General features: G+C 64.7%; 41 protein-coding genes (1 of these 41 running past the window's edge). 26 read left to right on the plus strand and 15 right to left on the minus strand.

Annotated features, from left to right (window positions below; all coding sequences use genetic code 11):
* Positions 1–52: 52 nt before the first annotated feature.
* Entirely contained in the window at positions 53–1,888 is a 1,836-nt protein-coding gene (locus tag F3N42_RS13425; RefSeq protein WP_150865001.1) for a M2 family metallopeptidase, read from the minus strand.
* Positions 1,889–2,002: 114 nt separating this feature from the next.
* Positions 2,003–2,842 carry a rhamnogalacturonan acetylesterase gene (locus F3N42_RS13430; protein WP_191621428.1) on the minus strand — a complete coding sequence of 280 codons (840 nt, stop codon included), beginning with the start codon at positions 2,840–2,842 and terminating at the stop codon, positions 2,003–2,005.
* A 114-nt stretch (positions 2,843–2,956) separates the two neighbouring features.
* On the opposite strand from F3N42_RS13430, the gene F3N42_RS13435 reads away from it, so the two are divergent.
* The 3 genes from F3N42_RS13435 to F3N42_RS13445 all read left to right on the plus strand — a co-directional run bounded on the left by F3N42_RS13435 (position 2,957) and on the right by F3N42_RS13445 (position 6,007).
* A complete protein-coding gene (locus tag F3N42_RS13435) occupies positions 2,957–3,379 on the plus strand; it encodes a hypothetical protein (protein ID WP_150865003.1) in 423 nt (140 codons plus the stop codon).
* A 77-nt stretch (positions 3,380–3,456) separates the two neighbouring features.
* Positions 3,457–4,695 carry a DUF547 domain-containing protein gene (locus F3N42_RS13440; protein ID WP_150865004.1) on the plus strand — a complete coding sequence of 413 codons (1,239 nt, stop codon included), beginning with the start codon at positions 3,457–3,459 and terminating at the stop codon, positions 4,693–4,695.
* A 70-nt stretch (positions 4,696–4,765) separates the two neighbouring features.
* A complete protein-coding gene (locus F3N42_RS13445; RefSeq protein WP_150865005.1) occupies positions 4,766–6,007 on the plus strand; it encodes a DUF547 domain-containing protein in 1,242 nt (413 codons plus the stop codon).
* On the opposite strand, the gene F3N42_RS13450 is transcribed toward F3N42_RS13445, so the two are convergent.
* From F3N42_RS13450 to F3N42_RS13465, 4 genes are all read right to left on the minus strand, one after another.
* Entirely contained in the window at positions 6,004–6,465 is a 462-nt protein-coding gene (locus tag F3N42_RS13450) for a methylated-DNA--[protein]-cysteine S-methyltransferase (protein ID WP_318190956.1), read from the minus strand. The genes F3N42_RS13445 and F3N42_RS13450 overlap by 4 nt on opposite strands.
* Positions 6,462–7,892, minus strand: a complete 1,431-nt coding sequence (locus tag F3N42_RS13455; protein WP_150865006.1) for an AlkA N-terminal domain-containing protein — start codon at positions 7,890–7,892, stop codon at positions 6,462–6,464. The genes F3N42_RS13450 and F3N42_RS13455 overlap by 4 nt, the downstream gene beginning before the upstream one ends.
* 57 nt (positions 7,893–7,949) lie before the next feature.
* Entirely contained in the window at positions 7,950–8,369 is a 420-nt protein-coding gene (locus tag F3N42_RS13460) for an OsmC family protein (protein ID WP_150865007.1), read from the minus strand.
* A gap of 72 nt (positions 8,370–8,441) precedes the next feature.
* Positions 8,442–8,993 (minus strand): Hcp family type VI secretion system effector, encoded by a 552-nt coding sequence (locus F3N42_RS13465; RefSeq protein ID WP_150865008.1) that lies wholly within the window; start codon positions 8,991–8,993, stop codon positions 8,442–8,444.
* Positions 8,994–9,078: 85 nt separating this feature from the next.
* Here F3N42_RS13465 and F3N42_RS13470 point away from each other — a divergent pair, with 85 nt between their 5' ends.
* Entirely contained in the window at positions 9,079–12,324 is a 3,246-nt protein-coding gene (locus tag F3N42_RS13470; RefSeq protein WP_150865009.1) for an AsmA family protein, read from the plus strand.
* Here F3N42_RS13470 and F3N42_RS13475 read toward each other — a convergent pair.
* A complete protein-coding gene (locus F3N42_RS13475) occupies positions 12,321–13,484 on the minus strand; it encodes an aminotransferase class V-fold PLP-dependent enzyme (protein WP_224784938.1) in 1,164 nt (387 codons plus the stop codon). The genes F3N42_RS13470 and F3N42_RS13475 overlap by 4 nt on opposite strands.
* Before the next feature lie 110 nt (positions 13,485–13,594).
* Between F3N42_RS13475 and F3N42_RS13480 the strand changes: the two genes are divergently transcribed.
* The 7 genes from F3N42_RS13480 (at position 13,595) to F3N42_RS13510 (ending at position 24,619) form a co-directional block, all read left to right on the plus strand.
* Positions 13,595–14,956: a M24 family metallopeptidase gene (locus tag F3N42_RS13480; protein ID WP_150865010.1), complete on the plus strand. Its 1,362-nt coding sequence runs from the start codon at positions 13,595–13,597 to the stop codon at positions 14,954–14,956.
* Positions 14,957–14,960: 4 nt separating this feature from the next.
* Positions 14,961–15,545 carry an RNA polymerase sigma factor gene (locus F3N42_RS13485; protein ID WP_191621429.1) on the plus strand — a complete coding sequence of 195 codons (585 nt, stop codon included), beginning with the start codon at positions 14,961–14,963 and terminating at the stop codon, positions 15,543–15,545.
* On the plus strand, positions 15,542–16,336 hold the full coding sequence (locus tag F3N42_RS13490; RefSeq protein WP_150865012.1) for a FecR family protein: 795 nt from the start codon (positions 15,542–15,544) through the stop codon (positions 16,334–16,336). The genes F3N42_RS13485 and F3N42_RS13490 overlap by 4 nt, the downstream gene beginning before the upstream one ends.
* 92 nt (positions 16,337–16,428) lie before the next feature.
* Positions 16,429–19,467, plus strand: a complete 3,039-nt coding sequence (locus F3N42_RS13495; protein WP_150865013.1) for a TonB-dependent receptor domain-containing protein — start codon at positions 16,429–16,431, stop codon at positions 19,465–19,467.
* A 2-nt stretch (positions 19,468–19,469) separates the two neighbouring features.
* Complete coding sequence (locus tag F3N42_RS13500; RefSeq protein WP_150865014.1) at positions 19,470–20,972, plus strand: SLC13 family permease; 1,503 nt, start codon at positions 19,470–19,472, stop codon at positions 20,970–20,972.
* A gap of 9 nt (positions 20,973–20,981) precedes the next feature.
* Positions 20,982–23,324: an amidohydrolase family protein gene (locus F3N42_RS13505; RefSeq protein WP_191621430.1), complete on the plus strand. Its 2,343-nt coding sequence runs from the start codon at positions 20,982–20,984 to the stop codon at positions 23,322–23,324.
* Between the two features lie 2 nt (positions 23,325–23,326).
* Positions 23,327–24,619 (plus strand): M14 family metallopeptidase, encoded by a 1,293-nt coding sequence (locus tag F3N42_RS13510; protein ID WP_150865016.1) that lies wholly within the window; start codon positions 23,327–23,329, stop codon positions 24,617–24,619.
* A 47-nt stretch (positions 24,620–24,666) separates the two neighbouring features.
* Here F3N42_RS13510 and F3N42_RS13515 read toward each other — a convergent pair whose 3' ends face one another.
* From F3N42_RS13515 to F3N42_RS13525, 3 genes are all read right to left on the minus strand, one after another.
* On the minus strand, positions 24,667–27,537 hold the full coding sequence (locus F3N42_RS13515; protein ID WP_191621431.1) for a S8 family serine peptidase: 2,871 nt from the start codon (positions 27,535–27,537) through the stop codon (positions 24,667–24,669).
* A gap of 126 nt (positions 27,538–27,663) precedes the next feature.
* Complete coding sequence (locus F3N42_RS13520; protein ID WP_150865018.1) at positions 27,664–29,658, minus strand: metallophosphoesterase family protein; 1,995 nt, start codon at positions 29,656–29,658, stop codon at positions 27,664–27,666.
* Positions 29,659–29,822: 164 nt separating this feature from the next.
* Positions 29,823–30,434, minus strand: a complete 612-nt coding sequence (locus F3N42_RS13525) for a YceH family protein (protein ID WP_150865019.1) — start codon at positions 30,432–30,434, stop codon at positions 29,823–29,825.
* A gap of 109 nt (positions 30,435–30,543) precedes the next feature.
* On the opposite strand from F3N42_RS13525, the gene F3N42_RS13530 reads away from it, so the two are divergent.
* Positions 30,544–31,056, plus strand: a complete 513-nt coding sequence (locus F3N42_RS13530) for a DUF4124 domain-containing protein (RefSeq protein ID WP_191621432.1) — start codon at positions 30,544–30,546, stop codon at positions 31,054–31,056.
* Positions 31,057–31,071: 15 nt separating this feature from the next.
* Here F3N42_RS13530 and F3N42_RS13535 read toward each other — a convergent pair whose 3' ends face one another.
* The 3 genes from F3N42_RS13535 to F3N42_RS13545 form a co-directional block, all read right to left on the minus strand.
* Entirely contained in the window at positions 31,072–33,429 is a 2,358-nt protein-coding gene (locus F3N42_RS13535; protein ID WP_150865021.1) for a tetratricopeptide repeat protein, read from the minus strand.
* 66 nt (positions 33,430–33,495) lie between these two features.
* Entirely contained in the window at positions 33,496–35,073 is a 1,578-nt protein-coding gene (locus F3N42_RS13540) for a SulP family inorganic anion transporter (protein ID WP_150865022.1), read from the minus strand.
* A gap of 45 nt (positions 35,074–35,118) precedes the next feature.
* Positions 35,119–35,976, minus strand: coding sequence for a LysR family transcriptional regulator (locus tag F3N42_RS13545; protein ID WP_150865023.1), 858 nt, complete (start codon positions 35,974–35,976; stop codon positions 35,119–35,121).
* 114 nt (positions 35,977–36,090) lie between these two features.
* Between F3N42_RS13545 and F3N42_RS13550 the strand changes: the two genes are divergently transcribed.
* Positions 36,091–36,504 (plus strand): DoxX family protein, encoded by a 414-nt coding sequence (locus F3N42_RS13550; protein WP_150865024.1) that lies wholly within the window; start codon positions 36,091–36,093, stop codon positions 36,502–36,504.
* Positions 36,504–36,866 carry a DOPA 4,5-dioxygenase family protein gene (locus F3N42_RS13555; RefSeq protein WP_150865025.1) on the plus strand — a complete coding sequence of 121 codons (363 nt, stop codon included), beginning with the start codon at positions 36,504–36,506 and terminating at the stop codon, positions 36,864–36,866. Before F3N42_RS13550 ends, F3N42_RS13555 begins: the two co-directional genes overlap by 1 nt.
* A 10-nt stretch (positions 36,867–36,876) precedes the next feature.
* On the opposite strand, the gene F3N42_RS13560 is transcribed toward F3N42_RS13555, so the two are convergent.
* Positions 36,877–38,424, minus strand: coding sequence for an AbgT family transporter (locus tag F3N42_RS13560; RefSeq protein ID WP_150865026.1), 1,548 nt, complete (start codon positions 38,422–38,424; stop codon positions 36,877–36,879).
* Between the two features lie 116 nt (positions 38,425–38,540).
* Between F3N42_RS13560 and F3N42_RS13565 the strand changes: the two genes are divergently transcribed.
* Genes F3N42_RS13565 through F3N42_RS13580 form a run of 4 tightly spaced genes read left to right on the plus strand, consistent with a single transcriptional unit; the run spans position 38,541 to position 44,225 of the window.
* Positions 38,541–39,179 (plus strand): DsbA family oxidoreductase, encoded by a 639-nt coding sequence (locus tag F3N42_RS13565; RefSeq protein WP_150865027.1) that lies wholly within the window; start codon positions 38,541–38,543, stop codon positions 39,177–39,179.
* A gap of 2 nt (positions 39,180–39,181) precedes the next feature.
* Positions 39,182–40,918 carry a D-lactate dehydrogenase gene (gene dld, locus F3N42_RS13570; RefSeq protein ID WP_224784939.1) on the plus strand — a complete coding sequence of 579 codons (1,737 nt, stop codon included), beginning with the start codon at positions 39,182–39,184 and terminating at the stop codon, positions 40,916–40,918.
* A 41-nt stretch (positions 40,919–40,959) separates the two neighbouring features.
* A complete protein-coding gene (locus F3N42_RS13575; RefSeq protein ID WP_191621433.1) occupies positions 40,960–43,245 on the plus strand; it encodes a LamG-like jellyroll fold domain-containing protein in 2,286 nt (761 codons plus the stop codon).
* Positions 43,245–44,225: a YeiH family protein gene (locus F3N42_RS13580; protein ID WP_150865029.1), complete on the plus strand. Its 981-nt coding sequence runs from the start codon at positions 43,245–43,247 to the stop codon at positions 44,223–44,225. Before F3N42_RS13575 ends, F3N42_RS13580 begins: the two co-directional genes overlap by 1 nt.
* On the opposite strand, the gene F3N42_RS13585 is transcribed toward F3N42_RS13580, so the two are convergent.
* On the minus strand, positions 44,218–45,156 hold the full coding sequence (locus F3N42_RS13585; RefSeq protein ID WP_150865030.1) for a hydrogen peroxide-inducible genes activator: 939 nt from the start codon (positions 45,154–45,156) through the stop codon (positions 44,218–44,220). The genes F3N42_RS13580 and F3N42_RS13585 overlap by 8 nt on opposite strands.
* A 145-nt stretch (positions 45,157–45,301) precedes the next feature.
* Between F3N42_RS13585 and F3N42_RS13590 the strand changes: the two genes are divergently transcribed.
* From F3N42_RS13590 to F3N42_RS13625, 8 genes are all read left to right on the plus strand, one after another.
* Positions 45,302–45,937: a carbonic anhydrase gene (locus tag F3N42_RS13590; protein WP_150865031.1), complete on the plus strand. Its 636-nt coding sequence runs from the start codon at positions 45,302–45,304 to the stop codon at positions 45,935–45,937.
* A 28-nt stretch (positions 45,938–45,965) separates the two neighbouring features.
* Positions 45,966–47,618, plus strand: coding sequence for a SulP family inorganic anion transporter (locus F3N42_RS13595; RefSeq protein ID WP_150865032.1), 1,653 nt, complete (start codon positions 45,966–45,968; stop codon positions 47,616–47,618).
* Between the two features lie 101 nt (positions 47,619–47,719).
* Positions 47,720–48,103 (plus strand): GntR family transcriptional regulator, encoded by a 384-nt coding sequence (locus F3N42_RS13600; RefSeq protein WP_150865033.1) that lies wholly within the window; start codon positions 47,720–47,722, stop codon positions 48,101–48,103.
* A complete protein-coding gene (locus F3N42_RS13605) occupies positions 48,091–48,984 on the plus strand; it encodes a hypothetical protein (protein WP_150865034.1) in 894 nt (297 codons plus the stop codon). The genes F3N42_RS13600 and F3N42_RS13605 overlap by 13 nt, the downstream gene beginning before the upstream one ends.
* Positions 48,985–49,220: 236 nt before the next feature.
* Positions 49,221–51,437 carry an NADP-dependent isocitrate dehydrogenase gene (locus F3N42_RS13610; protein ID WP_150865035.1) on the plus strand — a complete coding sequence of 739 codons (2,217 nt, stop codon included), beginning with the start codon at positions 49,221–49,223 and terminating at the stop codon, positions 51,435–51,437.
* A 227-nt stretch (positions 51,438–51,664) separates the two neighbouring features.
* A complete protein-coding gene (locus F3N42_RS13615; protein ID WP_191621434.1) occupies positions 51,665–52,771 on the plus strand; it encodes a tetratricopeptide repeat protein in 1,107 nt (368 codons plus the stop codon).
* Positions 52,772–52,815: 44 nt separating this feature from the next.
* Entirely contained in the window at positions 52,816–53,526 is a 711-nt protein-coding gene (gene aqpZ / locus F3N42_RS13620) for an aquaporin Z (protein ID WP_263595900.1), read from the plus strand.
* A 531-nt stretch (positions 53,527–54,057) separates the two neighbouring features.
* Positions 54,058–57,671: the 5' portion of a beta strand repeat-containing protein gene (locus F3N42_RS13625; protein ID WP_191621435.1), read on the plus strand. The gene runs 499 nt beyond the window's last position; the window shows 3,614 of its 4,113 coding nt (coding positions 1–3,614); the start codon lies at positions 54,058–54,060; the stop codon falls past the right edge of the window.

The following is a 57,671-nucleotide window of genomic DNA, read 5'->3' on the forward strand; positions in this document are numbered from 1 at the left end:
TGGGGTCAGAGTCGACTCTGAGTCGACTCTGACCCCACTCTGACCCCCACTATTACCAGCCGCAGGCGCGGTCTTCGTTCTGCTCCTGCAGCCAGTCCATCAGCGGCGCGAAGTACTCGACCATGGCGGTGCCGTCCATCTGGCGGCTGCCGGTGAAGGCTTCCAGCGCTTCTGGCCAGGGCTTCGAGGCGCCCATTTCCAGCATGGCGTTGAAGCGCTCGCCGACTTCCTTCGAGCCGTAGACCGAGCACCGGTGCAGCGGGCCTTCCCAGCCTGCGGCCTCGCAGGCGGCCTGGTGGAACTGGAATTGCAGAACGTGAGCGATGAAGTAGCGCGTGTACGACACGTTGCCCGGGATGTGGTACTTCGAGCCCGGGTCAAAATCGCTGTCATTGCGCTCCACCGGCGGACGAATGCCCTGGTACTGGGTGCGCAGCGCCCACCAGCCGTCGTTGTACTCTTCCGGCGACAGTTCGCCGGAGAACACCTGCCAGCGCCACTTGTCCATCAGCAGGCCGAAGGGCTGGAACGCCACCTTGTCGAGCGCGCGGTCCATCAGCAGGCCCAGGTCGGAAGAGGCATCCGGCACCTCGTCCAGCAGGCCAATGGTCTGCAGGTACTCGGGGGTGATGGACAGTGCCACCATGTCGCCGATGGCCTCGTGGAAGCCGCCGTTGGCGCCGCCCTGGAAAATCGGCGACTGGTCCTGGTAGGCGCGCTGGTAGTAGTTGTGACCCAGCTCGTGGTGGACGGTGTTGAAGTCGTCCGCATTCACCTTGGTGCACATCTTGATGCGGATGTCGTCCTTGCCGTCCAGGTTCCAGGCCGAGGCATGACAGACCACTTCACGGTCGGCCGGCTTGGTGATCTGCGAACGCTCCCAGAAGGTCTGCGGCAGCGGCTCGAAGCCCAGCGAGCTGAAAAACGCCTCGCCGGTCTCGACGATCTGCAGCGGCGTGTAGTCGTTCTCAACCAGCAGTTCGGTCAGGTCGTAGCCGGGGTCGGCGGATTCAGGGCCCACCAGGTCGTAGATGTTGCCCCAGCTCTGGGCCCACATGTTGCCCAGAAGGTCGGCGCGGATCGGTTGGTCCAGTGGCACGACCTCGTCGCCGTATTCCTGGTTCAGCTCGGCGCGCACGTGGCACTGCAGTTCCTTGTAAAGCGGCTCGATCTGGCCCCAAAGGCGATCGGTCTCGGCGGCAAACTCGGCTGGCGGCAGGTCGTAACGCGAGCGCCACATTGAACCAACATCGTCAAAGCCCAGCTCACGCGCGCCCTCGTTGGACAGCGCCACCATGGCGGCGTAGTCGCTCTTCATGTTGCCGCCGTCCTCGCGCAGGGCGACCGGTACTTCGCGCCACTTGGTCCAGATTTCAGCCAGTTTTTCGGGGTCGCGCACGGTGCCCATCATGGCTTCGAGGTCGTTGCGCGGCACCATCTCGCCGTCCAGCTCGATCTTGCCTGTGGCGTAGGTGGAGCCCATGCGGGTGTTGATCTCGGCGAGTTCACCGGCGGCGCCGGCGCGGGTGGGTGCCGGCAAGTTCAGCCCCAGCTTGATGGCCTCCATCTTGCGACGCATCTCGGCCGGCAGTTCAACATCATTGAAGTCCTTGGCGCGGTTGGCAAAGGCCACGCCCTTCTCGGTGCCCTCGGCGCTCACCTTCGTCGACAGCCAGTTGGTGTCGAAGGTGATGTTGGTGGCCTGGGTCCAGGCGATACGAGCGGAGTACTCGCCGAACTCGCGCTGGAACTGCTCGACCTCGGTGATGAAGGCGGCGGCGTCATCCACTGTCGGCGTGGCATCACTGTTGTCCTGGGCCAGCGTGGAAACGGGCAGCGCCGCGGCGATGGCCGTGGCGAGGCAAATCCTGATCAGTGTTTTGTTCATGATATGTCCGGTGAAGCTTCGAATTCGAAAATGGCGTGTACGATAGCGTGAAACACCCACGGTTTCACGGGCAGCTGGTCATGGTCGGTCGCAGCAGCGGCTCGATTGATCGATTCAGGGTACCGGTCGGGGAAAAGACGCGGCGCATTCGAGCACATCGACAGGGCGGCCATCGGCGTCCCCCGTTCCCGGTGTCGGCTCGACCGATACCCGTGACTGTGCGTCCGGAAGCCCGGACAATGCCAGCGCCACGACCCGGGCGACACCGCAGGCGCCCAGTTCCGTGAAGTGGGTGTTGTCCTCGACGCCATCGGGAAAGCGTGCGTTGGCGTTTTCCGGCGACAGCCACAGGAAGTCCTGCTTGGTGGGCTCCCTGCCAAGGGACTCGAAATACGCCAGCGAGGCATTGGACAGGTCGATAAACGCCGCCCCTGCCTCATCGGCAGCCAGGCCGGCGTTGAGCGCGTAGAGCCCATGGGTTTCCACCATCGCCGGGCCTTCCCACAGGCGATGCGCGGCGGGTGACAGGATCACCGGGGTCGCGCCAAGTGCTTCGATGTCACGGGCGAAGCGGACCATGTTGTCACGATAGTTACCATCCGCGGGCGCGTAGCGCTCCGGCGCGTCGTCGCGTGAATCGTTATGGCCAAAGCTGATCAGCACCAGGTCCCCGGCCTGCACCATCTCCAGCAGCGCGTCCCACTTGCCTTCGTCGATGTAGCTCTTGGTGCTGCGGCCACTGACGGCGCGGTTGATCACGGTGACGCCGTCCGCGGTGAAATAGGGCAGCGCCTGCCCCCAGCCCGCCTGCGGCGCGCGTTCGACCGGATAATCGGAGGCCGTGGAGTCGCCGGCGATGAGGATGCGTGAGGGGGGTGAACCCATTGCCGTCATGGCCATAAAGAGGGCAGTGACGGTGACTGCGGCCAGCAGCATGGCTCGAGCGAGGGACATTTCGATGAGGATTCTCGGCATGGTGGTCAACGTGTTCATTGGGGGCGGTCGGACATTGTAAACAGCAATAACCACCGGTATAGAATGACCGCACAACAAAAGGGGAATACGGTCATGACCCAACCGCACACCAGTCGGCGCCTGGCGCACACGCTGCTGTCGGCCTTCCTGCTGTTCTACCTTTGCGCCTGTTCATCCATGCGCACGGTGAATGTTGAAAACGCCATGCTGTACGCGCCGCCTCCGGGCATCCACGCGGGTACGCTGGTTGAGGTCAAGACCATCGGCGGCGAAACACTGGATTTTCGCGTCACCGAGGTCACCGAGGAAGGCCTGCACGGCGAGCCGGGCTTCATCCGTTACGCGGACATGCGCAGCCTGAAGGCGGAAAAGCCACCCGAATCGAAGACCGAATTCTGGCCCATCGTGCTGGGCATCCTGGGTATCGTCGCGGTGGTGGCACTGGTGTCCAATGCGGACAGTGTCAGGGTGTGTAGCGGTACGCCGTGTTCAGGCCCGGAGCCGGAACCCCACTGATCGCGCAGATATCCTACGCACGATTTCGTCGCCAGGCGCTAGAATGGGGGAAATCCAGAGTCATTTCGGGGGTTGTTGTGATCAATACGCCAGTCCGCTTACTTGTCCTGTCTTCACTGCTGGCATCCGGTGCGGCACTTGCCGCGCAGTCCACGCCCGTGCCGGAAATTTTCCAGCGCGAGGACCCAACGTCCAACTTCACCATCCATTACCAGGATGTCGATGTCGTGCTGAAGACAATGGTGGTCGATGTGGGCCGCTCCACGCGCGAGAAGGCGCAGGAGCAGCGCGCGCAGACCGGCACTCGCATGACGACCAAGGTCAAGGTCGATACCGCGAACGAGGGCAACCGGTTTTTCTTCGAAGAGTTCGAGGACAACGATCGCTACAAGGCCATTCTGACGAATGTTCGTGAGAGCCTGGAAGCCGTCCCCGAGCAGGTGCCGCTGGGCGCATTCAACCGCAACGAACAACTGGCGTACTGGCTGAATCTCTACAACATCACGGTCATCGAGCAGCTGGTGGGCATGTACCCTGAGCGCAACCTGAAGAAGGAGCTGACTGGCCGCAAGTCTTTCCTGGACCAGAAGGTCATCACCGTTGCCGGGCACGAGCTCAGCCTGAACGACATCCAGCACGGCATCCTGGCGACCAACTACCCGGATGACCCGATGGTGATGTACGGCCTTTACCAGGGCATCATCGGCGGCCCGAATATCCGCAAGGGGGCCTATTATGGCGCCACGGTACGCCGCCAGTTGCAGGACAACGCCGAGGAATTCATCAACTCCAATCGCGGCACGCAGGCCAGCGACCGTGAGTTCGAAGTGTCCAGCTACTACGGGCGTAACCAGCAATACTTTCCCGACTTCGATGCCGACCTGAAGCAGCACCTGCTGCGGTTTATCGAGGGGCCGGAGCGTACCGCGCTGCAGTCAGCGACGCGCCTGGACCCGGACATCGACGACTGGACCATCACCGACCTCTACGGGACGATGAAGTCCAAGGGTGGCAGCTTTGCCACCAGCAAGGCGGCCATGCTGGATTCAGTGACGACGCAACAGCCCGGCAACGAGGGCGGCGGTGGCGGCCCGGCATTCGCCCAGAACGAGGGCAACATGATGTCGGCGTCCTACTCGATGGCCACGGCCTCGGTGCTGGAGAAGACCCCGCCGGGCATGCGTTTCAGCCCGGATGTCATGGCGCACCTGCAGGACATCAAGACCAAGGAAGAGGCGACTTTCCTGGACAAGGAAGGCACGGTCACCGTCGAGGAACTGGGAGAGAAGGGCCAGCAAGGCCAGTCTGACCAGTAAGCCATTGTGCTGAACCCGCGCCGGTCCGTTCGGGCCGGCGCGCCACCACCAACCCAAATCGAGGTCAGTCATGGATCGTCTGCCACGAAGCTTTTGTGTGCTTTTCGCCAGCCTGGTGTCAATCACTGCCGTCGCCGATGCACCGCGCCCGGTTGCGGACATGTTCAAGCATGCCGATGACAGCTCGACGTTCGTCATCGATTACGGTGACGTCGACGTCATCCTGGGCACGATGGTGATCGATATCGGCCGTTCGACCCGGGAAAAGGCGCCAGAGCAACGCGCCGAAACCGGTACCCGCATGAAGGCCAAGGTGAAGGTCGATACCGCCAGCGAAGGCAACCGGTTCCAGTTCGAGGAGTTCGAGGACAACGAGCGCTACCAAACGGTGCTCAGCAATGTGCGTTACGCGCTGGCCGCGATGCCTGACCAGGTGCCTTTGGGGGCGTTCAACCGCAATGAGCAGCTGGCCTACTGGCTGAACCTCTACAACATCACCATGCTGGACGAACTGGTGAAGATGTACCCGGAACGGAACCTGAAGAAAGAACTCACGGGCCGCAAGTCATTCCTGGACGACAAGCTGCTGACCGTGGCCGGCCAGCCGCTGAGCCTGAATGACATCCAGTACGGCATCCTGCCCACCAACTACCCGGCCGACCCGCTGGTCATCTACGGGCTTTACCAGGGCATCATCGGCGCGCCGAACATTCGCAAGTCCGCGTACCGGGGCGCCACGGTCCGCAAGCAGCTGGCTGACAACGCGGAAACGTTCGTCAACGCCAACCGCGGCACCCAGGCGCGCGATGACGATTTCGAGGTGTCCAGTTTCTATGAGCGCAACAGCCACTACTTCGCGGATTTCGACGCCGACCTGAAGGCCCACCTGATGAACTTCATCGATGGGGAAGAGCGTGTCGCATTGCAGTCGGCCCGGCGGCTGGACCCGGACATCGATGACTGGACCATCACCGACCTGTACGGGTCGGTGGCCAACATTGGCGGCAGCTTCGCCAACAGCAAGGCGGCGATGCTGGACTCGGTGAGCACCCAGCAGCCCGGCAACCCGATTGAGCCGGGGAGTCCGGCCGGGCCGGCCTTCGCACAGACGCTGGGCAATACCATGTCGGCCTCGTTCTCCATGCCCACGGCCTCGGTCATGGCCAAGACGCTGAACGCCATGCGCTTCAGCCCGGATGTGCTGGCGCAGTTGCAGGACCTCAAGGCCCGCGAGGAAGCGGCCTACCTCGACAAGGAAGGCACGGTCACCGTCGAGGAACTGGGTGAAGTGGGTAACCGGGACACAGACTAGATCGCGCCTTCCAGTTCCAGTAGCTGACGCTTGGTCTCCAGCCCGCCGGCGAAGCCGGTGAGGCTGCCGTCGGCGCCGACGACGCGATGACAGGGCACCACGATGGGCAGCGGGTTGCGGCCGTTGGCGGCGCCCACGGCACGCACCGCGCGCGCCCGTCCGATACTCAGGGCGATATCCCGGTAGCTCCGTAGCTGTCCGTACGGGATCGCGGCCAGCGCCCGCCAGACCTGCTGCTGGAATGCCGTGCCCGATGCCGCCAGCGGCAGGTCGAACTGGCGCCGCTGGCCGGCGAAGTATTCTTCCAGCTGGCTTCTCGCGGCGGCGAGCGCCGGGTCGCCTGGCTGTCCTGGGGCGGCCTCAAGGTGTTGCCCCGGGAAGCGGATTTCCACCAGGTGGCCATTGTCGGCCACCAGTTGCAATGGGCCGATCGGGGAGTTCATGGTCAGTGTGTTCACAGGCTTCTCCAGAGCAGGTTTGCGGCATAGGTCCTGAACGGTCGCCATTCCGATGCCGCGGTTTCAAGTGATGTCTCGCCGCCAAGCGCATCCCAGGCGCGCAGCAGGCCAAGGTCTTTCGCCGGCCAGGCGTCCGGGTCGCCCAGCCCGCGCATGGCGACCATCGAGGTCGTCCACGGGCCGATGCCCCGGATGCCGGCCAGCGCTTCCAACCGCTGTCCGTCCGGGGTGGAGCCCAGCATTTCACAGGCCGCCTTCAGCGCCAATCGCCGGCTGTTGGGCATGGGCAGGTGGCCCTCCGCCAGGCGCGCGATGGCGGCAGGGTCGGGGAAGGCGTTGTCCGGCAGCGCCCCGGCGATCCCCGCACAAACGGTGCGCGCCGCATCGACGCTGACCTGCTGGCCAACGATCGCCCGCACACAGGCTTCCTCGACCGACCAGTGCACCGGCGCGCGAATGCCGGGAAACCGCTGCAGCAGCGCCGCGAGTGCGGGCCAAGCACCCAGCACCTGGGCGATTACGTCGGGGTTCGCGTCCAGGTCGAACATGCGGCGCACGCGCGACACCATCGTCAACAGGTCGGCGGTGACCTCGGTTTCGATATCGAGCGCGAGCGCGTGCCGACCCTTAACCGGGGAAACGGTCAGCGTGGCCGGCTTGCCACCCCATTCGACACGCCGCTGGTAGCGGTTCGCAGTCACTGACTCCACGCCCTCGATGGCGTGGCGGCCAAAGAAGTTGATGACGCCTTCCCAGTCATACGGCGGCCGGTACTGCAGTTGCAGCCGAATGGGGCCGGGGTGGGTCACGGCCTTGCGCCGCCGCAGGCGCGATGGCGGCATGCCAAAACTGTCGAGGACGGCGCTGTTGAAGCGCCGCAGGCTGCCAAACCCGGCGGCGAAGGCCACCTCGGTCATCGGCAGGTCGGACTCGGCCAGCAACTGCTTGGCAAAAAGCAGGCGCCGGTTCAGGGCCACGTCCAGCGGTGACACGCCCAGGTCTCGCTCAAACAGCTTGCGCAGGTAGCGCTCACCCACGCCCAGCCGGTCGGCCAGTTCACCCACGCTGCCGTCGTTCAGGGCGCCGGCGTGGATCAGGGACAACGCGCGCCGCACGGTATTGCCGGTCCCGGCCCAGGCGGCACTGCCGGGCGCCGCCTCCGGTCGACAGCGCAGGCAGGGGCGAAAGCCGGCCTGTGCGGCCTGAGCGGCCTCGCGGAAGTAGCTGACATTCTTTTCCGCGGGCGGCCGGGCAGGGCAGACCGGGCGGCAGTAGATGCCGGTGGTGCTGACGGCCAGGAAAAACTCGCCATCGAACCTGGGGTCGCGCGACAGCCGCGCGCGCCGGCAGGTTTCCGGGTCGGGCAGTTCACCGGCAACGGGGGCCGGCGTCGCATTGAATTCGTGGTTGTCTGGCGCGGTGTTCATGGGACTACTATAGCCCCGGGAGCGGTCCTTAACTCGCCAGATTCGGCCCTGTATGCCCTAGGCGGGCAGGTCGGCGTCGACGATCTCGTAGCTGGTGGTGAACGTGGCCAGCGCCTTCAGCTGTGCCGAGGCCGAGCAGTACTTCTCCATGGCCAGGTCGATCGCGCGTTCGACCTTCTTCGGGTCGATGTCGATGCCCTTGACCACGAAGTGCATGTCCACGGCCGTGTAGACCTTCGGCATTTCCTCACGGCGGGTGCCGCCGATTTCGACATGCGCGTCCATGACCTTCTGGCGACCCTTCTTCAGGATCATGACCAGGTCGATGGCGGCGCAGCCAGCGGTGCCCAGCAACAGCATTTCCATCGGCGACATACCGACCTGCTTGTCGCTGTCCATGACAATGGAATGACCGCTGCCGGCGGTCCCCATGAAGCCGAGGTCTCCGACCCACTTGACGGTGTGATCACGTTTCATGGGCGCAATGTAGTGCATCGCGGGCCCGGGTTAAAGGCCCGCGATGCACGTGGGAGTGCTTCTCAGTGAGCGTCAGACGCCCGCGGCGATGTCGTATTCGATCTCGTGCTCGTCGCCCGCGCTGTGGTCATCATCGAGTTCGATGTACAGCACCCGGAGTTCCTCGAACGTCATGCCGAAGGTTTCATGAACACGTTCACCGCCCGTGGCCATTTCCGAGGTGTAGCTGGTGAACGTGACATTCCGGAAGGTGTAGCGGAACTGCAGGTGCCGGGTTTCGCCGCTGTCCTGGTAGATTTCCACGATCACTTCGTCGAAGACCTTGCCCTGCAGCGTGGCCAGGTTGATGTAGACCGAGGCCGAGTCGGCCCATTTGCCCATCATCACCGGCCCGACCTCGGCCCTGCCGCGTGCGCGGCCGCGGCCCACCTGCGCCGATTCCTCGCGAATGACGGGGTAATGGAAGCTGGCCAGGTCGATCCAGCCCTCCTTCTGGCTCACATTTGATTCGCCTGGAATGTCAGGAATGTAAATGTACGCGGACACATCAGCGAAGGCGCCGGGCGCCAACGCCAGGCCCGTAAACAGCGTGAACGAGAATAACAGTGGTTGTAGTTTGACCATGATGCCCCCCGGGTGATATGGATTGGACTCAGTTAAAACATAGCAACGCCTGCGAAAACTGCCACCAGGGATATAAACTCAAGTCATGTCCCGGCGCCGTACCATCCTGCTCATCACCGCTGCGACGCTGGTCCTGCTGATTGGTGGGCTGGTGGCCTGGCTGTTGACATCCGACCTGGGGCGATTCCGTGCGACTTTCGAGAGTGGCTTGAGCAGCCGGCTCGGCCGGCAAGTCAGTTTCGACCAGTCTTTGAGCGTCCACCTGGGCAGGCATTTGCGGATAGCTGCTGCCGGTGTGCGTGTCGCCAACCCCGAATGGGCGGAACATGACGATATGCTCACGATTGAACGGGTTGAGCTGCAATTGAACATGCTGAGCCTGTTTCGCCAGCCGGTTCGCGTCATTGAACTTAATGCCCGCGGCGTGAGGCTCAATGTTGAGCAGGACGAGGCGAGGCGCAGCAACATCCCGGGCGTGGACACTCAGGGCGACCGCGCGGCTGAACAGCAGGGTGGGGAGCCGGGCCCACTGCCGGTTGTGTTCGAGCACGTGGAGCTGTCGGGCTTTGAGATGGCGTGGTCCTCGCCCACAAGAGACACCCCGTTGCTGGTCAGCGTCAACACGCTCATCCAGCGCCTGGACGACAGCCGCAACATCGAGGTACAGCTTGCCGGGAACGTCAACCAGCTGCCCGTCAGGTTCAGCGGCCGCGTCGACAGTATTGATACCTTGCTGACCGGTCGCGATGTCGTGTTCAACGGCGAAGGGCGTGTCGGTGATGTGCACTTTTCCGGCCACGTCCATGCCGACGACCTGGCCCGGCCCCGGCAACCCACGTTTGATCTGCGGCTCGATGGCGATGATTTCGGCCAGGTGGCCCTGTTGGTGGGCCGGCCCGCACCGGCCGGCGCCTTTTCGCTGCAAGCGGTATCGCAGAGGGTGGGCGATGCCATCGAAATGACGCTCGACGGGCGCATAGACGAAATCACGCTACAAGCCGATGTGGCCACGTCGGACCTGTCCGATCCGCGCCAGCTGGGCCTGGAGGTCGCCGCGAACGGGCCTCGCCTGGGTAAGCTGGCCGAGTTCTTCGGGCTGGGCGAATGGCCCATGCTGCCGTTCGAGTTGCAGGGCCGGCTGAAACGCAGCGATCGACAGCTTGACATTGAATCGTCCAGCCTGGTCGTAGGTGGCGCCCGCCTGGAGGTTGACTGGCAGTTGCCCAAATTGCCTACACTTGCGGGCGGACAGGGCCATGCCAGCCTTGAAGGCGACGACCTGGCCGCGTTTTCCCGATTAATGGGTGGCCGGGGCAGGGTTGAGGGGGCGTTCAGGGCTGACCTGGCCCTGGTGTCCGCAGACGATGGCAGCGGGACAATCAGGGGCCACCTGGAAACATCGTTGGGGGACATCACGGTGTCCGGTACGCCGGGAGACGGCCCTCACCTGGTGGGCTCGGAGCTCAACCTGGTATTCAACGGCAACAGCGCCGATGCCGTATTGCAATGGTTTGGCGTGAATGGCTTTGCGCCAGAACCGTTCCGTCTCAGCGCGGGCGCAACCATCGGCGCGGACCACGTCGATATCACCGAGGGGGCGTCAATCGAAATGCGTGGCAGCCGCCTGCGTTTCGATGGGCGGTTGCCGACGACAGGCAATCTGCATGGCACTCACCTGAACTTCGGCCTGGACGGTGAGGACCTGCCCGCCGTGGCGCCTGGCCTGGGTTCAGCACTGCCCGGCGGGGCGCTGACGGTCATTGGCGAGTTGCAGTTTGATGACCAGGTGCTCAGGGTCAATGGCCTTGAACTGGTCACAGATGATGTCGCGGTAAAGGCCAATATCGCGCTCGACATGCCAATCGCGTCTTCGACTGGCCAATTCGATATCACGGTGCACACCGACGCACCGGACCGCCTGGTGGCACAACAGTGGCCAGCGACCCTGTCCCCCCAGCCGCTGGACCTTGTCGCGCGCGGATACGCCCGGTCCGGTGAATGGGATATTGACCAGGCCCGTCTGCAATTCGGCCCATCATCACTGGCCTTGCGGGGGCGAATCGGCGCCTATCCGGGGTTTCGAAACTCAGCGCTCACGCTGGATATCGAGTCGCCCGGCCTTGACCAGTTGGGCCAGTGGGGTGGCCGGCCACTGCCTGGCCTGCCGATGCGATTGTCCACACAGTTGGTGGGCTCGCCCCGTGTCTTTGGGCTCACCGGGCTGACGGCGGTCCTGGGTGAAACGGACCTGGCGGGAACGGTAAACGTGCGGCTCGACGGCGACCGGCCCGAGTTGCGCGCGAGCCTGGCATCAAAAGTGCTGGACCTGGTGCAACTAGCCGGTGCAAAGAACCCGGAAAGCCAGGCTGCCGATCCGCTGCCACGCAAGCCCGGTCTGCCGTTTGACGATACCCGCTTGCCGTTGCAGCCACTGGCGTTGTTGAACATGGACCTCGATTATTCTGCCGACGTCCTGAAACTGGAAAGCCGGCAGTTCAGGAGCCTGTCGTTTCACGCGCGCCTTGCCGATAGTGCGCTTGTCGTCGATTCCCTGCACGCCGTTGGCCTGGCTGGAGACATGAGGGGTGGGTTTTCGATCAGGCCACGTGCGGAGGAATCGGGCTCGGCGGACGTGTCTGTTAATGCCACGGCCAGCGGCCTACGCTTCAACCTGAGCCGCGACCTGGTGCCAGACCCCAACGCGCTTCCCACGATGGACTACGAGATCAATGCAAACGGCCATGGCAGCACCCTTTACCAGTTCTTGGAGCACCTGGAGGGGTCGTTTTACGCGGAAGTGGGCAGTGGCGAAGTTCCTGACAGCGTTCTCGCGGTCTTTGATGTCGGTTTACTTGAACAGGTCTTCAACACCATTTTGCCCGGGCGGGTCTCCGATCCGACGACCCGGCTGGCCTGTGCCGGTGCGCACTTTGTCGCACGCGATGGTGTGCTGCGGTCGGAGCCGGGCATGATGCTGGTGACCGACAAGGTCAGGATGTTTTCGCAAGGCGAAGTCAACCTGGGTGACGGAGGTATCGACCTCAGTTTCGAATCCTATGCCAACCGCATCTACCAGACCAATATTACCGAGGTGCTGGTTAACCCCTATATCCGGTTCACAGGCACGCTGGCACAGCCCAGGCTGGGTCTCGACACCAAGAAGGCCGTGTTCAGTGCAGGTCTTGCCATCGGCACCAGCGGCCTGTCGATCCTCGCGCGTGAACTGCTAGGCAGCGCCCAGCGCTCCACTGATCCATGCGCTGATAACCTGGCCATTTTGCGTAAATCCAGGCCGTCGCCCAGTGCAGGCAACCCGGACGACAACGACTAGAGCCGGGCGAACAGCCGGTCGATATCCTCCACGTCGTGGTATAACCCGAAGCCAAACCGCAACCGGTCTTCCCGGCTGTCGGTGATGACGCCCAGCTGGCGCAGGCGTTTCCGGTGGCTTAGCGCATCCGCGGTACGGAATGTCAGGAAATGTCCGAAGCTGCCTGTCCCCTGCTGGACGTGCAGCAGGTCTTCCAGCCCCAGGCCGAACAGGCCGCGTTCATCGACGCAGGCCATGAAATGTCGTTGCAGGTCACGGACATGCGCGTGGATCAATGGCACATCAATGCCCTCGTCGCGCCATAACGACAGGACGCCGTTAAGTCGAAAGATTCCGGACGGGTCAAAGGTCGCACCCAGGAACCGGCGCCCATCCGGGGCGTAGTTGACCGCGTCCTCGTGGGCGTCCAGTGCGTCGAATTCCGCGAACCAGCCGGTGTACAGGGGGCGCAGCGTATCGGCGGCGGCCGGCACGGTCATGAAACAGGCGCCTTCGCCAGACTGCAGGTACTTGTAGCCGCCGGCCAGGTAGATCACCCGGTCTTCGATAGCGCCCAGGTTGGTCGGCAGTGCGCCGCAGCCGTGGTAACCATCAATGACCACCAGGCTGTCCGCCGGGGCCTGGCCGGCCAGTTGCTCCATAAAGTCGATGGCCAGGCCGGAATTGAAGAACACCTGGCTGACGTAGATCATGTCCCAGCCACCTTCGCTGGCCCGGTCCAGGAAGCGTTTGCCGAAGTCACGGAATGGCAGGGTGGGCACCCGGTCAACGTGGATGTTGTCGTACTCCTCCAGCCTCAGCGCCTGGCGGCTGAAGCTGTAGAACTCGGAGTCGGTGCTGAGAATCCGCAGTGGCCGGCGCAGGTCGAAACAGGACACCAACCGGAAGAACAGGCTGTGGGTATTGGGTGCGAAGGCGATGCGGTTCGGGTCAGACAGGCCGAGCATGTACGCGAGTAAACTGCGCGTCTCTTCCTCCACCGGGTTGATGGCGCGCTCCCACTTTTCGTCGGCCCAGCAAAATGCCGCGTCGATGCAGTCCGATTGCGCCTCGCCGACGCGGTCCGGCCACAGGTGGTGGCTGTGCGCGGCGAAATGCAGGCGGTCTTCCATCGCGGCCAGGCTGCGCCGGTACAGCGGTTTGAAACTCCTCGTGGCCATGTGGGTCCCCCTGTTCGCTCGATACGGGTTTGCCGACTATAGTATCGTCCCGACTGGCACCCAGGACACGAGCAGGCATGGCACGAACCCATTTTCCAGGATTGAACGGCATGGGCGTTGCCCTTGCCCTGATGGCTTCCCTGCTGGCAACGGAGCTCCAGGCGCAGGACGACGCGCCGGCCTTTGCCCAGGGTCGCGTGATCGGCCAGGTGCCGGCGGTGCTGCCGCAGCGCGAGCGGCCACCGGTGATCAACCGCCTGGTCGAGGACCGGCTCGATACACTTTTGCCGAAGCTGATGCGTGAGACCGGCATCGACATGTGGCTGGTGATCAACCGCGAATACGCCGAAGACCCGGTGTACTTCACGCTGGTCCCGCATCCGGTGCACGCGGCCCGACGCACGACCATGCTGGTGTTTCATGACCGCGGTGAAGGGCAGGGCGTGGAGCGCCTGACCGTGAACCGTTACCCATTCGGGTCGATGTATGAATCGGCCTGGTCCGGCGGCAACCTGGACGAGCAGTGGCAAGGGCTGGCGGAACTGATCGCCGACCGGGACCCCGCCAGGATCGGTATCAATGTCAGCGAGACCTGGCCGGTGGCCGATGGGCTGACCTCGTCACTGCACCAGCGCCTTCGCAGCGAACTGGGGCCGGAACTGGGCGAGCGCCTGGTCAGCGCCGAGAACCTGGTGGTGCGCTGGATGGAGTCGCGCAGCGAGGCGGAACTGCAGGTCTACCCGCATATCGTCAGCATTGCCCGGGCGGTCATTGCCGAGGCATTTTCCGAGCAGGTCATCACGCCGGGCGCGACCACCACCGACGAAGTCGCCTGGTACATCGCCGAGCGCTTCGCGGCCCTGGAACTGCCGATCTGGTTCATGCCCTACGTGAATATCCAGCGGGCCGAATTCGAGTGCGGCGACAATGACCCCTTCTGCGGTCGTTCCAACGAAGTGATTCTTCCTGGTGATGTGCTGCACACCGATGTCGGCGTCTGCTACCTGCTGTTGTGCACCGATACCCAGGAAATGGGCTACGTGCTGCGCCCGGACGAGACCGAGGTGCCGGCCGGCTTGCGCCGCGCGCTGGCGGCGGGCAACCGCTGGCAGGACCTGCTGACCGCGAATTTCGCCAGCGGCCGCACCGGCAACGAGATCCTGGCCGCCACGCGGGACGACTGCGAACGCGAGGACCTGCGCTGCCTGACCTACACCCACCCTATCGGCTTCAACGGCCACGGCGTGGGGCCGACCATTGGCATGTGGGACAACCAGGGCCCGACCCCGGTACGGGGTGACTGGAAACTGTCCGCGCACACGGCCCATTCCATCGAGGGCAGCGTCCGCAGCCCGGTGGACGAGTGGAATGGCCAGGACGTGGCCATCAAGCTGGAGCAGGATGCCGTATTCGATGGCGAAGGCGTGTGGTACCTGGCCGGCCGCCAGACCGAATGGCTGGTGGTACGCTAGGGCGGTGACCTCGACGCCCCACACGGCTTCACCCCACGACTGGCTGGCCGAGCTGGTGGCCCGACATGGCCCGGGCTTACGGGCCTACCTGTCCCGTTTCGCCCAGTCCAGCGCCGATGTCGAGGACTGGGTGCAGGAGGCATTGCTCAAAGTTTGCGCGGCCGGGCTCGACCGCGAAATCGACAACCCACGTGCCTACCTGTTCAGCGTGGCGCGCAACGTGGCGCTCGGGCGGCTGGAGCATCGCCGGGTGCGATTCTCCGCACGCTTTGACCTGGAACTCGCGGCCCGGACCCGCTCCGAAGCACCGCCGGTGCACGAGGCGGCCCAGACCGACCGTGACGTGCGGCAGCTGCGGGCGGCCATCGAGCGCCTGCCGGCGCGCTGTCGCGAAGTCTTCGTGTTGTGCAAGATCCACGGGTTTTCACAGAAGGAAACCAGCCAGATCCTGGGTATTTCCACCAGCACCATCGAGAAGCACCTGTCCAGGGGGCTGAAACAGTGTCGCGCCATGCTGCTGGGTGAGGCCGCGCAGGATGCAGCCACGCCGGCCCCGGCCGGGCGATTGCTGCGGAGGGTGTCGCGGTGAGTGATCAGCGCGCCCACGAGGAAGCCAGCGAATGGATCGTGCGGCTCGACGCCGACAACGTGACGGCGGCCGAGCGCAGCGCCTTCGTCCGCTGGCTGAACCGCTCGGCGGAGAATGCCGATGCCTACCAGGCGATGTCGACGCTGTGGGCGCGCATGGATGCGCTCAACCTGGGCCGCCCGGATGCTTTCGGCGAAGCAATGCCTGCCAGGCAGGAACGGCCGCGCGGCGAAACGCCGTGGTACCTGGGCTATCGCGTGGCGGTGGCCGCGTCGCTGGCGGTCATCAGCCTGGTGCTGGTCGCCGTGATGGTGGGGCCGGCGACCATGGGTACGGCGCAACCGATGCACTTTGTCACGCCCCTCAACAGTGGCCACTATTTCGAAGCCGTGGATGGCTCCAGCGTGACCATCGAGCCGGGAACCACGGCGACGCTCCGTTACACGGCCGGCCGCCGTGTGCTGGACCTGGCGCAGGGCACCGTGTGGGTTGATGTCGTCCACGACCCGCAACGGCCATATACCGTCAGGGTTGGCGAGCAGACGGTGACTGCGTTGGGCACACGGTTCAGCGTCAGCGCCGATGCCACGGGAACACGGGTTCGAGTTGCCGAGGGGCGGGTCCGGTTCACCGCACGCTCCGGGCAGGGCGGCCGTCGCGGCGCTAACCTTGATGAAGCTGGAGCGGAAAGCATCGAACTGGTGGCCGGGCAGTACCTGGGCTATCACGACGGTGTGGCCACGGTGTCCTTCGATCACCAGCGTGACGAGGAGGCGCGCGAATTCGAGTAGCGGATTTTTCCGTGCCAGCCGTCTAGGTAAAGGAGAACGGCTCAAAAGGCAGGTCCTGTTCACGCAACGTGGCAGGCTACATTGGAGAAATCATGCACAGTCAACACAACACGAAAGGCTCATCCCGGGTGCAAGGCACCCTGTCCCGAACCCCGAGGTTTTCACTGGCCCTGGCCTGCTCGCTCGCACTGTTGCCGCTGTCCGGCCCGGCGCTGGCGCAGGACACGAATGACGATGAGGACGTCGACAGGGTGCTCGAAGAAGTCGTCGTCACCGGCACGCAGATCCGTGGCGCGTCCATCAATGAGGCGCTATCGGTCTCAGTGATCTCATCAGACGACATCGAGGCACTCGGTATCAGCTCCGGCGACGAACTGCTGGATGTCATCCCCGAGCAGGGGCAGAACTTTTTCAACGAGGCGGAGAACATCGCCGGCGGCGTCAACGCGGCCCGCGGCGACATCGGCGCCTTCAACCTGCGCAATATCGGCACCGGCAACACCCTGGTGCTGATGAACGGTCGCCGCGTGGTGAACGCCGCCAGCTACCAGACCGAGGAAGTGGGTGGCAGTTTCGTGCCGGTGGCGACCGCCAACTCGGCCGCGATCCCGGTGTTCGGCCTCGACCGCCTGGAGGTGCTGCGTGACGGCGCCTCGGCCATCTACGGCGCTGATGCCGTGGCCGGTGTCGTCAACACCGTCATGCGCGACGATTACGAGGGCCTGACCGTCAGCGGCCGCTGGCAGACCTATGACAACATTCCGCGTGACGACTACACCGCGACGGTGGAATGGGGCGGCTCTTTCAACAGTGGCCGCACCTACGCCGGGCTGTTCGCCACGTTTTACCATCGCGACCGCGTCAATTCGCAGGACGACGAGAAATGGGCGGACTCGGATTACCGTCGGTTGATCCCGGAAGGCTCGCCCTGGGAAGGTGATACCGCGTTCCGGAACGACAGCGCGAACTCGCTCTGGGGCCAGTTCGATATCGTTGGCGACCGCTACAACCTGAATGACCTGGACATCACCGACAGTGCCGGCGAATTCGAGACCTACCCGATTGGCGACCCGCGCTGCGAGGGTGGCTTCCAGATCAACGAGTTCACCTGTGGCCATGCGGACGGGCAGGGGACCTACCGCTACAACCTGAACGAGAACCGCGATGTGGCCTCGGAACTCGACCGCATCAACCTCTACACCTACCTGAACCACGAGTTCGACAACGGCATCGAGTCCTACACGGAGCTGGGCTGGTACCAGGCCAAGTCGAACCTGTACCGGCACCCCGCAGCCTCGTTTACCGCGGTCAAGTTGCGTGTCGGCCCGGAGAACTACTACAACCCCTTCGGCCCCTGTGGTTCGCCCAACCGACTGCCGGACTCGATTATCGGTACCGAGGTGCCCTGTGAAGGCCTGCAGCTGGAAATCGACAACTACCGGTTCGCCGAATTGCCACGCATTGTCGATGTCGAGAACGAAACCTACCGCCTGTTGCAGGGTTTCCGTGGCAGTTTTGGAAACAACTGGGATTGGGATTCCGCGGTGCTGTATTCGAAGGCCTCGCGTGATGACGTGACCCACAACCGGGTCTCCAACCAGCTGATGCAGGACGCGCTGGAGGACCCCACCGAGGCGGCTTACAATCCGTTTGTCGGCGGCATGGGTTCCAACATCGAGCGCGCCCTGGTCGATGTCTACCGTAATTCCGAGTCCGACCTGGCGCTGGCTGACTTCAAGCTGACCAATCCGTCGATCTTCAACACCTGGGCCGGGGGTGTGGGCTTCCTGGCGGGCGCCGAGTACCGCCGCGAGTCGTTCAAGGACGACCGCGACCCGCGCCTGGACGGCACCATCCAGTTTACCGACTGGCAGAACGACACCTATCCGTTCATCTCCGACATCGTCAACTCCAGCCCGACGCCGGATAACGAGGGTGATCGCAATGTCGCCTCGCTGTTCACCGAGTTCATTGTGCCGCTGCACGAGACCCTGGATGTGCAACTGGCGCTGCGCTACGAGAACTTCTCCGATGTCGGCAGCACCACGGTGCCCAAGGTGGCCTTCGGCTGGACGCCGACCGAGTGGCTGATGTTCCGTGGTTCATGGTCGGAAGCCTTCCGTGCGCCCAACCTGATCACGATCAACGAGACCCTGGTGGTGCGTAACAACACCAATACCGACTGGGCCTGCGAGTACGCGGCCGAGTATGGCGGTGATCCGGACCAGGATATCCTCGACTGCAGCTACAACATGCAGCGTCGCGCGCAGGGTAGCCAGGAGCTGGAGCCGGAGAAGTCCGACAACTCCTCGCTGGGTATTGTCCTGACGCCAACCGAGAACCTGACACTGACCGTGGACTTCTGGAAGATCAAGAAGGAAGACACCATCGGCCTGTTTGGCGAAGAAAACCACACCATGCTGGACCTGTTGTACCGCCTGCAGGCCGGAACCGGCAGTTGCGCCAGCGTGGGCAACCCGGCGCTGGGCCGCATCGACCCGGATGACGACCAGATCGCCATCTACACCGCGGCCGGCATCTGCCCGGCGGGTGATGTCGAATTCGTCGACGACAACTACCAGAACCTGGACGTGCGCAAGGTCGAAGGTTACGACTTCGGCGTCTACTACGACCTGGACACCAACTACGGTGACTGGTCGTTCCGCTGGCAGGGCTCGATCTACACCCGCTACGACCAGGAGCCGGGTGGCGCGGCGCAGGTGTTGCTGGATGCGCAGGAAGACGGCACCTTGCCGTCGAATTACCCCGTGACCGGTTTCTCCGACCTGCTGCGCATGGACGGCAACCAGGAGAAGAAGATGAACGCCCGCGCGCGCTGGCGCCTGGACGAATGGGGTGCCACGGTGGCGTGGTACTACCTGGATGACTTCTACCAGAGTTCACTGACCCTGGAGGACGGCAGCCAGTGGGTGATCCCGTCTTACGACTACTTCAACCTGAGTGCGGACTACACCTTCGACGCCTTTGATATCACCACCCGTATCCGCCTGGCCGTCAACAACGTAACCGATGAGCGCGCGCCGCTGGCCGACCGCTATTTCGGTTACTTCTCCGATGCGCACAGCGACTACGGACGCTCGTACTACATCGACTTCCGGGTCGATTTCTAAGCATGGTGAATAACCAACTGCCCGGGCCGGGGAGCGATTGCTCCCCGGCAGAAGTCCGTGCGCGCTACCAGTCGGTCGGGCTCTGGCTGGGTCCGCTGGTTGCCGGGCTCATGCTGTTGCTGGGCCCGCCGGGCGCACTGGAACCGGCGGCCTGGAAGACCGCCGCCCTGGGCGCCTGGATGGCGGTGTGGTGGGCCACCGAGGCCGCGCCCGTCGGGGTGACCGCGTTCATTCCGCTGATCTTTTTCGCGCCGTTGGGGATCACCTCGCTGAACGAGGCGGCGGCGCCCTACGCCAACCCGATCCTCTATCTCTACATGGGCGGGTTCCTGATTGCGCTGGCGATGCAGAACTGGAACCTGCACAAGCGCATCGCGCTGGCCCTGCTGTCGGTCTCCGGCACCAACGGCCGCTCGCTGATCGGCGGCTTCATGCTGACCGCGGCGCTGCTGTCGATGTGGATGACCAATACCTCGACGACGATGATGCTGTTGCCCATCGTCATCTCGGTGATCGGCGTCATCGCCGAGACCGTGCCTGACCTGGACGAGCGCGAACGTAAGCACTTCGAAATCGGCCTGTTGCTGGGTACGGCGTTTGGCGCCACCATCGGCGGCGCCGCCACGCTGGTCGGCACACCGCCGAACGCGTTCCTGGCCGGTTTCCTGGCCGAAAACTATGGCGTCGAGATCACCTTCGCGCGATGGATGCTGGTGGGCCTGCCGGTGTCGGCGGTGATGCTGCCGGTGTCGTGGATCATCCTGACCCGGATCGTTTACCCGGTGTCGTTCCGGACTTCGGCCGAGACTCGCGCCCTGCTGGCCGAGCTGCGCGAGTCACTCGGCCGGCCCAGCGCAGCCGAACGGCGCATCGCCGTGGTCTTCGCCCTGGTGGTGGCGGGCTGGATGTTCCGGCCGCTGATCAACCACTGGCTGCCGTTCCAGCTGAGTGACACCGCCATCGTCATGGTCGCGGCCTTCGTGCTGTTCCTGCTGCCCAGCGCGGGTGGCGGCAGCCGTCGCATCCTCGACTGGGGCATGACCCGCGACCTGCCGTGGGGCATCCTGGTGCTGTTTGGCGGCGGCCTGAGCCTGGCGGCGCAGGTCTCCGACACGGGGCTGGCGGAATGGATCGGCTCGGGGCTGGTGCCGCTGGGCACCCTGGGTATCGGTGCCGTGGTCGTCGGCGTGGTTATCCTGGTGATTTTCCTGACCGAGCTGACCAGCAACCTGGCCACTACGGCGACACTGCTGCCGGTGCTGGCGGCGCTGGCGCTGGAACTGGGCGTCAGCCCGGTGATGCTGACCGTGCCCGTCGCGCTGGCGGCAAGTTACGCGTTCATGCTGCCCGTGGCCACGCCGCCCAACGCCATCGTCTACGGGGCCGGCCGAATGACCGTGCCGCAGATGGCCAAGGCGGGCATCCTGCTGAACCTGTTCGGTATCATCCTGCTGTCGGCGGTGGCATTGCTGTACGCACCGCTGATCCTGGTGGGCATTGAATGAGGCATGCTGATGGTTGATGAATTGAGGCGGGCGCTGGGCCGGATGATCCTGGCGTCCGCAATCGCGCTGGTGACGGTGCTTCCGCCGATGGCGCTGGGCGGTGACGTGTTGGTTCTGGACACGGTGATCCGCGGTGGTACGGTCTTCGATGGCAGCGGCGCCAGCGGTACACGGCAGGATGTCGGCATCGTCGGTGACCGGATCGTGGCGATCGGTGACCTCTCCAGCCGCCATGCCGGCCGGGTTATAGATGCCACTGGTCTGGCCGTGGTGCCGGGCTTTGTCGACATTCACAGTCACGCGGTGCGCAGCAGCGCCGCCGACAGCGGCCTGTTTCGCTTTCCCGATGCCGAGAGCTACATCCGCCAGGGCGTCACCACGGCAATTGGCGGGCCGGATGGGGGCTCCTGGCTGCCGGTCAGCGGGCTGATCGAGCGCCTGGAGGTCACCCCGGTGGCCATCAACTTCGGCACCTTTGTCGGCCATAACACGGTGCGCGCGGAGGTCATGGGCCGCGTCGACCGTGCCCCCAGCGGCACGGAGCTGGCGGCCATGCGCGGCCTGGTCGCGGCGGCCATGGAGGATGGCGCGTTCGGTCTGTCCAGCGGATTGCAGTACATCCCCGGTGCCTATTCCGATACCGACGAGGTGATCGCGCTGGCCGCCGTGGCGGCGCGCTACGGCGGCATTTACATCACCCATATGCGCCATGAGGGCAGGCAGCTGCTCGACAGCGTCAACGAGACCATCCGTATCGGCCGCGAAGCCGGCTTGCCGGCGCAGGTCACCCATCACAAGGCCATGGGCGTGAGCATGTGGGGCAAGAGCGTCGATTCACTGGCGCTGGTCGATGCGGCCCTGGCGGAAGGCCTGGACATCGGCAGCGATGTCTACCCTTACACCGCCAGCAGCACCGGCATCCGGGTGATGTTCCCCTCCTGGGCGCTGGAAGGTGACCGCGCCACTCGCGAGGCTCGTTTTCGCGATCCTGACACCCGCCAGGCGGTGCTCGACGGCCTGGTCGACAACCTGGCGAACGATCGCGCCGGCGACGACCTGGGCCGGGTCGTCATCGCCAACTGTTCCTGGGCGCCCGAGAACAATGGCAAATCGCTGGGCGAACTGCTCGACGAACGTGATATCCCGCGCTCGCTGGAAGCGGCGGCGGAGCTGGTGCTCGAACTGGAGCTGGGCGGCACCTGCTCGGCCATCTACCACACCATGGACGAAGCGGACGTGATCCGCTTCATGCAGCACCCCACCACGATGATTGCCTCGGACGGCGGTGTCGTCATGCCGGGGCCGGATGTGCCGCATCCACGCAACTATGGCGCTTTCGCGCGCGTGCTGGCGCGTTATGTGCGCGACTTGGACGCGCTTTCGTTATCCGATGCCATCCACAAGATGTCGGCCCTGCCGGCGGATCGCCTGGGCCTGCTCGACCGGGGCAGAATCGCTCCGGGCGCCTTCGCCGATATTGCCGTGCTGGACCCGGAGACCGTTACCGACCGGGCCACGTTCGATGAACCGCACCAGTTCGCTGTCGGCGTCAGGCACGTCCTGGTCAACGGTGAGCCGGCGATGCTTGACGGCGAGCTGACCGGGAACCGCCCGGGACGGCCGTTGCGTCATGGGCAAACCACGCTGGCGGCAGCTTCCGAACCGGAGAACGGGCCGGTTGCCACGCGACCGCTGCGCGTGCTGTTTGCCGGCAACAGCTTTTCGTTCTACAACAACGGCATCCATACCCATTTCCGTAACCTGCTGCGGTCGGCCGATGAGACGTGGGTCGCGTCATCAAGCGTGAAGATGAGCACGATCTCCGGCGGCACGCTGGCGCAGCAGGGTCCGGCGCTGGACCTGCTGCTCGAACAATATGACTGGGACGTGGTGGTTCTCCAGGGGCACAGCCGTGAGCCTGTCGACCCGGAGCGGTCGGCGGTGTTCTCCAGCGCAGCGGTTGAGCTCTCGGCACGCGTTCGTGCGGCAGGTGCGCGCCCGGTGCTGTTCATGACCTGGGGCTACCGCGACCAGCCGGACATGATTGAACCGCTGTCGCGGGCCTACCTGGCCGCTGCCGAGTCGGCCGGTGCAGACGTGGCCCCGGTGGGCTGGGCCCTGGATGCCGCCCGCAAGGCGCTGCCGGGCACGGACTTTTTCGCCGCCGATGGCCGACACCCTTCGCTGGCGGCAACCTACCTGGCGGCCAACGTGTTTTATGCCCGGCTGGTGGGTTCCTCGCCCGAGCCGCTGGGTTACGATGCCGGCCTGGACCCCGAGACGGCCCGCGCGCTGCGACAACTGGCCTGGCAGGCGGCCTCGGCAAACCATGAACCCTTTGGAGAACACTGAACATGAATCGTGCCCTGATCATCGGAATGGCCGCCGCGAGCATTCTGTCCGCCTGCACGACCACGACTTCAAGCACGACACCGGGCACGACCGCACCGGTTGCTACCGACAGCGGGTGGCCGGAACGCACAGTGGCGGAAATGGGCTCGGCCGCCGCGGCCGCCGAGATTCGTGCGCGCGGCCCCTGGGAACCGCCGTCTGACCGCCACTGCGAGTCGGGCGGCATCCTGCTGGACGGGCATTTTTCCGCCGGGCAACTGGGCGATTGCACCCCGGGCGAAGACGGTGCGTTCACGCTGACGCTCTACCCGGAGAATGCGCCCCCCATCAACCCATCACCGTGGTTTGCCGTGCGCGTCAGCGGCTCCGAGGGCGACACGCTGTCATTGACCATCGACGTCGACCGCTTCAAGGCGCGCTACTGGCCCAAGTACAGCGTCGACGGCGAGCACTGGGCACCGTTGCCGGATACCCAGGCGCGGTTTGTCGACGATGGCGCGGTCATGCAGATCGACATGACACTCACCCAATCCGTGGCCTGGATTGCCGGCGGCGAGTTACTCACCGACAGCTGGTACCAGGCCTGGCTGCGGGACCTGGGCGACAGCGGCGAAGTCGATGTGTCGCTGCTGGGTGAGTCGGCGCAGGGCCGGCCGTTGTGGCTGGCCGCGACGGCGCCGAAGCCTGAAATGGTGATGTTCATCGGCCGCCAGCACCCGCCGGAAGTCACCGGCGCGCTGACCATGCATCCGTTTGTCGAAACAGTGTTCGCCGATACCGACCTGGCGCGGGCGTTCCGGGATCGCTTCCAGGTGGTCATGGTGCCGCTGGTGAACCCCGATGGTGTTGCGCTGGGCCACTGGCGTCACAACACCGGCGGTGTGGACCTGAACCGCGACTGGGGTCCGTTCACGCAACCGGAAACGCGGGCCGTTCGCGACTGGCTGGCCGCCAACATCAGCGATGACCACCGGATCCGCCTGCTGCTGGATTTCCACAGCACCAAGCGCAACCTGTTCTACACGCACCTGGACACCGATGTGACCGACCCGCCCAATGTCGCGCGCGACTGGCTGGCGGCGGGAGCGGCGCGGCTGCCCGACTACGCGTTCACGCGCGAGGCGTCGGCGCCGGGTGAGCAGGCGAATTCCAAGAACTGGTTTTTCTCCACCTACGGCATCCCGTCGGTCACCTACGAAACCGGCGACGAGACCGACCGCGAAGCCATTCGCCACTCGGCGACCGTGTTCGCCGAAGAAATGATGAAGGTGATGCTGGCGACGCCTGCGCCATGAAAAACCCGGCCCGCGGTTGCGGGCCGGGCTGCTCCCCCCTTTCCGTTCTAGCAGATCTCGGTGCCGCGAAGCGTCACCAGCACCGTATCGGAGCGGTTCGGGTTTACGCCGTCCGACACGATAGCGGTTACCGTGAATGTGCTGCCGAAGCAGCTATCCACGCGCAGTTCCACATTGAGGATCTGGTGACCGGAGCCCACGTACTGCAGTGACCCGCCGGCTTCGGCCATGAACCAGTCGACCTGCAGGATGTCGGCCGGGTCCGGGTCGGTGGCGACCGCCTGGAAGTCGACCGTGGTCACCCACTCAATGCCAACGGCCGTGCCATAGATCACCTCGCCATCGACCGGTGAGATGATCTCGATGCTGGGCGGGGCGTTATCTCCCCCGGCCACCAGCGTGAAGCCGATGAAATCACTGTCGCTGGCGTATCCATCGTCGGCCACCACCCTCAAGGTGTGGAAACCCAGGTCGACACCGGCAAATGAGACGCTGGTGTCGTCGCCCATGGCGATGGGGGTGGGGTTGTCATCCAGGTACCAGCGGACCATGTCGTCCGGCATGCCGCCCGGGTAACCCAGGTCCATGGCCCTGGCGCGCAATCGAACGATTTCGTTGTCGGTCAGCGTCGCGCCGGCCAGCGGTGAGAGCAGTTCGACCGACGGCGGTGAGTTGCCATAGCTCACGGCCACCGTGTCGGTGACGATGTCGCCGTTGTCAAAACGGGCCACCAGCCGGTAGGTATGCGTGCCGTCGCCAGTGACCGGGATGGACGGCGCGGTCATGCCGCTGCGCGTCGCCTGTACCGGCCCGGAACTGTCACCGATATGAATGGTCCAGTCGGCGCTGACCAGGTTGGCGCCGGCGCGGTACTGGGTGGCTCTCGGGACGATGGCCTGGCCCTCGTTGTAACTTGCGCCGTCCACGGGGTACTTGATCGATACGCAGGGGCACACCTGGTCCAGCCTGGACGAGACCGATTCCAGCGGGTCGATGATCAGCTTGACCTCGGGGTCGCGAACGCCCTCTGCATCCCGGGGGATGTCCCCGCGGTAGTGCAGGGAAGCGAGCACGTCACCGGGCCCCAGGGACGGGTTTGTGGCCCAGACCAGCGCGGCGACACCGGCGACATAGGGTGACGCGAAACTGGTGCCCTGGATGACATGCACGCCCGAAGGATTGCCAGGCCTGGGGCCGACCACCACGCGATAAGGCGCAAAGATGTCGACCGTGGGGTCACCGGGCGAGCCGATGTCGGTGTCGTCGTCGGACACCCGTCCAATGTTGGATCCGGGCGCGCGTTGGCGTGGTGTCAGCGACGCCGCACCGCCGCACCAGCCGTTCTCATCCGGGTCGGGATCGAAGCAGGCCCGGGTCTGGAGCCCGCCCACGCAGTAGGTGCGGGACAGTTCGCAGGGCCAGTTCACCCCGGTTTCCCAGCACAGGTCGCCGATGCAGGCCTGGTTGTCGTTGTTGTCGGCATCGTTACCGGCCGCGGCGACCAGGACCATGCCCGCGTCGTACAGGGCCAGGAAAGCAATTTCGAATGGCGCCATTGACCATTCCAGCCCCATCGGAATCCAGCCGCCGTAGGACATGTTGGCAATACGGGCGCCCGCGATCCGGCCCTGGTCGAGCGCGGACACGGTATGGAACAGGTCGTAGCCGGTAAACACGGCGATGGTGTCGGCCACCGGGCTGCCCGTACCGACCACGCCACGGCCGTTGTCCGCTGCCGAGGCCGCCGTGTTGAGCACCGGTGTGCCGTGGTCCGGTGAAGCCGGGTCAAGTCCACTGGTGTTGAGTGCCGCGGTCGCACCAACCACGCTCAGGCTGCGGAAACCCACCGGGAAATCATCGTTGATTCCCGGGTAGAAGCCGCCGTCGAGGATGCCGATGCCTATCTTGTTGTCCAGCTTGCCGGCCTCGTCGAGCAGGGTCCACGCCTCCACCACGCCCAGGCCCAGGTCCGAGCCGGCGCGCATATGGTTCCAGTTGTATGGGTTGTTGCTCCATGCGCCGCCGGGCAGGTCGGTCCAGCCGTTGGGTCCAGTGGGTGATTCGGCCAGGTAGCCGTCCTCGTAGCCGCCGGGCCGGCCAATCCAGTTGATACCGATCATGTGGCCCGCGGCAGCCTCGGCGGCGGCGATGGTCAGCAGCGCCAGGCCCTGTTCACTGGACACCTGGATCACCGCACCCCGCGTGTCCGTCAGTTGCGCCTCGAAGTCAGGAAATTCCGCCGGGTCGGCGAGCGAGGTATCGACCAGGACCAGCGCGAGTTCCGGTTCGCCCGGTAACACGGCGGGCAGTTCCGCCATGATCACGCCGTTCCATCTCGAAGCGATGTCGGCCGCCATGGGGCGCTCGACCACGATTTCGGTGGAGAAGAAGTGTGCGATACGGCCCTGGGCGTCACTGAGCGCCGCCAGTGGACGTGGCGCGGGGCCATAGCTGCCCGGCAACTGATCCAGGAATGGTGATACGGCAGAGCCTACAAAGTAGAGGTTGGGCGCGTCGCAGGCCTCGCCGTCAACGGCCAGTGACGTGGCGGCGGCGTCTTCATGGGTCACCTGGATCAGGGCGAGCATATCCGCCCGGTCCGCGGCCAGGCGTTCAAGCTGCCGTGCGATCGCGCGCTGTACCGATGGCTTGGCCGTTGCGGCCAGGTCGGCCTCCTTGCGGTCAACCTGGCGGTCAATCAGGGCCAGTTTCAGGTACAGGCCACCGATGTAGGTGTGAAACGCGTCCAGCCGGCCACAATGGTTGCCGGTCCAGTCATCCTCGTAAAGACTGTCCCGAAGCTGGTCATAGAACTCGTCATCGCGCTCTTCGCTTGCCAGTGTGAGCCCGGCATACAGGGTTGTGCCCAGAAGCAGGGCCAGGCCCAGCAGGGCGCGCTTGATTCGTGATGCTGACATGGTGTCTCCTCCCCGAGTCATGCAGTGGTTGCAAACGGGTAATCGCCGTTCGCCACGAAAAGGGGACAAAAAAAATGCCGCGACCGGGTAGCCGGTCGCGGCGCAGTCAGGCTGGCCCGGCCGTGATCAGTAGATGCGGGCGAGTGCCAGTTCGGCGTCTTCCTGCAACACGATCCACCAGCGGTTGCCGTGCTCGGCGTCAAAGCCCACCAGCGGGTAACCGGGGCAGCCGGCCGGCAATGTCGGCGGCGTGACCAGGAACGACTCGTCCCAGGCCGCGTTCACTTCACAACCGGCTTCCGTGGCCGCGACCCAGGTGTCGCCGGCGCGCAGCGCCAGGCCCAGTCCACGGGTGTTGCCCTTGAATGAGCCACCGGTCAACTGCACGGCGTACGGGTCGGACAGCGCGGTGCCCAGGTCCCAGTCGGCGCTGGCGTAGTCCGGCAGGGTCACCGGTGCCTTGGCGCTGCCATCCGGGTTGGAAAGCGCCAGGCCGGCATCGGACTCGATGTCCTTCGGCTCACCGTAGTCACCCTGGTACATGCCGGTCTGGTTCTGCGTGCCGCTGACGATGACGATATCGGACACGGTGTCACGCGTAGCCGGTAGCCAGCTCAGGGTCACGTGCTCCTTCAGGTCCATCGTGGTTTCCGGGAAGATCAGCTCGTCGTTGCCTTCGTCCGGTAACGCGCGGGCCGGGCCGTTCAGGTTCGGCGACCAGGCCTGGTGGTACTGGAACAGCCACTGGTAGGCCAGGCGCACCAGGTCGTTGAGCGTTTCCGCGCGGGTCAGGCCGGGGGTGTAGCTCATGTCGCGGGTGCGCGAATCGGTGCGGTTGAAGGTGCGGTTCACACCACCTACCAGCTGTACGCGGCTGCCGTCGTCGGCGACGCACTCGGCGGTCTTGTACTCGGGCGTCAGCACCAGCACCGGGCGCGTGCCCTCCGGCACCGAGATCGGGTAAACGACGGTCTCGCAGCGGTTGGTGCTGCGGCTGAAGCGGTCACCCAGTTTCCAGTCGGCGCTGAAGGCGTGCTCGGGGCCGTTGCCCAGGGCGGTGTGGTTGGCGTACCAGGACTGGTAGTCCACGCGGTCGCCGTCGAAGGTCAGCAGGCCGGAGTTGACGTCGAAGTGCGAAGAACCGCCGCTCATGGTGGCGTTCTTCTGCGACACGATCATCTGCACCAGGTCGCGCTCGCCGTAGCGGAACTCGTAACCCTTGTAGGAGGCGTTACCGGCCATGATCTGCGTGTACATGTCCATGCGGTAGTTGCCGCCCTGCGGCGTGTGGCCGGAGGGATACGTGGTCAGCGTGGTCTTGGCCGACACCAGCGAGCGCTGGTACATGTGCTCGTGGCCCTGCACGTAGATGACGTCGTGATCGGAGAAATACTCGCGGATCTGCGGCTGTACCGAGTACACCCAGTCGTCGTCCTTGGTGCCATCGACAATCTGCTCGCGGGTCTGGCCGTACTTGGCGCCGATCAGGCCATCGTGGCTGGCGACCACCACGTGGTCGACCTGGTCACGGTTCTCAAGCACCACGTCCTGGATCCACGGAAAGGCGATCGGCAGGTTGTAGTAAGCCAGGCCGATGACCAGCACGTTGTTGCGAATGACGTAGTAGTTCACCCATTCGTAGCCCGGCATGTGCACGGCGTCGGCCGGGATGAAGTCCTTCATGTTCTCGATCCACTCCGCGGTGTACGCGTAGCTGGTCTCGTGGTTGCCCATCACCGGCAGGAACTCGATGCCCTTGTCCGCGTAGGCGTCGGCCACGGAACGCCATTCCATGAACTCGATGGTGGAGCCGTTGTCGGTCAGGTCGCCCAGCGCGATGACCAGGTCGACGCCGGCCTCGTCCTGGTGCGCCAGCACTTCGGCCATGGGGTGCATGGCCACGTGGGCCTGGCCGTCCGGGGTCGATCCGCCCTGGGTGTCGGGCAGCAGGCCGATGGTGAAGGCGCCGGTGTCGGCACTGGGCTTGCCGCCCTTCTTGCCGGTGTTGCCCTTGTCGTGCTTGGGCGCTGCAACGGCGGCGGGGATGGCGAGAATGGCGCTGACCGCCAGCGTCAGCGCGGCGCGGGCCAGGGTGGTGTGAATGGGTTTACGGGAATGCATGGCTCCTCCTCGGGAGACAGGGGTGGAATGAGGAGCCGTATTGCAACAGCCTGTCATGACACCGGCGGGTCGCCGGTGTGACAGTTCGGTGAGCGCGGCCGGCACAGGAGTAGGTGCCGACAGGGCGGGTGGGCGGCGCGAAGCCGCCACGGAGCAGGGGGGGGTCAGCCCTCGAGGGCGTCCAGGCGTGATTGCAGTTCGATGACGGTGTCTTCCAGCGCCTTGACCCGGGCCTCGAGTGCCGCAGATGCCGGTGCGGATGCCCGGGCCGTCACTGGCGGCGCCTCGGGCTCACCGGCCAGCAGGTGAGCATAGCGGCCTTCCTTCTGGCCAGGCTGGCGTTCGAAGGCCATGACCAGGGGCGGGTCAGCTTCGATCAGTTTCTGCAGCGCGAACTGCACGTCATCCAGGTCGTCGAAATCGAACATGCGGTGGCTGTGCGTTTTCAGCTCACCCAGGGTCTGCGGCCCACGCAGCATCAGCGTGGCCAGCAGTGCCATGCCCTTGGAGTAGACACACAGGGCCTCGCCCAGGCGTTGGCTGTACTTGGGTGTGCGCGCACCCCATTCCTCGCGGACCAGGCGCAGGGCTTCCAGTTCGCGCAGGGCGTGGCCAATCTCGCCCTCGGTGTAGTCGGTGACCGGGCTGCGCGAGGTCTTCTGGTTACAGGCACTGCGCAGGCTGTTGAGCGTCAGCGGGTACTGGTCGGGCGTGGTCTTTTCCTTTTCCAGCATGCAACCGAGCACGCGAACCTGGATGGGGGTGAGTTCCTGCATGGCGGGTTAACCGATGTTGAGGGGAGCAAAGTATAGGCGATCGCAGTCACGCCGGGATGGTTGGGGATTCACGCCAGGTTCAGCGACAGCGCCTATACTGGTAACAGCCATGAATGATCGAAAAAACATGCTTCGTCTTTCGCGGGCCGGATTCGTGCTGGCGCTGCTGATGCTCGCGTCCGCTCCCGTGCACGCGCAGATTTACCGTTGTGATACGGCGGATGGGCCGGTGTTTTCGGACACGCCCTGCGGCGACCAGGCGGCGACGGTAAAGGTTAGGCCGGATTCATCCGGTATATCCGTGGGCCCGGACGCGGAGACGCGCGAGTACCTGGCGAAGAAGAAGGCCGACAGGGCCGATGCGCGCGCCGAGCAACAGCGCCTGGACGCCACCCGGGTGCGCCAGCCCATCTATGTGCCGGTGCCGGTGGATGAGCCGACGCTGTACCCGCCGCTCTGGCCGGACTATGGGAATGACCGGCCCAACCGGCCGCGCCCGCCGCATCATCGTCCCGATCACCCGGATCGGCCCGGGCGTCCGGGACGGCCAGGGCGCCCGGGTAATGGCAACCCGGGTGGACCGGACAGTGGGGGTAGCGTGCTGAGGCCGCGCGGCAACTAGCGTGGCCGCGCCGGGTTATTGCCCGGCGGTGGCCGCCTGGCCATCTTCTGCCAGGGTCCTGGCTTTTTCCAGTCCGGCCAGGTTCGGGTCGGCGTCGCTCCATGCCTGCATAACCTGCCCCGCCAGTTCGCGCGCGCGATCTGGGTCACCCTTGCGGGCTTCCAGGCTGGCCTGCGCGAGCCAGAGGTAGGGTGACGAGGGATCGAGAGCCAGCCCCTGGTCCAGCGTCAGCTGGGCGCTTTCCAACTGGTCTGCCATCATCTGTGCCGTGGCAACGTGAGCCATCAGGATCGGTAATGCATAGGCATTGATCTGGCCGGCTACGAACGACTCACCGATCTGGTCAACCGCAGACTGCAGTAACGTTGCGGCGGATGCGTAGTCTTCCTCGAAATACGCAATCTCGCCGGCCAGCAGGGGCAGCTGGAAGTTCATGGCGTTGTATTTCAGCTGTTTCAGCGTGGACTCGAAGGTATCAAGGTGTCCACGGGCGGCGTCAAAATCGCCCTCGTAGGCCGTGACCAGCAGTGTCAGCGGCTCCAGGAACCCACTCATCGGCGGCGCCGGAAGCATCGCCCGGGCCTCGGCGACCACGGCCCTGGCCATCTCAATATCATCCCGTCGCAGGGCCAGGTCCAGCAGCGTCGAATGGATCGACAGCGCGACGACAAAAGGGGGCTGGGATTCGGCCAGGTAGGGCTCCGCGGCGCGAAGCTGCTCGATGGCCGCGTCAATGCGTCCCAGCCGCGCCTCCAGGTAATGGGCCGCCATGTGTACCGAGTATTTTTCACCCGAAGTGCTGGCGATGCGCATGGCTTCCTCGAGTAGCTGCCGCGAGCGCGCATAGTCGCCATTGCGGTCGGCGATGATCTGCAAAGCCAGCAAGGGTGCGACGGAACGGTTCTCCAGCAACTGGGCCTTCTGGTACTCGGCACGGGCCTGGTCGAGCTGCCCGGTGTCCCTGAGCAGGTCGCCCAGCTTGATGTGGGCGTCCATCTCGTCCGGGCGTTCTTCCTGGTACCGCCGCGCGTACTCGAGCGCACCATCCAGGTTGCCGAGTGAGCGCTCGATATCCGAGAGCACCAGCAGCAGGCCAACGTTGAGCGGGTCCCTGGCGAGCGCGGCCTGGAAGTGCTGGCGGGCCTGCTCAGTGTCGCCGTCCACCATCAGCAGGGTGGCCAGCTGCGCATGCCAGAAGGCCTCGTCGCGCAGTTGCACCTGCAGGCGCAGGAACTCGAAGAGTTTTTCACTCTCGCCGTTGGTCCGGTAGACCATGCTGGTGAGAATGGCCCGGTCGTTCGCGGGCAGGCGGTAGTCCAGCGGTTGCGCCTGGGTAAAGGCCGCGGCTGCGGCGGGCATATTGCCGGTTTCGGTCAGGTAGTAGCCCTTGTAGAGCAGGGCCAGGACAAAGTTAGGGTCGATGGCCAGCGCCTGGTCGAAATGGCCAATGGCCGAGGTGATGTCGTTGTCCAGCAGGCGCGCATTCAGGCCATGCATGTAAGCGCGCAAGGCGTCTTCGGACTCGCCATAGGTTTCGGCCAGCGGCAGGTCTTCCTGGTCGCTGACCTGGAGGCTGGGTGCGTCCAGGACTTCGCGAATACGGATCGAGGCCTGGTCCATCATCGGCAGGATATCCCAGCCGGTCTGGGTGAACTCGTCGACACGCTTCATGCTGGTGGTCTCCCACAACCGGGTGGTCAGGGAGAACCCATCATCCGACGCCTCGATGGACCCGGTGGTGAAATACTGGCGGTTGGCGTCCCGAGCGATCTGTCGCAGCAGTGAGGCCGGCGCGCCCAGGCCGTCCTCGAACCCGGCGGCCTGAAGGCGGCCGTACATGCCGCCACGCTGCGAGGTATAGGGCGAACTGGTCGACAGCGTCGTGTCCTGCTGCAGGTCCTGGGTCAGCAACTCGGTGGCGGTGTATTGCAGCCAGTCCAATGCCGGGTCACCCGATTCGTTCTCAAAAAAGAACACGGCCAGCCGCTGGCGGGCCGGGCCGGCGGGTGCCTCTGCCACGTCGGTCGCTTCCACGGCCTGCGCCTCTGCCGTGGTGGCGGTGTTCGCGGCGGGTTCCGTTCCAAGGTTGCTTCCCAGGATGCCCAGGAGCAGGCCCGCGGTCGCGACCAGGTTGATCGGCACACCGATCTTCTGGGCCCGGGTCGCGGTGTCCTTGCCGGGGCGTCCGTAGGACCAGGCTACCAGGGCGACGCTGGGCACCAGGCTGAACAGGCCCCAGAACACCAGGTCCGGTACGTAAGGGGGCAGTTCATAGCGGTCGGTCAGGCGGTCGAGAATCTCGATCGCGACCCAGCAGCCAGCGACATAGACACCAATGGTGGGCAGTACGCGTCGCTCGCGCAGTTCTTTCATGAAATCAACCATGGGCTGGGATTATAGACATCTTCTGTCGCCGTTTAGTTGATTGCTGCGCCCGGCTTACATGTTCACGACGTGATAGTGCGGGTCGTCCTCGGCCACCTCGATATCCACCAGGTTGCCGGCGGCGCGGATCATCTGCCGGCATTCGGGGCTCAGGTGGCGAAGGTGCAATGTCTTGCCGGCGTTGCGGTAGCGCTCGGTGATGGCGTTCAGCGCTTCCAGGCTGGAGTAGTCCGCCACGCGCGCTTCCTTGAAGTCGATGATCACGTTATCCGGGTCGGTTGCTGGCGACATGCGCTCGGAAAACTCGCGCACGGATCCGAAATACAGCACGCCCTGAAGGCGATAGATACGCGTGCCATCGGGCTCGTCGTGCGGATTCATGCGCACGTGTTGCGCGCTCTCCCAGGCGAACGACAGCGCCGACATGATCACGCCGACCAGCACTGCCAGTGCCAGGTTGTGCAGCAGCACCGTGACCAGCGTGACCACGATAATGACCAGCACGTCGATTTTCGGCACCTTGCCAAAGGTCTGGAATGAGGCCCACTCGAAGGTGCCGATGACCACCATGAACATCACGCCGGCCAGGGCCGCCATCGGGATTTCACCGATCACCGGGCCGCCGACCATGATAAAAAAGGTCAGCGCCAGCGCGGCAACGATGCCGGATGTGCGACCGCGGCCACCGGATTTGATGTTGATCAGGCTCTGGCCGATCATCGCGCAGCCGCCCATGCCGCCAAACAGCCCGGACAGCACGTTGGCGCCGCCCTGCGCGAAACACTCGCGGTTGCCCTGGCCGCGGGTGTCGGTCATGTCATCGATCAGTTGCAGCGTCATCAGCGATTCGATCAGGCCGACCATGGCAACAGTCACCGCGATACCACCGATCAGCAGCGTCGTTTCCAGGTTCCAGACGATGTCGCCCGGCCATACCAGTGGCGGGAAACTGCCCTTCAGTTCGGCGCTGCCGGTGCCTTCGAGCAGCACGTCGGACACGGTCTTGGTATCGACCACGCCGAAATAACTGAGCAGGCCGATACCCAGGATGGCCACCAGGATGGACGGCACGGCCTTGGTCAGGCGCGGGAAGAACTCGATGATGGCCATGGTGGCCAGCGCCAGGCCGCCCATCACCCATAACTGGTTGCCTGGCAGCCAGTGGCCGTCGGGCGACTGGAAGACCTCGAACTGCGCCAGCAGGATCAGGATGGCCAGGCCGTTCACAAAGCCCATCATGACCGGGTGGGGCACCAGGCGAATGAAACGGCCCAGCTTCAGCGCGCCCACCACGCCCTGGATCAGGCCGGCAATCATCACCGTGGCGAACATGTATTGCAGGCCCAGGTCGTCGATGCCCAGTTCCGCGCCGCGCTGGTTGCCGATATCAACGGCCTTGGCCACGACCACGGCGATGGCGCCGGTGGCGCCGGAGATCATGCCCGGACGGCCGCCAAAGCCCGATGTCACCAGCCCCAGGAACACCGCTGACCACAGGCCGATGATGGGGTCCACGCCGGCGATGAACGAGAACGCGATGGCCTCGGGTACCAGCGCCAGGGCGACGGTCAGCCCGGAGAGGGTGTCGTCTTTCCAGTTGCCGTTTTTCTTTTCGAACAGTTTGAAGATCATGGTCTGGCCTGGTTGGTCCGGGGCGGCGGGCAAAGGGCGCGGATTCTACCCTAAACCAGTGCGGGTGGTTTCGACCAGCGCGTTCCAGACCGCGTCGATGCGGCGAACCCGTCGCAGGTCGGGGTGAGTAAGCAGCCACAATTGGCCCTCGATGCCCGGCAGGGTGAACAGGCGGTCAAGGCCCGGCTCGGCCTGGTCTGCCGGTAGCAGGGCATAGCCCACGCCGGCCCGGGCCAGCGCGCCCATGGTGGTGAGGTCGTTGGCCCGCGTGACGATGTCGCTGGCGTGGTGGGCTTCGAGCCACTGGAAGGCGTCCAGTCGCATCATCGAGTGATCGGCGCCGATCATCGGGCGGCCGGACAGCTCATCCAGGCCGACGGGTGGTTCGTCACCCAGGATGGCCGGGCGGCACACCCACCAGGCCAGGTCCACGAGCCGGCGCCCAACCTGTTGCTCCGGCGGGCGGGTGGTGGCGCGCAGGGCGATATCGGCCTGGCGGCGGCCCAGGTCGTAGTCGGTGTCGCCGACCAGCACTTCCAGGCGGATGCCCGGGTGACTGTCCCGCAACGCGCGCACTGCCGGCGGGACCAGTGTCCGGGCAATGTTCGGCGCCGTGGTCAGGCGTACCGTGCCTGTGGCCTGCAGGTCCTGGCCGGCGATGTCCAGCTCGATGGACTGGACGGCGGCCTGGGCCTGCCGCGCCGGCGCCAGCATCTTTTCGCCGGCGGGCGTGAGTGCATAGCCTTCCGGCTGGCGATCGAACAGGCGCGTGTCGAGGTCGGCTTCCAGCGTGTTCAGGCGCCGGAACACCGTGGAGTGATTGACCCGCAGGCTGCGGGCGGCACCGGCCAGTGTGCCGGCCTCGGCAATGGCCAGGAACAGTTCCAGGTCGTTCCAGTTCATGGGCGATATTGCAAATGTGCAAGAGAATATTGCCAGTATTGATGATTTCCATGCGTCATCGCAACTGGGATGATGGCTCCACGTTGTCGTAACACTGAATCGAGGAGACACGATATGAACCGTTATGAAGATTATGGTCCCACCGTCCTGCGGATTGCACTGGGCGTTATTTTCCTGGCCCACAGCGCCTACCTGAAGGTGATGGTGTTCACCGTCCCGGGCACCGTGGGCTTTTTCCAGTCGCTCGGCCTGCCGGGCTTTGCCGCCTATGCCACCATGGCAGCCGAAATCATCGGCGGTGTGGCGCTGATCCTGGGCTGGCGTGTGCGCGAAGCCGCGGCCGTGCTGACCGTGGTGTCTCTGGGCGCCACCTGGGTGCATTCCGGCGCCGGCTGGTTGTTCACCAATGAAGGCGGCGGCTGGGAGTATCCGCTGTTCCTGGCGGTCACCAGTTTCGTCCTGGTGCTGACCGGGCCCGGCGCGCTGGCGCTGGGTCGCAAGCGCTCACCGGCGCTGGCGGCAGGCTGATGCTGGGCCCTCGTCCCGGCGTGGAGTGCTACCACGCGCACATCTACTTCGAGCCGTCGGAGCTGCAGCTTGCGACCCGGCTGCATGCGGAAATGAGTGGCCGGTTCGGGCTGCCGATGGGGCGGATTCACAACCGCCCCATTGGGCCGCACCCGGTCGGCATGTTCCAGGTGATCGTGCCCGCCGAGGCGCTCGCAAGGGTGACGGACTGGCTGGAGCATCACCGCCAGGGGCTGGACGTGTTGGTTCACGAAGATACGGGTGATGACTACCGTGACCACACCCACGGCGTGCGCTGGCTGGGGCAGCCGCACCCGCTGGATCTATCGGTCCTGCGCCCGGCGACCCGGGCGCAGGTTTGACTATAGGCGATCAGCCGGCGGGGTAGGTGTAGCTGGCGGCCACGCCCAGTGGCCAGCCGGTGAAGGTGTACAGCAGAAGGAAGGTCGTCCAGGCCACCAGGAAGGTGATCGAGAACGGCAGCATCATCGCCGCCAGGGTGCCAATGCCGGTGCCCTTCACGTAGCGCTGGCAGTAAATGACCACCAGTGGGAAGTACGGCATCAGCGGCGTGATGATGTTGGTGCTGGAGTCACCCACGCGGTAAGCGGCCTGGGTCAGGTCGGGCGAGATGCCCAGCGTCATCAGCATCGGTACGAAAATCGGCGCCAGCAGGCCCCACTTGCCGCTGGCCGAGCCGACGAAGATGTTGACGAAACCGGTCAGCAGCACGATGCCGATAATGGTGATGTACCACGGCAGGGCCATCGCCTTCAGCGCCTGCGCGCCCTCCAGCGCCATCAGCGCACCCAGGTTTGAGACGTTAAACGCGTACACGAACTGGGCGATGAAGAACATGATGACCAGGTAGTAGCCCATGGACTCCATCGACTTTGTCATGCCACGGATCATGTCCTTGGACGACGTGATCGTGCCCGCCACCAGCCCGAAGACGATGCCGGGCAGCAGGAACAGCAGGAAAATCAGCGTGACGATGGACTGCATCAGCGGCGAGGTGAAGTTGGTGAGTGAGCCGGTGGCATCGCGCCACGCTGAGCCCTCGGGCAGCGCGGTCAGGAACAGCACGACCAGGCCCAGCACCATCACGCCCATGGCCGCGGCCAGGCCCTTGCGCTCGGCCGCGCCCAGGTGGTCCATCTTCGGCAGGTCGTCCAGGTCGCCATCGACGACGGTACGTTGCAGTCGCGGCTCGATCACCCGGTCCGTGATGTACCAGGCCAGCGCCACGATCAGTAGCGAGGAGACCGCGGTGAAGTAGTAGTTGTTCAGCGGGTTGGTAATGATGTCGGCGTCGAGGATGCCGGCGCCCACCTGGGTCAGCGAGGCCAGCATCGGGTCCAGCGCCGATGGCGCCGGGTTGGCCGAGAAGCCGCCCGACACGCCCGCGAACGCCGCGGCAATACCCGCCAGCGGATGCCGCCCCGCGGCATAGAAAATCAATCCACCTAACGGGATGACCAGCACGTAGCCGGCGTCGATGGCCGAGTGGCTAAGGATGCCGACGAACACGACCATCGGCGTCAGAAGTACCCTTGGGGTCACCCCCAGCATCGCCTTCAGCCCGGCGTTAATAAAGCCGGATGACTCCGCCACGCCGATGCCCAGCATGGCCACCAGCACCGTGCCGACCGGCGCGAACCCGGAAAAATTGGTGACCATCTTTGAGAAAAACGTGGTCATCGACGAACCGGCCAGCTGGTTGTGCACCACCAGCGCCTCGCCCGTGCGCGGATCAATCACGCTGAACGACACGTAGGACAGCAGCCACGACAGCACCCAGACGATAAACAGCAGGGCGATAAACAGCATCGCCGGGTCCGGGATGCGGTTGCCGATGCGCTCGACGGCGCCGAGGAAGCCGCCGGGTGCGTTGTTGGGGGTATCAGTGGCCTGGGTCATTTCGGGATGTCCTCTTGGTGTTCGGCGGGCGCCGGGCAGCGGCGCCGGAATCGCCACAGTAAAGCAGTTGGCTGCCTGGCGTTCAACCGGGCGGTCGCAGGCACTAGAATAGTGCCATGTCTCTTCCCATCTCCCATTACTCCGACCTGCTCTGCGTCTGGGCCTACGTGACCCAGCCCCGGGTGGACCAGCTCCAGGACACGTTTGGCGACGCCATCGACCTGGGTTTTCATTACGTTCCCGTCTACGGTGCCGCGCTCGACAAGGTCGATGAGCACTGGGGCAGGAAGGGCGGCCTGGCCGGCTACAACCGCTTTGTGACGGGCCTGGTCGACGAATTGACCGACCTGCCGGTGCACGAAGGTGTGTGGGTGGAGAACACGCCAGCCTCATCCGCGCCGGGTCACCAGTGGCTGTGTGCGGCGCGGCTGGCGGAGGCGGACGACGCCTTGCCCGCAGGCGCCACGGCGAAGCTGGCCTGGGCGCTGCGCAAGGCCTTCTTCGCCGAGGCGCGGAACATTGCCGATCACGGGGTGATCACCGAAGTGACCGAGACCGCCGGGGTGGCCGTGGCGCCGTTGCTTGAGCGGATGCGCGATGGCCGTGCCCAGGCCGCGTTCAGCGCGGACCTGGCCGAGACCCGCGCCATGAACATCCGCATCAGCCCCACCATGACCCTGAACGAGGACCGCCAGCGGCTGACCGGCAACGTGAGCTACGACGTGCTGGAGGCCAACATCCGGGCCATGCTGTGACGGTGGCTGATGAATCGCAGTTGATCGCGGCCCTGCGCGACGCGGTGGGCCGGGCCCATGTCGCGACGGACAGCGGCCGCACCGAGCACTTCCGCAAGGGCTTCCGGTCCGGCGAGGGCGCGGCCGCGGCGGTGGTGTTTCCGCAAAGCCTGGTCGGGCTCTGGCGCGCGCTGCAATGCTGCGTGGACGCCGGCGCGGCCATCATCCTGCAGGCCGCGAATACCGGGCTGACCGAGGGTTCAACACCCAGCGGCGACGACTACGGCCGCCCGGTGGTGGTCATCAACACGCTGGCACTGGACGGCATTCACCTGGTCGACCAGGGCCGCCAGGTGGTGGCGCTGCCCGGTGCCACGCTGCACCGGCTGCAGGGCCTGCTGCAGCCGCTGGGCCGGGCGCCGCATTCGGAGATCGGCTCGTCATGCATCGGCGCGTCCATCGTCGGCGGCATTGCCAACAATTCGGGTGGCGCGTTGTGTCATCGTGGTCCGGCCTACACCGAGCTGGCGCTGTTCGCGCGGGTCGATGAAAACGGCCGGCTGGTGCTGGTCAATCACACCGGCATCGAGCTGGGTGATGACCCGGAGACCATGCTGGCGAACCTGGAGCGAGGTGAGTTCGGGGCGGTCGGCGAATTGCCACATCCGGAGGATCCCGCCCGCGCGCGTATGGCTTCGGATCGTGAGTACGTGAAGCGGCTGTGCGATGTTGACGCCGGGACCGCGTCGCGCTTCAACGCCGACCCGCGGCGCCTGTTCGAGGCCAGCGGCTGCGCTGGAAAGGTGGCGGTATTCGCGGTGCGGCTCGATACCTTCGCCGTGCCGGGCCGGGTCAAGACCTTTTACCTGGGCAGTAACGATGCAGCCGCCTTCGCGCGGCTGCGGCGGGGCCTGCTTACCGAGCTGCCGGAGCCGCCGGTGCTGGGCGAGTACCTGCACCGCGACATGTTCGACCTGGCCGCGCGTTACGGCAAGGATGACTTCTACGTGATCGAAAAGCTGGGCACCGCGCGCCTGCCGAAGTTTTTCCGCGCCAAGGGGCGCGTCGATGCCTGGCTGGCCAAGCGCCGCTGGCTGCCCCGGCACCTGAGCGACCGCGTCATGCAGGGGTTCGGGCGCTGCCTGCCGAACCATTTGCCCAGGCGCATGCGGGATTTCCGGGATCGCTACGAGCACCACCTGGTGCTGAAACTGGCCGACGACAACATTGATGCGGGCCGGGCCTGGCTCACCCGTTTCTTTGAGCAGGGCGAAAACGAAGGCGCCATCTTCGAATGCGATGACCGCGAGGCGGCCCGCGCCATGCTGCACCGGTTTGTATCCGCCGGCGCCGCCATCCGCTACCAGCGCGTCAACCAGGGCAAGGTGGGCGAGCTGCTGGCCCTGGACATCGCGTTGCCGCGTAACGAGATGGACTGGCAGGAAAAACTGCCACCGGAGATCAGCCGGCAGATCATGCACCGGCTGTACTACGGCCATTTCCTGTGTCACGTGTTTCACCAGGACTACATACTCGAGCCCGGCGCCGACCCCGTCGCGGTCAAAAAAGCCATGCTGGCGGTGCTCGATGCACGCGGCGCGCGCTACCCGGCCGAGCACAATGTCGGCCATGTTTACGAGGCGGCCCAGGCGCAGAAAGCCTTTTTCGCCGAACTGGACCCCACCAACACCTTCAACCCGGGCATCGGCAAAACCGGCAAGTACCCGGCCGCCGGTGTCGGCGGCTGTGGCTGCCGCTAGGCTATGCTTTGATCCCGCTACTCCACCGAAGAGAATCGTCCATGCACCGATTGCTGATTGCCCTGTTGCTGAGTTTCGCTGTTGTTCCCGCCGGTCTGCTGGCCGATGACGGCGCCCATTTCGACGTGCTGGTCCGCGGCGGTACCGTTTACGACGGCAGCGGCGAGCCGGGCGTGCTGGCGGACGTGGGCATTCGCGGTGACCGCATCGCCGCCGTCGGTGACTTGCAAGGCGCGACCGCCGACAGCGTGATCGACGCCACCGGCAAGGCCGTCTCGCCGGGCTTCATCAACATGCTCAGCTGGGCCATCAACAGCCTGATCGCCGATGGCCGCGGCCTGGGCGACCTGGTGCAGGGTGTGACGCTGGAGGTGTTTGGCGAGGGCTGGTCGCAGGGGCCGTGGAACGAGGCCCTGGTGCAGCGGGCAATGCAACGGCAGAGTGATTTCCAGTTCGACATTCCGTGGACCACGCTGGGTGAATACCTGCAATACCTGGAAGACCGCGGCGTGTCGCCGAATGTGGCCTCGTTTGTCGGCGCGACCACGCTGCGCGTGCACGAGGTGGGCTACGACAACCGGCCGGCCACGGACGAGGAGCTGGCCCGCATGCAGGCGTTGGTGCGCCAGGCGATGGCGGAGGGTGCGCTGGGCGTGGGCTCGTCGTTGATCTACGCGCCGGCCAATTTTGCCGACACCGCTGAGTTGACCGCGCTGGTCGCCGCCGCGGCTGAGTACGACGGCATGTACATCTCGCATATCCGCAGCGAGGCCGGCCAGTTGCTGGAGGCCGTGCAGGAGCTGATCGATATCGCTCGGGCCACCGGCGCCCGCGCCGAGATCTATCACCTGAAGGCCGGCGGCGAGGAGAACTGGCCCAAGCTGGATCAGGCCATCGCCATGGTCGATGCCGCCCGCGCCGAGGGCCTGCCCATCACCGCCGACATCTACACCTATCCCGCCAGCTCCACCGGCCTGAACGCGGCCATGCCGCTGTGGGTGCAGGAAGGTGGCCATGACACCTGGGTCGAGCGGCTGCGCGACCCGGCCGTCCGCGCGCGGGTCATCGACGAGATGCGCAACGGCGCCGACGGCTTCGAGAACCGCGTGGCTCACGCCGGCGGCCCGGACGGCGTGCTGCTGGTGGATTTCCGCAATCCTGACCTGCGCCCGCTGATCGGCAAGACGATCGCAGAGGTCGCCGCCGAGCGGGGCGCTTCGCCGGAAGACACCATCATCGACCTGGTGATTGAGGACGACTCCCGGGTGGGCGTCATCTACTTCATCATGAGCGAGGAGAACGTGGCGAAGAAGGTGGCCGTGCCGTGGGTCAGTTTCGGTTCCGACGCCGGCGCGATGGCGCCCGAGGGCCTGTTCCTGAACCAGAGCACCCACCCGCGCGCCTACGGCACCTTCGCCCGGGTGCTGGGCAAGTATGTACGCGAGGAGAACGTCATCTCGCTGGCGGAGGCCATCCGCAAACTGACCTCGCTGCCAGCCGACAACCTGGCGATCACCGACCGCGGCCGCCTGGCGCCCGGCTACTTCGCCGACGTGGTGGTCTTTGACCCGGCCACGGTGACTGACCACGCCACCTTCGCCGAGCCGCACCAGCTGGCCACCGGCGTCGACCACGTGTTCGTCAACGGCGTGCACACGCTGGCCGGCGGCGAGCACACCGGTGCGAAGGCCGGCCGCTTCGTCAAGGGCCCCGGCTGGACCGGTGCCAGGGACAGCGTCACCTGGCGGCTGGACAACCTGGACAACATCGGCGGCCATGACGTCACCGTGGTCGGCGACCCGCAGGTCATCGACACCCCGGATGGCCGGGCGCTGGAGTTCGACGGTGACGGCGACGGCATCTTCCTGAACCTGCATCCGCTGGAAGGGCAGGACACATTTACCGTGGAAGTCACGTTCCGCCCGGACGGCGACGGGCCGTTCGAGCAGCGCTTCTTCCACATGCAGGAGGACGGCACTGATTCCCGCGTGATGTTCGAAACCCGGGTCCGCGATGACGGCCAGTGGTTCCTGGACACCTTCATCAACGCCGGCGGCGAGAAGGTCACGCTGTTCGCCGAAGACGACCTGCACCCCGTCGACCAGTGGCAGCACGCCGCCATCGTGGTCGCCGACGGTCGCTTCCGGCACTACGTCAACGGCGTGCTCGAACTGGACGAGCCGCTGGCCTATACGCCGCAGGGCCCGGGCCGAACATCGCTGGGCATGCGCATCAATGAAGTGCACTGGTTCCGCGGCGCGATCCGCACCGTGCGTTTCACGCCGGGCGCGCTGTCGCCGGCCGATTTCCTCGACGCCCGTGACTGATGGGCGCGGTTAAGCCGCTCATCCCCGGCCTGGCCTTCAGCGCGCTGATCGCGCTGGCGGTCAGTTTCGTCAGCGAGCGGCTGGGTGGTCCTGCCATGCTGTACGCGCTGCTGTTTGGCATGGCCTTCCATTTCCTCGGCGATGATGAACGCATGTTGCCGGGCATCCGCTTCGCCGGGCGCACGGTATTGCGTGTGGGCGTGGCCCTGCTGGCCCTGCGCATGACCACGGGCGACGTAATGACCCTGGGCTGGCCGGTGGTCACGCTGGTGGTCTGCGGTGTGATCGCAACCATCGCCGTTGGCTGGTGCATTGCACGGGTCTGCCGGCTGTCTTCCGACCACGCCATCCTGTCCGCCGGCGCCGTGGCCATCTGCGGTGCCTCGGCGGCGCTGGCGATCGCGTCCATCCTGCCGAACCACGCCGACAAGGAACGCAACACCATCCTGACCGTGGCCGCGGTCACGGCGCTGAGCACCGTGGCCATGGTGCTGTACCCGGTGTTGGTGTCGTACCTGGGCTTCAATGACCTGACCGCCGGCGTGTTCCTGGGCGCGACCATTCACGACGTCGCCCAGGTGGTGGGCGCCGGTTACATCGTTTCCGAACAGGCCGGCGAAGTATCGACGCTGGTGAAGCTGATGCGCGTAGCCTGCCTGGTGCCCGTGGTGCTGTTTATCGCCCTTTTGATGAAGCGCAAGGGCAGGGCGTCTGGCCGTAAGGAACCGCTGCTGCCGTGGTTCCTGGTGGCCTTTGTCGTGCTGGTGGTGGTGAACAGCCTGGGCTGGGTTCCCGCGCCGGTCACGAATGCGCTCACGCCCGTTTCGGCCTGGTGCCTGCTGACCGCGGTGGCCGCGCTGGGCGTGCGTACTTCGCTGGAGGCCCTGGTCAAGGTCGGCCCTTGGCCGGTCACGGCGATGGTGCTGCAGACCCTGTTCCTGGCGCTGTTCGTGCTCGCCGGACTGTCGCTGATCAACTAGCCAGGTGCACGTAGTCCGATAGCTGCTCGCGGCAAATGTCGCGGATCTGCCCGGCCATGCGCCGGTACAGACTCCGATGCGCCGCGGTCGGGCGCCAGGCCAGCACCACCTCGCGGTCGATGGCAGTATCGTCCATGTCCAGCACCGTGACATCGTCGCGGGGCTCAATTTCACTGCGAATGTACAGTGACGGCAAAAATGCCAGCCCAAACCCGGTGGCGATCATCTGCCGCACGGTGTCCAGGCTGGTGCCCTCGTAGTCCCGCAGCAGGCGCGCGCCGTAGTGGTTGGCGATGGCCTGCATCTGCTCAAACAGCCGGAACCGCTCGTCGATGGCCAGCAGGCGCTCGTCGGCGATCGCGCCGGGTGGCACCGGCCCCTGGCCCACCAGCGGATGGTCCGGCGGCGCGCACAGCCGGAACGGTTCGCCGAACAGCGGGTCGACCACCAGCTCGGAAATCTCCGTCGGCATGACCGTCAGTACCAGGTCGAAACGCCCCGACAGCAGGCCGTTTTCCAGTTCGCGCGGCGAGTCTTCGCGCACGTACAGGCGCAGGGTCGGGTCGGTGGCGTGGATGGTCGAGAGCACCTCGGGCAGCAGGTAGGGCCCCAGGGTGGGGGGTACGCCCAGCCGGTGGATGCCGCTGCCGCCGGTGCCGACGAAGCGCGCGTGATCGCGGATGGAGCTGACCGCGCCGCGAATGGTTTCGATATGCGGCAGCAGTTCACGGCCGGCGCTGGTGGGCAGCGTGCCGGTGCGCGAGCGCTCCAGCAGGATCACCCCCAGCGTGTCCTCCAGCGCGGCGATCTGCGCGGTAATCGTAGGTTGCGAGACGCCCAGTTTCAGCGCCGCCTGGCGAAAGCTACCGGCCCGGACCACCGCGTCCAGGTACTCCAGTTGTTTCAGGGTGGGGGTGCCAACGTGCGCCATGATGCGGTTTCCGCCATGTGATAGCTAAATACTATCTTAAAATATGAAAAATAGGGAATTGTTTTAGCACATGGTGGCGCATAGATTGTTCGCCATCTCCCGGCGCTCGCCGGGCAACCCATCAATGAATCCCAGGAGCCACCCCATGGATCACATGATCGAAGGCGTTCTCAAGTTCCGTTCCGAAATTTTCCCGCAGCGCAAAGCCCTGTTCGAGGAGCTGTCCACCGGGCAGAGCCCCGAGGTGCTGATGATCACCTGTGCCGACAGCCGGGTTGACCCGGGCCTGGTGACGCAGTCACAGCCGGGCGAACTGTTCACCTGCCGCAACGCCGGCAACATCGTGCCGCCGTGGAGTCGCGCCGACGAGAGCAACACCGCGTCCATCGAGTACGCCGTGACCGTGCTGGGCGTGTCCGAAATCGTCGTCTGTGGTCATTCCGACTGCGGCGCCATGAAGGGCGCGCTGGCGCCGGAAAGCGTGGCCGCATTGCCGCAGGTAGCCGGCTGGCTGGAAAACAGCCGCGCCGCCGTGGCCGCCGCACGCAGCCGTCACCCGGACCTGGAAGGCGAGGCCCTGCTGCGCGCCGTGACCGAGGAAAACGTCCTGCTGCAGCTGCAGCACCTGCGCACCCACCCGGCCGTGGCCGCCGTGCTGGCGTCCGGCAAGGTGCGCCTGCACGGCTGGATCTACGACATCGGCGCCGGCGACATCCTGGCGCATAACCCGGACACGGGTCGTTTCGAGTCGCTGACTGCTATTTCAGCGGCCGCGGCCTGAGCCCCGCTGACCGGACACAGGATCAACCATGAAATTCTTTAACACCTCCAATATCCGCGGCGACCTGATGGGCGGCCTGACGGCGGGCATCGTGGCCTTGCCGCTGGCACTGGCCTTCGGTGAAGCCTCCGGCGCCGGGCCCATCGCCGGCCTGTACGGCGCCATCATCGTCGGCTTCCTGGCCTCGTTGTTCGGTGGCACCGGTAGCCAGATCTCCGGCCCCACCGGCCCCATGGTCGTGGTCTTCGCCGGCGTCTTCGCCAGCCTGTCGGGCGAGCCTGCGCTGGTCTTCGCCGCCGTGGTGCTGGCCGGCCTGATCCAGATCGCCTTCGGCGTGTTCCGCTTCGGTCATTTCATCCGCCTGGTGCCGTACCCGGTGATCTCCGGCTTCATGAGCGGCATCGGTGTCATCATCATCGCGCTGCAGATGGCGCGCCTGTTCGGCCACGAACCGGAAGGCAGCGGCACCATCCCGGCGCTGGCGTCCATTCCGGCCGCCGTGATGTCACCGAATGTCACCGCGCTGACCATCGGAGCGATGACCCTGGGTATCGTGTTCTTCTGGCCGAAGAAGCTGGGCAAGTGGATTCCGGCCCCGCTGGCGGCGCTGGCCATCGCCACGGTGTTCTCCACCATGGTGAAGGGCGCGCCCATCCTGGGTGACGTGCCCACCGGCCTGCCGTCGTTCATCATGCCGTCGTTCTCGCAGGACACGATTTTCGTGGTGCTCGAAGCGGCCTTCCTGCTGGCGTTGCTGGGCGCGATCGACAGCCTGCTGACGTCCCTGGTGGCCGACAACATGACCCGCACCCGTCACGAGTCCAACAAGGAACTGGTGGGGCAGGGTATCGGCAACACCGTGGCTGGCCTGTTCGGCGCCATTCCGGGCGCCGGCGCGACCATGCGCACGGTGGTCAACATCCGCTCCGGCGGCCAGTTCAAGCTGTCCGGCATGACCCACAGCCTGGTGTTGGTGGCCGTGGCCCTGGTGCTGGCCCCGGCGGCCTCGCTGATCCCGCACGCGGCCCTGGCCGGCATCCTGATCAAGGTGGGCTACGACATCATCGACTGGACCTACCTGCGCCGCGCCCACCGTGGCCCGCGCTGGGACCTGGTGCTGATGGTGGTGGTGCTGGCCCTGACCGTGTTCGTCGACCTGATCACCGCGGTCGCCGCCGGCGTTGTGCTGGCCGCGCTGGCCTTCATCAAGCAGCTGGGCGAGCAGCAGATCGCGCGCCTGAAGCTGGACAGCGATGAAGTCGGCGACCCCGAAGAGCGCGCGCTGCTGAAGTCCATGCACGACCAGGTCTCCGTGTTCGAGTTCGGCGGCCCACTGAGCTTCGGCGCCGCGGCCGACCTGGGCCACCACGTGCGCGAGCAGGCCGACGGCAAGACCCGCGTGCTGATCCTGGACTTCGCCCGCGTGCCGTTCCTGGACCTGTCCGCCGCCAAGGCGGTGGAAACCATCGCGGTCGACGCCCACGACGCCGGCAAGGCCCTGTACCTGGCCGGTGCCTCGAAAGAGGTGCGTGCGGTACTGGACGGCCTGCGCCTGGTAGACGCCGTGGCCGGCGATCACTGGTTCGCCACCCGCCGCGAGGCGCTTGAAGCGGCCGGACAGAAGATCCGCCGCGAAGAAAGCCCGGGCGCCGGGCTGGACCAGGCGATTCCGGCCAAGTAGCCGGCCGCCTGATCCTAAGAGCAAGACAAAGCGGCGGCGAGCGCAGGCTCCCGCCGCTTTTTCTTGCGATAAGAGTATCACTGTATGATACAGTGGGATTCATGATCGTCATCGACACCGAGAGTCGTGAGCCCCTGGTCGACCAACTATGCCGGTCAATTCGCCAGGCGATCGCGTCCGGTGAACTCGAGCCCGGGGCAACCCTGCCCTCCGCGCGCCAGCTCGGCGCCGACCTTGATATCCATTGGAACACCGTCTCTCGTGCGTACCGCCAACTGGCCGATGAGGGCCTGGTATTCGTGGCGCACGGTCGCAAGGCAAAGGTGATCAACCCGGGTAACGTCAAGCGAACGCCTTCGCCGGCCGATCTGGCCGCCCTGGCAAAGGCATTTCGCGATGCGCTAACGAACGCGAAACTGGCCGGAATTGATGAGCCGTCTGCGCGGGCGCTATTTTGCAAGGAGATGGACGAATGTCAGCTTTGACTTGGGGAGACTTTTCGGTGTCGGTCGCTTACGGCGGCATTCTTGGGTTGGTCCTGTGGCTCTTGCACCGGCGACAAATTCGAAACTACAAGTTGATGCCGCCTGAGAAGGTGATCGAAGAAATGGCCAGGAACCGATCGCCGCGTCGACTAATCCTCCACATCCTGCTGCCGGTCATTCCTGCCGTTATTTTTTTGCTCTATATCCTGCCGGGTTGGCTGGGTTTCAGGCTGAACTGGGCTTCGTTCATGATCGGAATCGCGCCTTACCTCATATGGCAACAACTGGTGGCACTGAAGTTCTATCGGTCGGTCGAGATGCGCTCCAACGAGGCCAGAATGGCCGAGCGCGGACAGGGCGGAATGCGTCTGGCCCTGCCCCGTGAGCGCAGGCTGCGTGATTTTTCGTCGGTGTACTGGCGCATGGCACCATTCCTTATTTGGTTTGTCGGCACCCAGGCAGCTGTTACGGGTCATCTACTGGGCTTCGGTCAATCCGGGCCCAATGGCCTGACCTTTATCCTCACGCTGGCGCTGGTGACGATTCCAGGCATGGTGTTTTTCTATTGGTTCGCCGGTCGTGTAATCCGTGAACCCATTGATCTCAGGAGTGACGATCCGGCTCATTTCACAACTGACGTAGAGAAATACCTGCGTCAACGTGGAAACAGTGTACTGGCCATGGCCAGTGCGGCGATGCTGGGAACGGTGTCTCTTGAGCTGGTCCTGGGTTTCGGGTTGCCCTACTGGCCGCTCTGGGTCGTATGGTTGTTGTTCGGGCTTTCCGGCCTTTGGTGTGCGATTGGTGGTGCAAATCAGTTGGCGGCGCTGGAGCGCAAACGCTGGAATGCGCAGGAAGCGCAGGAAGCGCTTCCGAACTGAACCTCACGCCAGGTTCTTCCCCAAAACATACGGTTTCATCCCCTGCGATTCGACTGGCAAGGTGATAGGATTGCCTGTCCGGGGCCTGTGATTCTTTCGTTGGAGCAGGGCTCACGTTCCCGATGAATTTAGAGCGCCCGATGGCAGGTTTGCCGCCGGGTTCGCAACCGTATCGCGTGTCGCCGCCAGGGCGGCTGCGTCATCCTGATGAAACGAGAACGCTGTAAAACGACGTTATGACCGCAAACATTATCTACACGCTGACCGACGAGGCGCCCGCGCTCGCCACCTACTCATTGCTGCCCATCATCCGCGCGTTTACCGGCCCGGCCGGTGTGGACGTGACCACGAAGGATATTTCGCTGGCGGCCCGCATCCTGTCGCACTTCCCGGAGGCGCTGGCAGAAGACCAGCGGGTGCCGGACGCACTGGCGGAGTTGGGTGACCTGGTGAAGACGCCGGAAGCGAACGTGATCAAGCTGCCGAACATCAGTGCCTCGGTGCCGCAGCTCACGGCGGCCATCGCCGAGCTGCAGCAGCAGGGTTTTGCGGTGCCGGACTACCCGGCCGAGCCCGCCAGCGATGCGGAACGTGAGACCCAGAAGCGCTATGCGAAGGTGCTGGGCAGCGCGGTCAACCCGGTGCTGCGCGAGGGCAACTCCGATCGCCGCGTCGCCGATGCGGTAAAGGAATACGCCAAGGCTAACCCGCACTCCATGGGCGAGTGGTCTTCGAAATCACAGACGCGGGTCGCGCACATGGAAGACGGCGATTACGTCTCCAGCGAACAGTCAGCGACGATCGAGAGCGCCGGCAACCTGCGCATCGAGTTGCAGGCCGAAGATGGCGGCGTCACGGTGCTGAAAGAGGCCGTCGCGGTGCAGGCCGGTGAAGTGGTCGACGCCGCGGTCATGCGCGTCGAGCCGCTGAAGGCCTTCTACGCCGATGCCATTGAAGAGGCGAAGGACAAGGGCGTGCTGCTGTCGCTGCACCTGAAGGCGACCATGATGAAGGTCTCCGACCCGATCATGTTCGGCCACGCCGTCACGACCTATTACCAGAGCGCGTTCGACAAGCACGCTGCGAAATTCGCCGAGCTGGGCGTGAAGCCCAACAACGGCATTGGCGATGTCTACGCCAAGGTCGCCGGCCTGCCCGCCGACCAGCGCGATGCCATCATCGCCGACGTCGAGGCCTGCTACGAGACCGGCCCGGCGCTGGCCATGGTCGATTCCGACAAGGGCATCACCAACCTGCACGTGCCCAGTAACGTCATCATCGACGCCTCCATGCCGGCGGCCATTCGCACGTCCGGCCAGATGTGGGGCCCGGACGGACAGCCGGCGGACACCATCGCCATGATCCCGGACCGCAGCTACGCCGGCATCTACCAGGCGGTCATTGAAGATTGCCGCAAGCACGGCGCCTTCGACCCGACCACCATGGGCAACGTCTGCAACGTCGGCCTGATGGCGCAGAAGGCGGAAGAGTACGGCTCGCACGACAAGACCTTCGAGGTGCCTGCTTCCGGCCTGGTGCGCGTGGTCGACGGTGACGACAACGTCATCTTCGAGCACGACGTGGACAAGGGCGACATCTGGCGCATGTGCCAGACGAAAGACCTGCCCATCCGCGACTGGGTGCGCCTGGGCGTGAAGCGCGCACGCGACACCGGCGATGCCGCGATATTCTGGCTCGACCCGCGCCGCGGCCACGACGCCGAGTTGATCGACAAGGTGGAAGCCTACCTGCAGGACCACGACACCGACGGTCTGGATATCCGTATCGAGTCGCCGGCCCGTGCCATGGAAGCCACGCTCAAGCGCGTTCGCGCCGGTAAGGACACGATTTCCGTGACCGGCAACGTGCTGCGTGACTACCTGACCGACCTGTTCCCGATCCTGGAACTGGGCACCAGCGCCAAGATGCTGTCCATCGTGCCGCTGCTGGCCGGTGGCGGGCTGTACGAAACCGGTGCCGGTGGTTCCGCGCCCAAGCACGTGCAGCAGTTCGTGGAAGAAGGCCACCTGCGCTGGGATTCACTGGGTGAGTTCCTGGCCCTGGCCGTGTCGCTGCAGGAACTGGGCGAGCAGTCCGGTAACGCACAGGCCAAGGTGATTGGCGATGCGCTGAACCGCGCCAACAGCCGCTTCCTGGCCGAGAACCGTTCACCGTCCCGAAAGGTGGGTGAGCTCGACACGCGTGGCAGCCACTTCTACCTGGCCCTGTTCTGGGCCCGCGAGATGGCCGACCAGGCCGATGACGCGGCACTGGCCGAGCGCTTCAAGCCGCTGGCCGAGGCGCTGGAGGCCAACGAGGCCACCATCGTCGCGGAACTGAACGGCGCGCAGGGCAACGCCATCGAGATTGGCGGCTACTACTACCCGGATACGGCGAAAACCGCGTCGGCCATGCGCCCCAGCGCCACGCTGAACGGGTTGATCGACGCCTGATCCACGCTCGGCAAGGGACCTGCACGGCTGGTTTTTCGACCAGCCGTGCATCCGGTCCGACACCGTGAGTCCGCAATCGGCCTGACTCGCGGTAGGATAGGGGTATGTCACGGATATCCCATCCCACCATAAACAGGGTCCGGGCATGGCTCAGTATCCTGTTGGCCAGTGGCCTGCTGCAGGCGTGTGCGACCACGGCTGGGCCCGCTTCCGGAAAAGACCTCAACATGCCGCCCCCGGTACCGGACTCGTTGCGGCCACATTCCGCCATCACCGGCCCGTTTGGGCCGAAGCCAGCCATGCCGGCGCCGAACGAGTTGTTTGCCCTGACCGATGCCCAGGTGGACGAGTTCATGGCGTTCATGGACGGGCCGCAGGCGCGCCAGGTGCCCAGGCACCGCCGGCTTTACGATTTCATCGAAGCGTTCAGCCAGGACTTCAACTACCAGGATGACACCCTGGGCGCGGGATTGGCCATGACGACCGGTAGTGGCAATTGCCTTTCGCTGGCCATTCTGACGACCGCGCTGGCACGGGTCGCCGGTATCGAGATTGGCTACCAGCTGGTCAGCGACGCGCCGGTCTACGAGATGGACGGCCAGGTGATCCTGAAGGGCGTGCATGTGCGTAGCCAGTTGTATGACCCGGCCGAGATGACCCCGGGTGCGCTGGTGATTGCGAACCGTGCGCGCATCATCATCGACTACTTCCCCACCGGCCGTGAGCGTTTCGTTGCCAACCTGGACGAGCGCCAGTTTATCGCCATGTACTACCGCAACATCGCCGCCCAGGCGCTGGGCGACGACGACCTGGGCCGGGCCTACTGGTACGCGCACGAATCACTCCGCTACGCCCCGGACCACGAGGCGGCCATCAACACGCTGGCCGTTGCGCACCGCCGTATTGGTGACCCCATGCGCGCCGAGGAGCTCTACCTGTACGGCGTTGAGAATGCAGACAACAAACTGTCGCTGTTGAAGAACTACCGTGTGTTGCTGGCCTCCCAGGGGCGCGTAGCCGAAGCACGCCAGGTCGAGGCCCGGCTCAGCCGCATGGAAGACCCCAGCCCGTTCAACTGGCTACAACTGGCGCGCGATGCCAGCGACGAGGGCCAGTTTGATGACGCGGTGCGTTTCTACAACCGCGCGCTCGAGTTGGCGCCCTACATGCACGAGGGCTACGCTGGTATGGCGCAGGCGCATTACGCAGCTGGCGAAGTCGAGCAGGCGCGCCAGGCCATGGACGAGGCCATCCGCCGCACCATGCGCGTCAGCACGCGCGAGGCCTACGAGGGCAAGCTGGCGGCGCTGAAAGCGAAATCCGACCTGCTTTAGTCACGAAAACCGCACTAGAATGGGCTGGCGGCCGCCTGGGCCGCGTGAGGGAGGCTCAAATCATGAAAGCATACGCGGCAGAGTTCGTTGGCACGTTCTGGCTGGTCCTGGGTGGTTGCGGTAGCGCGGTACTCGCCGCGGCATTTCCCGAGTTGGGGATCGGGTTCATGGGCGTTGCACTGGCGTTTGGCCTGACCGTGCTGACCATGGCGTTCGCTATCGGCCACATTTCCGGCTGTCACCTGAACCCGGCGGTGTCGTTCGGCCTTTGGGCCGGTGGACGTTTCCCGGCGAAAAAACTGGCGCCCTACATCATCGCCCAGGTGCTGGGCGGTATCGTCGCCGGCGGCGTGCTGTATGTCATCGCCACCGGCCAGGCCGGTTTCGACGTGGCCGCCAGCGGCTTTGCGACTAACGGTTACGGCGAGCACTCGCCCGGTGGCTACAGCATGCTCGCGGCGCTGGTCTGCGAAGTGGTCATGACCATGATGTTCATCGTCGTCATCCTGGGTGCGACCGACAAGCGCGCGCCGGCCGGCTTTGCCCCCATCGCCATCGGCCTGTGCCTGACCCTGATCCACCTGATCAGCATTCCGGTCACCAACACATCGGTCAACCCGGCGCGCAGCACCGGTGTCGCGTTGTATGTCGGCGACTGGGCCCTGGGGCAGCTGTGGCTGTTCTGGCTGGCGCCCATCGTCGGCGCGCTGTTGGGTGCGGTGATTTACAAGTTTATCGGTGGAAACAACGACTGAACCCGGCCGTGAATGATTGGCTATAGCCAGTTGGGTTGGCTGGCTATAGCCATTCTGGCAATTCGGCTATAGCCAGTTTGGCAAATTGGCTATAGCCGAATGTGCTCGAATTGGGGGGCGTTGATACGAATCGCCGCCGCGTTACGTATAAGGGTGTAACCGGGCAGTGTGGGTTGCGTTCATCGTTTGTTAAGATGTCGTACATCCGCTGTGTACTTTTTGCATCAACATGTTTTAGTATGTTGCGGGTTCATGGCATCTTTTCCATGACACTCTGAACGGGGGAACAGTCTAGGATCGAGTACGCACCTTGATCCAAGTGGCTGTTTTCAGGGGCCGACAGGGACGGTCGGCGACAACGACAGGAGGTACACGGCGGGACGCCGCGTGCTTCCGAAAATAAATAGGGGAGACCTCATGCGGTTTCTGTCGAAGTACGCGGCCCACCAGAATGGCCGTGAATCCGTCGCGCGCACGCGCCCGTCTTTAACTGTATTCCAACGAACCGGCTTGCTGGCATTGGCCATTGCAATGTCCTGGTCTGGCCTTGCCCAGGCACAGATTCTGCCGGTTGTCAGCCGAAACAACTTTGTCTGTCCGGGTAACTTCCCGGGCGCGAGTTTTGGCTGTACCTCCAATGACATCAGCATTGCCTCCACCACGGTCGACAGTGGTGAAACCATGTGCATGGAAGGCGACAGCATTTCCGTGACCGTGGCCATGCAGCTGGAGCAAAACGGTAGCAGCCGTTATGACGCCCTGGTCTGGATCGGTCAGTCCGGCAACGACCCCAGGGTTGCGGTTCCATTGGATGGCAGCAACCAACCGACCGGCGAAGCCTGTTTCGTCTCGACATTGCCGGGATTTGAGGTCGGCAATGCCGGGTTTATCGACCTGGAAAACGGCGCAGACGCATGTAACGACTCGGCCAACGCCAACACGCCCATTGACCAGATCGTTGGACCCATCACGGTGACCTGCGCGGACTCCGACAACGATGGCCAGCTCGATCTGCAAGGCCTGATCACCTGGCAGAACAACTCGGGGCAGGCCAACTGTGGCGACCCCGGTGCGGATCCGCTGACGCCGCATCCGGATACCGGTTTCAGTCTGATCCCCAACTCGAACAACCCCAAGTGCCGTTTCGGTACGGTCAATGTGCCGGTGGAAGTGCGTAATGCCAGCCTGACCATCGTCAAGCAGTACACGCCGGGCGGACAGGACTTCACCTTTAACCTGTCCCCGTCGATTGACGGCACGGCTTCTTTCATTCTGACGCCCACCGGTGGCAACACCGATGAGCAGTCCTTCACGCTGGCCGTGCCGGATGGCGGCACCGGCGTGCAGATTACCGAGAACACCGTCATCCTGCCGAACGGCATCGTGCTGGACAGCGCGACCTGTGACAGTGGCAAGGGTGACCCGCGCAATGGCATTACCCTGAACCCGGGTGATGATGTGACCTGTACCTTCGTTAACACGGTGCAGGGCTCCGTTGACATCAACAAGACCGCATCGCCGACGTCCGTTAACGCGGCCGATACCCCGGTGACCTACACCTTCACCCTGACGAACGACGGTCCCGTGCAGTTGACCAACGTTGGCGTGACCGACCCGCTGCCCAACCTGGGCCCGATCAGCTGTGGCAACACCAGCATCAACAACGCGCCGTTCACCAATGGCGCGGGCACGCTGGACCCGGGCGAGAGTGTCGCCTGTACGGCCACCTACGTGTTCTCCCAGGACGACATGAATGCCGGTGGCAACCTGGTCAATACGGCCACGGTGTCCGGCAGCTACCCGGGTGGCACGGCAATGGATAGCGATGGCGCCTCGGTGGCGGCCATCCAGAACCCGTCGTTGCTGCTGCGCAAGGCCGCGTTGAACGAGGCGCTGGTGTCCACCGACTCCTACAGCTTCGTCGGCGAGGTGATTACCTACACCTATGACGTCACCAACACCGGTAATGTCAGCCTGCCGGGCCCGGTGACCGTGGTCGATAACCAGACCGCCGCCAACCAGCCGGCGCCGGTTTGCCCGGCCGTGACGACCGTGGGCAACAACGATGGCAACCTGGATCCGCAGGAAACCATCCAGTGCTCCACCACGCGAACGATTACGCAGGCCGACCTGAACGCCGGCCAGATTCTTAACCTGGCCACGGCCAGCGCCGGTGGAACGGACTCCAACCAGGACTTCGCCACCATCGACGCACAGCAGTCCCGCACCCTGGGCCTGCAGAAGATGGCCAACCCGACCCAGTACAACATGGTCGGTGACATCATCAGCTACAGCTTTACGGTAACCAACACGGGTAACGTTTCCCTGGCTGGTCCGGTGACGGTTAATGATGACCAGGAAACGGTCACCTGCCCGGCCGTCACGACCGTGGGTAACAACGACGCCAACCTGGATCCGGGTGAATCCGTGGTCTGTACCGCTTCGCGGACGATCGACCAGGCGGACATCAATGCCGGTTCGGTCACCAACGTGGCAACGGCAGCCGCCGATGGCGTGAACTCGGGCCAGGCCCAGGCCACCGTCACGGCCAACCAGAATGCTTCACTGGCGCTGTCCAAGTCGGCCAACCCGACCACGTACGCGGCAAACGGCGACCAGATTGTCTACACCTACCAGGTGCAGAATGACGGCAACGTGTCGCTGCCGGGTCCGATCACTGTTTCGGATGACCAGACGGCGGGCAACCAGCCGGCGCCGACCTGCCCCGATGTCAGCACGGTGGGCAATAACGATGGCAACCTGGATCCGGGTGAAGCGATCAGCTGTACTGCGACGCGAACCATCAGCGATGCCGACCTGGGTGTGGACTCCATCACCAATGTCGCAAATGCAAGCGCGGGCCAGACCATGTCGAACAACTCGCAGGCGACGATCAACAACATCCAGAACCTGGAGTTGGTGCTCGACAAGTCTGCCGACGTGGCAACCTACAACGCCGTGGGCAACGTGATCACCTACAGCTACCTGGTCACGAACCAGGGCAACGCGCCGATCAGCAACATCTCGCTGAATGATGACCAGCTGGGCGCCATTTCCTGCCCGATGGGTACGCTGGGCGCTGGTGCCTCCATGACCTGTGAGGCCACGGAGACGATTGATCAGATGCATCTCGATGATGGCTCAATCACCAACATTGCACAGGCGTCAGGCCTGGGTGATGGCCAGGAAGGCGAAGTGCTTTCCAACGAGGACACGGTCACCGTCAACGCCGTCCAGCGCCGCACCATCAGCCTGGACAAGATCGGTGCACCGACCACGTACTCGGCGGTGGGTGACATCATCACCTACGACTACACCGTCACCAACACGGGCAACGTGACCCTGAACGGCCCGCTGGTTGTCGTCGATGACCAGATCGCCATGGTGACCTGCCCCGACGTGATGGAGTTCGCTCCGGGTGCGTCCGTGGTCTGCCAGGCGACGGATACCGTGACCCAGGAAGATATCGACAACGGCTCGATCATCAACCAGGCCACGGCGACCATCGACGGTGTCAGCTCCAATGCCTCGACCTTCACGGTCACCGCCGTCCAGAACCGAAGCATGTCCCTGGACAAGACGGTCATGCCGACAACGTACTCCCAGGTTGGAGACGTGCTGGCGTACACCTTCGTGGTGACCAACACGGGTAACACCACGGTGACGGGCATCAGCATCGACGATCCCTTGATCACGGATGCGACGTGCCCGCTGACCGAGTTGGCACCCACCGAGTCCATGAACTGCACCGGCAGCCTGACCGTCGAGCAGTCACATATTGATGACGGCAACGTGCTGAACGTGGCCCGAGCCAACGGTGACAGTGACACCCAATCGAACCAGGCCGATGCCAACGCGACGGTCGAACGCGGTAGCCTGTCCGTGGTCAAGGTGGCCAACGGTACCGACCAGGCCTTCCAGTTCACCAGCGCAACCCTGGGTGATTTCGAAATCACCACGACGGATGGCGCGGGTAGCCAGGTGTTCCCGAACATTGTCGCGGGCGACTACGACATCGCGGAAACGGTGCCGGAAGGCTGGAACCTGGACAGCGCCACCTGTGACAACGGCGACGATCCGGCCAGCATCACGCTGGGTAACAACGAGACGGTAGTGTGTACCTTCGAGAACTCTGAGCCGACGTT

Origin of the sequence: Marinihelvus fidelis, assembly GCF_008725655.1 — a bacterium.
Lineage (GTDB): Bacteria > Pseudomonadota > Gammaproteobacteria > Xanthomonadales > SZUA-36 > Marinihelvus > Marinihelvus fidelis.

Bases quoted from the DNA above. Each gene is read 5' to 3' on its own strand.
- F3N42_RS13425 (WP_150865001.1), bottom strand. From the start codon at position 1,888: ATGAACAAAACACTGATCAGGATTTGCCTCGCCACGGCCATCGCCGCG.
- F3N42_RS13430 (WP_191621428.1), bottom strand. From the start codon at position 2,842: ATGTCCCTCGCTCGAGCCATGCTGCTGGCCGCAGTCACCGTCACTGCC.
- F3N42_RS13435 (WP_150865003.1), top strand. From the start codon at position 2,957: ATGACCCAACCGCACACCAGTCGGCGCCTGGCGCACACGCTGCTGTCG.
- F3N42_RS13445 (WP_150865005.1), top strand. From the start codon at position 4,766: ATGGATCGTCTGCCACGAAGCTTTTGTGTGCTTTTCGCCAGCCTGGTG.
- F3N42_RS13455 (WP_150865006.1), bottom strand. From the start codon at position 7,892: ATGAACACCGCGCCAGACAACCACGAATTCAATGCGACGCCGGCCCCC.
- F3N42_RS13460 (WP_150865007.1), bottom strand. From the start codon at position 8,369: ATGAAACGTGATCACACCGTCAAGTGGGTCGGAGACCTCGGCTTCATG.
- F3N42_RS13465 (WP_150865008.1), bottom strand. From the start codon at position 8,993: ATGGTCAAACTACAACCACTGTTATTCTCGTTCACGCTGTTTACGGGC.
- F3N42_RS13470 (WP_150865009.1), top strand. From the start codon at position 9,079: ATGTCCCGGCGCCGTACCATCCTGCTCATCACCGCTGCGACGCTGGTC.
- F3N42_RS13475 (WP_224784938.1), bottom strand. From the start codon at position 13,484: ATGGCCACGAGGAGTTTCAAACCGCTGTACCGGCGCAGCCTGGCCGCG.
- F3N42_RS13480 (WP_150865010.1), top strand. From the start codon at position 13,595: ATGGGCGTTGCCCTTGCCCTGATGGCTTCCCTGCTGGCAACGGAGCTC.
- F3N42_RS13495 (WP_150865013.1), top strand. From the start codon at position 16,429: ATGCACAGTCAACACAACACGAAAGGCTCATCCCGGGTGCAAGGCACC.
- F3N42_RS13500 (WP_150865014.1), top strand. From the start codon at position 19,470: ATGGTGAATAACCAACTGCCCGGGCCGGGGAGCGATTGCTCCCCGGCA.
- F3N42_RS13505 (WP_191621430.1), top strand. From the start codon at position 20,982: ATGGTTGATGAATTGAGGCGGGCGCTGGGCCGGATGATCCTGGCGTCC.
- F3N42_RS13510 (WP_150865016.1), top strand. From the start codon at position 23,327: ATGAATCGTGCCCTGATCATCGGAATGGCCGCCGCGAGCATTCTGTCC.
- F3N42_RS13515 (WP_191621431.1), bottom strand. From the start codon at position 27,537: ATGTCAGCATCACGAATCAAGCGCGCCCTGCTGGGCCTGGCCCTGCTT.
- F3N42_RS13520 (WP_150865018.1), bottom strand. From the start codon at position 29,658: ATGCATTCCCGTAAACCCATTCACACCACCCTGGCCCGCGCCGCGCTG.
- F3N42_RS13525 (WP_150865019.1), bottom strand. From the start codon at position 30,434: ATGCAGGAACTCACCCCCATCCAGGTTCGCGTGCTCGGTTGCATGCTG.
- F3N42_RS13530 (WP_191621432.1), top strand. From the start codon at position 30,544: ATGAATGATCGAAAAAACATGCTTCGTCTTTCGCGGGCCGGATTCGTG.
- F3N42_RS13535 (WP_150865021.1), bottom strand. From the start codon at position 33,429: ATGAAAGAACTGCGCGAGCGACGCGTACTGCCCACCATTGGTGTCTAT.
- F3N42_RS13540 (WP_150865022.1), bottom strand. From the start codon at position 35,073: ATGATCTTCAAACTGTTCGAAAAGAAAAACGGCAACTGGAAAGACGAC.
- F3N42_RS13545 (WP_150865023.1), bottom strand. From the start codon at position 35,976: ATGAACTGGAACGACCTGGAACTGTTCCTGGCCATTGCCGAGGCCGGC.
- F3N42_RS13550 (WP_150865024.1), top strand. From the start codon at position 36,091: ATGAACCGTTATGAAGATTATGGTCCCACCGTCCTGCGGATTGCACTG.
- F3N42_RS13555 (WP_150865025.1), top strand. From the start codon at position 36,504: ATGCTGGGCCCTCGTCCCGGCGTGGAGTGCTACCACGCGCACATCTAC.
- F3N42_RS13560 (WP_150865026.1), bottom strand. From the start codon at position 38,424: ATGACCCAGGCCACTGATACCCCCAACAACGCACCCGGCGGCTTCCTC.
- F3N42_RS13565 (WP_150865027.1), top strand. From the start codon at position 38,541: ATGTCTCTTCCCATCTCCCATTACTCCGACCTGCTCTGCGTCTGGGCC.
- F3N42_RS13575 (WP_191621433.1), top strand. From the start codon at position 40,960: ATGCACCGATTGCTGATTGCCCTGTTGCTGAGTTTCGCTGTTGTTCCC.
- F3N42_RS13580 (WP_150865029.1), top strand. From the start codon at position 43,245: ATGGGCGCGGTTAAGCCGCTCATCCCCGGCCTGGCCTTCAGCGCGCTG.
- F3N42_RS13585 (WP_150865030.1), bottom strand. From the start codon at position 45,156: ATGGCGCACGTTGGCACCCCCACCCTGAAACAACTGGAGTACCTGGAC.
- F3N42_RS13590 (WP_150865031.1), top strand. From the start codon at position 45,302: ATGGATCACATGATCGAAGGCGTTCTCAAGTTCCGTTCCGAAATTTTC.
- F3N42_RS13595 (WP_150865032.1), top strand. From the start codon at position 45,966: ATGAAATTCTTTAACACCTCCAATATCCGCGGCGACCTGATGGGCGGC.
- F3N42_RS13600 (WP_150865033.1), top strand. From the start codon at position 47,720: ATGATCGTCATCGACACCGAGAGTCGTGAGCCCCTGGTCGACCAACTA.
- F3N42_RS13605 (WP_150865034.1), top strand. From the start codon at position 48,091: ATGTCAGCTTTGACTTGGGGAGACTTTTCGGTGTCGGTCGCTTACGGC.
- F3N42_RS13610 (WP_150865035.1), top strand. From the start codon at position 49,221: ATGACCGCAAACATTATCTACACGCTGACCGACGAGGCGCCCGCGCTC.
- F3N42_RS13615 (WP_191621434.1), top strand. From the start codon at position 51,665: ATGCCGCCCCCGGTACCGGACTCGTTGCGGCCACATTCCGCCATCACC.